51 protein-coding genes and 1 pseudogene (1 of these 52 cut by a window edge) are annotated in these 57,671 nt (G+C 37.9%); 26 read left to right on the top strand and 26 right to left on the bottom strand.

Going from position 1 to position 57,671, the window contains the following annotated elements:
• From PPBDW_RS08430 to PPBDW_RS08420, 3 genes are all read left to right on the top strand, one after another.
• On the top strand, positions 1–488 hold the 3' portion of the coding sequence (locus PPBDW_RS08430; protein ID WP_181950650.1) for an LPP20 family lipoprotein. 121 nt of this gene lie to the left of the window's left edge; 488 of the gene's 609 nt are visible here — the last part of the coding sequence; its start codon lies beyond the left edge, outside the window; the stop codon is at positions 486–488.
• A gap of 77 nt (positions 489–565) precedes the next feature.
• The gene (locus tag PPBDW_RS08425) at positions 566–2,014 is read left to right on the top strand and encodes a transglycosylase SLT domain-containing protein (protein ID WP_181950643.1); all 1,449 of its coding nucleotides are present in this window, start codon (positions 566–568) and stop codon (positions 2,012–2,014) included.
• 22 nt (positions 2,015–2,036) lie between these two features.
• A complete protein-coding gene (locus PPBDW_RS08420; RefSeq protein ID WP_107225652.1) occupies positions 2,037–2,825 on the top strand; it encodes an ETEC_3214 domain-containing protein in 789 nt (262 codons plus the stop codon).
• A 41-nt stretch (positions 2,826–2,866) separates the two neighbouring features.
• Here PPBDW_RS08420 and PPBDW_RS08415 read toward each other — a convergent pair whose 3' ends face one another.
• Both PPBDW_RS08415 and PPBDW_RS08410 read right to left on the bottom strand, forming a co-directional pair.
• Positions 2,867–4,171 carry an inosine/guanosine kinase gene (locus PPBDW_RS08415; RefSeq protein ID WP_036794766.1) on the bottom strand — a complete coding sequence of 435 codons (1,305 nt, stop codon included), beginning with the start codon at positions 4,169–4,171 and terminating at the stop codon, positions 2,867–2,869.
• Between the two features lie 296 nt (positions 4,172–4,467).
• Complete coding sequence (locus PPBDW_RS08410; protein WP_036794764.1) at positions 4,468–5,166, bottom strand: DUF2786 domain-containing protein; 699 nt, start codon at positions 5,164–5,166, stop codon at positions 4,468–4,470.
• Positions 5,167–6,020: 854 nt separating this feature from the next.
• Between PPBDW_RS08410 and PPBDW_RS08405 the strand changes: the two genes are divergently transcribed.
• Positions 6,021–6,602 (top strand): hypothetical protein, encoded by a 582-nt coding sequence (locus PPBDW_RS08405; RefSeq protein ID WP_052671572.1) that lies wholly within the window; start codon positions 6,021–6,023, stop codon positions 6,600–6,602.
• Positions 6,603–6,784: 182 nt separating this feature from the next.
• Positions 6,785–7,477 (top strand): MOSC domain-containing protein, encoded by a 693-nt coding sequence (locus PPBDW_RS08400; RefSeq protein WP_036794762.1) that lies wholly within the window; start codon positions 6,785–6,787, stop codon positions 7,475–7,477.
• A gap of 79 nt (positions 7,478–7,556) precedes the next feature.
• On the opposite strand, the gene PPBDW_RS08395 is transcribed toward PPBDW_RS08400, so the two are convergent.
• Positions 7,557–7,928, bottom strand: a complete 372-nt coding sequence (locus tag PPBDW_RS08395) for a DUF4156 domain-containing protein (protein WP_054262029.1) — start codon at positions 7,926–7,928, stop codon at positions 7,557–7,559.
• Between the two features lie 307 nt (positions 7,929–8,235).
• Between PPBDW_RS08395 and PPBDW_RS08390 the strand changes: the two genes are divergently transcribed.
• Entirely contained in the window at positions 8,236–9,195 is a 960-nt protein-coding gene (locus PPBDW_RS08390; protein ID WP_036794761.1) for a hypothetical protein, read from the top strand.
• A 98-nt stretch (positions 9,196–9,293) separates the two neighbouring features.
• On the opposite strand, the gene PPBDW_RS08385 is transcribed toward PPBDW_RS08390, so the two are convergent.
• On the bottom strand, positions 9,294–9,743 hold the full coding sequence (locus tag PPBDW_RS08385) for a DUF411 domain-containing protein (RefSeq protein ID WP_054262028.1): 450 nt from the start codon (positions 9,741–9,743) through the stop codon (positions 9,294–9,296).
• Positions 9,744–9,836: 93 nt separating this feature from the next.
• Positions 9,837–10,151 (bottom strand): hypothetical protein, encoded by a 315-nt coding sequence (locus PPBDW_RS08380; protein ID WP_146145972.1) that lies wholly within the window; start codon positions 10,149–10,151, stop codon positions 9,837–9,839.
• A gap of 277 nt (positions 10,152–10,428) precedes the next feature.
• Between PPBDW_RS08380 and PPBDW_RS08375 the strand changes: the two genes are divergently transcribed.
• Positions 10,429–10,785 (top strand): helix-turn-helix domain-containing protein, encoded by a 357-nt coding sequence (locus tag PPBDW_RS08375; protein WP_036794758.1) that lies wholly within the window; start codon positions 10,429–10,431, stop codon positions 10,783–10,785.
• A gap of 81 nt (positions 10,786–10,866) precedes the next feature.
• Here the strand turns inward: PPBDW_RS08375 and PPBDW_RS08370 are convergent, their stop codons facing one another.
• Positions 10,867–11,589, bottom strand: coding sequence for a phosphatase PAP2 family protein (locus tag PPBDW_RS08370; RefSeq protein WP_036794755.1), 723 nt, complete (start codon positions 11,587–11,589; stop codon positions 10,867–10,869).
• A gap of 443 nt (positions 11,590–12,032) precedes the next feature.
• On the opposite strand from PPBDW_RS08370, the gene nagE reads away from it, so the two are divergent.
• The 3 genes from nagE (at position 12,033) to PPBDW_RS08355 (ending at position 15,591) form a co-directional block, all read left to right on the top strand.
• The gene (gene nagE, locus PPBDW_RS08365) at positions 12,033–13,415 is read left to right on the top strand and encodes an N-acetylglucosamine-specific PTS transporter subunit IIBC (protein WP_036794752.1); all 1,383 of its coding nucleotides are present in this window, start codon (positions 12,033–12,035) and stop codon (positions 13,413–13,415) included.
• 180 nt (positions 13,416–13,595) lie between these two features.
• Positions 13,596–14,273: a winged helix-turn-helix domain-containing protein gene (locus PPBDW_RS08360; RefSeq protein ID WP_036794750.1), complete on the top strand. Its 678-nt coding sequence runs from the start codon at positions 13,596–13,598 to the stop codon at positions 14,271–14,273.
• Positions 14,254–15,591, top strand: a complete 1,338-nt coding sequence (locus PPBDW_RS08355) for a sensor histidine kinase (RefSeq protein WP_036794747.1) — start codon at positions 14,254–14,256, stop codon at positions 15,589–15,591. The genes PPBDW_RS08360 and PPBDW_RS08355 overlap by 20 nt, the downstream gene beginning before the upstream one ends.
• Before the next feature lie 77 nt (positions 15,592–15,668).
• Here the strand turns inward: PPBDW_RS08355 and PPBDW_RS08350 are convergent, their stop codons facing one another.
• The 6 genes from PPBDW_RS08350 to PPBDW_RS08325 form a co-directional block, all read right to left on the bottom strand.
• The gene (locus tag PPBDW_RS08350) at positions 15,669–16,385 is read right to left on the bottom strand and encodes a DUF3581 domain-containing protein (protein WP_036794745.1); all 717 of its coding nucleotides are present in this window, start codon (positions 16,383–16,385) and stop codon (positions 15,669–15,671) included.
• Between the two features lie 185 nt (positions 16,386–16,570).
• Positions 16,571–18,355: a bifunctional molybdopterin-guanine dinucleotide biosynthesis adaptor protein MobB/molybdopterin molybdotransferase MoeA gene (locus PPBDW_RS08345; protein ID WP_036794744.1), complete on the bottom strand. Its 1,785-nt coding sequence runs from the start codon at positions 18,353–18,355 to the stop codon at positions 16,571–16,573.
• Complete coding sequence (gene mobA / locus PPBDW_RS08340) at positions 18,342–18,935, bottom strand: molybdenum cofactor guanylyltransferase MobA (RefSeq protein WP_036794742.1); 594 nt, start codon at positions 18,933–18,935, stop codon at positions 18,342–18,344. Before mobA ends, PPBDW_RS08345 begins: the two co-directional genes overlap by 14 nt.
• A complete protein-coding gene (locus PPBDW_RS08335; protein ID WP_036794740.1) occupies positions 18,922–19,635 on the bottom strand; it encodes an ATP-binding cassette domain-containing protein in 714 nt (237 codons plus the stop codon). Before PPBDW_RS08335 ends, mobA begins: the two co-directional genes overlap by 14 nt.
• 14 nt (positions 19,636–19,649) lie before the next feature.
• Positions 19,650–20,351, bottom strand: coding sequence for an ABC transporter permease (locus tag PPBDW_RS08330; RefSeq protein ID WP_036794739.1), 702 nt, complete (start codon positions 20,349–20,351; stop codon positions 19,650–19,652).
• Positions 20,352–20,511: 160 nt separating this feature from the next.
• Positions 20,512–21,285 carry an ABC transporter substrate-binding protein gene (locus PPBDW_RS08325; protein ID WP_230850390.1) on the bottom strand — a complete coding sequence of 258 codons (774 nt, stop codon included), beginning with the start codon at positions 21,283–21,285 and terminating at the stop codon, positions 20,512–20,514.
• Positions 21,286–21,646: 361 nt separating this feature from the next.
• Here PPBDW_RS08325 and PPBDW_RS08320 point away from each other — a divergent pair, with 361 nt between their 5' ends.
• Both PPBDW_RS08320 and PPBDW_RS08315 read left to right on the top strand, forming a co-directional pair.
• Positions 21,647–23,116 carry a sigma-54-dependent transcriptional regulator gene (locus PPBDW_RS08320; RefSeq protein WP_036794737.1) on the top strand — a complete coding sequence of 490 codons (1,470 nt, stop codon included), beginning with the start codon at positions 21,647–21,649 and terminating at the stop codon, positions 23,114–23,116.
• Positions 23,117–23,126: 10 nt separating this feature from the next.
• Positions 23,127–25,169, top strand: coding sequence for a sensor histidine kinase (locus PPBDW_RS08315; RefSeq protein WP_036796380.1), 2,043 nt, complete (start codon positions 23,127–23,129; stop codon positions 25,167–25,169).
• A 362-nt stretch (positions 25,170–25,531) separates the two neighbouring features.
• Here PPBDW_RS08315 and PPBDW_RS08310 read toward each other — a convergent pair whose 3' ends face one another.
• From PPBDW_RS08310 to fdhD, 4 genes are all read right to left on the bottom strand, one after another.
• Complete coding sequence (locus tag PPBDW_RS08310; RefSeq protein WP_107187185.1) at positions 25,532–27,163, bottom strand: C45 family autoproteolytic acyltransferase/hydrolase; 1,632 nt, start codon at positions 27,161–27,163, stop codon at positions 25,532–25,534.
• Between the two features lie 421 nt (positions 27,164–27,584).
• On the bottom strand, positions 27,585–28,484 hold the full coding sequence (gene pbpG, locus PPBDW_RS08305) for a D-alanyl-D-alanine endopeptidase (RefSeq protein WP_036796377.1): 900 nt from the start codon (positions 28,482–28,484) through the stop codon (positions 27,585–27,587).
• Between the two features lie 412 nt (positions 28,485–28,896).
• On the bottom strand, positions 28,897–29,808 hold the full coding sequence (locus PPBDW_RS08300; RefSeq protein WP_036794736.1) for a helix-turn-helix transcriptional regulator: 912 nt from the start codon (positions 29,806–29,808) through the stop codon (positions 28,897–28,899).
• A complete protein-coding gene (fdhD, locus tag PPBDW_RS08295; protein ID WP_036794732.1) occupies positions 29,808–30,653 on the bottom strand; it encodes a formate dehydrogenase accessory sulfurtransferase FdhD in 846 nt (281 codons plus the stop codon). Before fdhD ends, PPBDW_RS08300 begins: the two co-directional genes overlap by 1 nt.
• A 265-nt stretch (positions 30,654–30,918) precedes the next feature.
• On the opposite strand from fdhD, the gene PPBDW_RS08290 reads away from it, so the two are divergent.
• The 9 genes and pseudogenes from PPBDW_RS08290 to cobB all read left to right on the top strand — a co-directional run.
• Positions 30,919–31,410, top strand: coding sequence for a DUF3305 domain-containing protein (locus tag PPBDW_RS08290; RefSeq protein ID WP_036794730.1), 492 nt, complete (start codon positions 30,919–30,921; stop codon positions 31,408–31,410).
• A complete protein-coding gene (locus PPBDW_RS08285) occupies positions 31,400–32,191 on the top strand; it encodes a DUF3306 domain-containing protein (RefSeq protein WP_054262027.1) in 792 nt (263 codons plus the stop codon). The genes PPBDW_RS08290 and PPBDW_RS08285 overlap by 11 nt, the downstream gene beginning before the upstream one ends.
• Positions 32,192–32,485: 294 nt before the next feature.
• Positions 32,486–34,165 carry a 4Fe-4S binding protein gene (locus tag PPBDW_RS08280; RefSeq protein WP_036794728.1) on the top strand — a complete coding sequence of 560 codons (1,680 nt, stop codon included), beginning with the start codon at positions 32,486–32,488 and terminating at the stop codon, positions 34,163–34,165.
• A gap of 9 nt (positions 34,166–34,174) precedes the next feature.
• A complete protein-coding gene (locus PPBDW_RS08275) occupies positions 34,175–34,792 on the top strand; it encodes a TorD/DmsD family molecular chaperone (RefSeq protein ID WP_045042031.1) in 618 nt (205 codons plus the stop codon).
• 66 nt (positions 34,793–34,858) lie between these two features.
• A complete protein-coding gene (locus PPBDW_RS08270; RefSeq protein WP_036794725.1) occupies positions 34,859–35,056 on the top strand; it encodes a twin-arginine translocation signal domain-containing protein in 198 nt (65 codons plus the stop codon).
• A 12-nt stretch (positions 35,057–35,068) separates the two neighbouring features.
• Positions 35,069–37,927, top strand: coding sequence for a formate dehydrogenase subunit alpha (locus PPBDW_RS08265; RefSeq protein ID WP_036794723.1), 2,859 nt, complete (start codon positions 35,069–35,071; stop codon positions 37,925–37,927).
• Between the two features lie 11 nt (positions 37,928–37,938).
• Positions 37,939–38,556 (top strand): formate dehydrogenase FDH3 subunit beta, encoded by a 618-nt coding sequence (fdh3B, locus tag PPBDW_RS08260; RefSeq protein WP_036794720.1) that lies wholly within the window; start codon positions 37,939–37,941, stop codon positions 38,554–38,556.
• A gap of 172 nt (positions 38,557–38,728) precedes the next feature.
• The gene (locus tag PPBDW_RS08255) at positions 38,729–39,736 is read left to right on the top strand and encodes a formate dehydrogenase subunit gamma (RefSeq protein WP_235861985.1); all 1,008 of its coding nucleotides are present in this window, start codon (positions 38,729–38,731) and stop codon (positions 39,734–39,736) included.
• A 179-nt stretch (positions 39,737–39,915) separates the two neighbouring features.
• Positions 39,916–40,644 (top strand): annotated as a pseudogene (gene cobB / locus PPBDW_RS08250) (Sir2 family NAD+-dependent deacetylase); the annotation flags it as partial.
• Positions 40,645–40,720: 76 nt separating this feature from the next.
• On the opposite strand, the gene PPBDW_RS08245 reads toward cobB, so the two are convergent.
• The 5 genes from PPBDW_RS08245 to potA form a co-directional block, all read right to left on the bottom strand.
• Positions 40,721–41,773, bottom strand: coding sequence for an extracellular solute-binding protein (locus PPBDW_RS08245; RefSeq protein ID WP_036794716.1), 1,053 nt, complete (start codon positions 41,771–41,773; stop codon positions 40,721–40,723).
• 306 nt (positions 41,774–42,079) lie between these two features.
• Positions 42,080–43,114 (bottom strand): extracellular solute-binding protein, encoded by a 1,035-nt coding sequence (locus tag PPBDW_RS08240; RefSeq protein WP_036794714.1) that lies wholly within the window; start codon positions 43,112–43,114, stop codon positions 42,080–42,082.
• 184 nt (positions 43,115–43,298) lie between these two features.
• A complete protein-coding gene (potC, locus tag PPBDW_RS08235; RefSeq protein ID WP_036794711.1) occupies positions 43,299–44,066 on the bottom strand; it encodes a spermidine/putrescine ABC transporter permease PotC in 768 nt (255 codons plus the stop codon).
• Positions 44,066–44,923, bottom strand: a complete 858-nt coding sequence (potB, locus tag PPBDW_RS08230) for a spermidine/putrescine ABC transporter permease PotB (RefSeq protein WP_036794710.1) — start codon at positions 44,921–44,923, stop codon at positions 44,066–44,068. Before potB ends, potC begins: the two co-directional genes overlap by 1 nt.
• Complete coding sequence (potA, locus tag PPBDW_RS08225; protein WP_036794708.1) at positions 44,907–46,025, bottom strand: spermidine/putrescine ABC transporter ATP-binding protein PotA; 1,119 nt, start codon at positions 46,023–46,025, stop codon at positions 44,907–44,909. The genes potB and potA overlap by 17 nt, the downstream gene beginning before the upstream one ends.
• A 396-nt stretch (positions 46,026–46,421) precedes the next feature.
• On the opposite strand from potA, the gene PPBDW_RS08220 reads away from it, so the two are divergent.
• Positions 46,422–47,303 carry a DUF2189 domain-containing protein gene (locus tag PPBDW_RS08220; RefSeq protein WP_424022319.1) on the top strand — a complete coding sequence of 294 codons (882 nt, stop codon included), beginning with the start codon at positions 46,422–46,424 and terminating at the stop codon, positions 47,301–47,303.
• Positions 47,304–47,607: 304 nt separating this feature from the next.
• On the top strand, positions 47,608–48,837 hold the full coding sequence (gene pepT, locus PPBDW_RS08215) for a peptidase T (protein ID WP_036794707.1): 1,230 nt from the start codon (positions 47,608–47,610) through the stop codon (positions 48,835–48,837).
• An 87-nt stretch (positions 48,838–48,924) separates the two neighbouring features.
• Here the strand turns inward: pepT and PPBDW_RS08210 are convergent, their stop codons facing one another.
• Positions 48,925–49,167 carry a hypothetical protein gene (locus PPBDW_RS08210; RefSeq protein WP_036794705.1) on the bottom strand — a complete coding sequence of 81 codons (243 nt, stop codon included), beginning with the start codon at positions 49,165–49,167 and terminating at the stop codon, positions 48,925–48,927.
• A gap of 151 nt (positions 49,168–49,318) precedes the next feature.
• Positions 49,319–50,803 carry a carboxypeptidase M32 gene (locus PPBDW_RS08205; protein WP_036794704.1) on the bottom strand — a complete coding sequence of 495 codons (1,485 nt, stop codon included), beginning with the start codon at positions 50,801–50,803 and terminating at the stop codon, positions 49,319–49,321.
• 348 nt (positions 50,804–51,151) lie between these two features.
• Between PPBDW_RS08205 and PPBDW_RS08200 the strand changes: the two genes are divergently transcribed.
• Both PPBDW_RS08200 and ttcA read left to right on the top strand, forming a co-directional pair.
• Positions 51,152–52,330: a D-alanyl-D-alanine carboxypeptidase family protein gene (locus PPBDW_RS08200; protein ID WP_036794703.1), complete on the top strand. Its 1,179-nt coding sequence runs from the start codon at positions 51,152–51,154 to the stop codon at positions 52,328–52,330.
• Positions 52,331–52,492: 162 nt separating this feature from the next.
• A complete protein-coding gene (ttcA, locus tag PPBDW_RS08195; RefSeq protein ID WP_036794702.1) occupies positions 52,493–53,386 on the top strand; it encodes a tRNA 2-thiocytidine(32) synthetase TtcA in 894 nt (297 codons plus the stop codon).
• A gap of 50 nt (positions 53,387–53,436) precedes the next feature.
• Here ttcA and PPBDW_RS08190 read toward each other — a convergent pair whose 3' ends face one another.
• Positions 53,437–54,204 (bottom strand): hypothetical protein, encoded by a 768-nt coding sequence (locus tag PPBDW_RS08190; protein ID WP_054262026.1) that lies wholly within the window; start codon positions 54,202–54,204, stop codon positions 53,437–53,439.
• A gap of 4 nt (positions 54,205–54,208) precedes the next feature.
• Positions 54,209–55,924, bottom strand: a complete 1,716-nt coding sequence (locus PPBDW_RS08185; RefSeq protein WP_054262025.1) for a trypsin-like serine protease — start codon at positions 55,922–55,924, stop codon at positions 54,209–54,211.
• A 149-nt stretch (positions 55,925–56,073) separates the two neighbouring features.
• Here PPBDW_RS08185 and PPBDW_RS08180 point away from each other — a divergent pair, with 149 nt between their 5' ends.
• Positions 56,074–56,382: a hypothetical protein gene (locus tag PPBDW_RS08180; RefSeq protein WP_036794700.1), complete on the top strand. Its 309-nt coding sequence runs from the start codon at positions 56,074–56,076 to the stop codon at positions 56,380–56,382.
• A 48-nt stretch (positions 56,383–56,430) separates the two neighbouring features.
• Here the strand turns inward: PPBDW_RS08180 and uspE are convergent, their stop codons facing one another.
• Positions 56,431–57,375 (bottom strand): universal stress protein UspE, encoded by a 945-nt coding sequence (gene uspE, locus PPBDW_RS08175; protein ID WP_036794698.1) that lies wholly within the window; start codon positions 57,373–57,375, stop codon positions 56,431–56,433.
• Between the last annotated feature and the right edge of the window lie 296 nt (positions 57,376–57,671).

Below are 57,671 nucleotides of genomic sequence, written 5' to 3'. Positions count from 1 at the left end.
AAGCTCCAGCATGGATTTGCGATGTCATGCCATCAGATATATCTACAGCAGCCATGGGTTATGCTAAAAAAAATGCTGCTGGGTTATCTGTAATGCGTAAGGTCGCCATGAATGATGCGCGTGTTATGTTGGCATCACAGTTTGAAATTGACGTTAATAATATGTTCAAACAAGCGATGTCTGCTACAACAGAAACCGCGAACAATAATGGTATCGACAGTGTTAATGAAGCTGTATTTGAATCATTTGAAAATGCGACTAAAACTGTAGTTTCAAGATCACTGATTAATAGCAAAGTGCTAATGAGTCAGATGAGCCCTACTGGTGGTTTATATGTATTAGTTGGGATGAATGAACAAGCTTATAAAACGAACGTAAATTCAGTTGTGGCTGCAGTAGGTCAAGATTCAAAATTGTGGAAAAAATTCAACAATGAGAAAGCAGCTGAAAATTTAACTAAAGTATTAGATTCTCTAAAACAGATTTAGTTTCTCGTAAGTAATGTGTTATGAAATATAAGGTTATCTTTGAGATAACCTTTTTCTATGTGATTAGGATAATAAACATGGAATTGATAAACCGAAATATTATAACTATTGCGATTACTTCAATGCTAATGAGTAATACTGTTAGTGCGAAAGATCTCTTCGTTGAATTAGAATCAGAAAAAAAATATGTTAATTCGCTATCTAAAGAAAAAGTGGCAGAGTTTCATTTATGGTTAAATAATTATCTTGATGGCTATGAACAATGGCGTGACGCTTACATTAATGATCTAGATATTTATCGTTCTGCATTAATTGAACAGTGGGGGCGTGGAGATGTTTCAGATAAGAATAAATATGTAGAGTACAGTGATGATAATCAAGTAAAAAAGGTCATTGATTACGATAATAATACAGTAACTATTTCTGTACTTACAGATGAAATTATAAATGAAAAAAAAATAGCTCAATTAGTACCACAAAAAATACATATTGATGGTATTAATGTTAATTTATCTCAAGCAGATAAGCGTATTGAAACTGTTAATTATTCATTTGAAAATGAGAGAAAAGAAAAACGTTTCGTTATCGATCAAATAGAATCTCAAATGCAGCAATTAGATATACAAGCGGAACGATTAATTTTAGCTGAAACGGGTATTCCGCCATCATTTATTTATCAGAGGAGTCATGATAAAAAAGAAAAGTTATTACAATCGGGTAAAAAACGTTTATTAACAATAGTTGATTTATATGAAAAAAAGAGAACTGAATTAGGTATTGAAAGAGTAGAGAATAAACCTAAGTTAACAACATCTGAAACAAATAATAAAAGTGTTATTACTAGTCAATCAAAAATGAAGATAGAGATATTAGATTCTACATTTAAAAAAGAGTTTAATATTTTAGCGAAAGAAAAAAGTAATGATAAAGAGAGTGTAATAAAACCAAAGAAGATTGTTAGTTATAATCTATTATTACCGGCTAATAGTTTACAAAAAAGAGCTGCTCAATATCAGGCTATTGTTGATAAAGAAAGCAAACGTTGGTTGATAGATAGTGCCCTTATTATGGCAATTATACACAGTGAATCATCATTTAAATCTAATGCTAAATCATATATTCCTGCTTATGGATTAATGCAAGTAGTACCAACAAGTGCTGGTCATGATGTTAATAAATATATTCACAAAATCGATGCACCAATGGAAGTTAGTGATTTATATGTGCCGTTAGTTAATGTGGAAACAGGTTCTGCATATCTTAATATTTTAAATAATCGTTATTTAAAAGCTATAACAAATGAACAAAGTAGAATGTATTGTATGATTGCAGCGTATAACACTGGGGCTGGTAATGTAGCTAGAGCCTTTAATAAAGATCGTTCTACTAATATAAATAAAGCTGCCATTGTTATTAATTCAATGAGCTCTCAACAAGTTTATGATCATTTACTAAAAAATCTTCCTTATGATGAAACTAAAAATTACTTAAAAAAAGTTAATAATAGAATTACATTATATAAATAGAAAAATATTAAGGACGTTAATAATGGTCATATTTAACGATGTAAAAAATAAGAAAGAAGTAATAGATAAACTGATTAATGACGATAATTCACAGAATAAAATAAAACATAAATGGGCTAAAATAATTGCGTTTTTTTCGATTGTTGCTATTGCTTTTGGTGGGTTAAATGACACGATTGATGCTGTAGATAAAATATATAACATTACATTGTCACAATTTACGGATATACCATCACATAATAAATTGAGTAAGATTTATGTGAGAGCGTCTGAGGAATTATTAGATGATACTTTTGGAGCGCCATCATATATTAAAAAAACGACATCTGGCGACTTTATCAAATATTATAAAGATAAGAGATTTATATTGTCATCAGTGACTCGAGATGGTGCTATTGTTGCTTTTTTAGTTTTTCCTAAGAACAACTTTATTCCAAATACTTCTGAGCATGCAGGTGGCGATAATTTATTATTTACTCCATTTTCATCAAAAGAATCAGTAACGGATATTCGAGTGAATGCTTCACGCTCTGTTAGTTATTATATAGAAGAAAATCCAGTGGGAGAGTTTAGTAATCTTTATTCATCTATTGCAGGCTATAGTGAGTTTTTAATGCCACTTGATCAAGAAAAACAAAAACTATTCTATCGCTTATCTGAAGCGCTTGTTATTGGCGATAATGCCTCAGAATTAGTTGTGAACTTACGGAATAAAGTCATTCCTAATTTTTATGGGTATAGTATTGAAGGGCTTAATGATCTCGAATCAGCGATATTAACATTGACAGAATATCGACTGATGATGAAATAAGTAAAACCAGCCATCTTATCTAAGATGGCTGGTTTATTAAATTAACGTTCCCAGTATGCTTCTTCAAGGCAATCTTCGCGTTCTGGTAAACCATGAGAAAGGCGAGGGGCATGTTGAATTAGCACTTCGTAACTTACACGGTTTGAGTATTGGCAAATTTGAGAAAATGAAGAGTATGACAAAAACTGTGCAGTATGCTTAGCAGAGTTTGGTACATTGATTTTATGGAAACGGTTAGCAGACATGTCATGTAGTAGTGCTGACAATGCAGCATCACCGGCTCCGTTGGTATTTTTAATCTCGACTGGGCCACCAAGATAAGGTGCAATATGAGAGTAAACACGAATAGGGTTTTCACAATCAGCTTTTGCCATTGGACGACTAAATTCATATTTATTAAATTCAGCGATACGACCAGGCAATAATGGCAGCGTTGATTCACGCTTTAACTCATCATCAGTGTAACCTGCCATGTAAAGTCCGGCAGGACCCGCTGTACATAATACCATGTCAACCCATTCTAGCGCTTTATCTGCGGCCATCAGTGGATCTGTTTCGCCTGTAAGTGCTTCGGCTTCTTCTTCGTTCATTGCAATACAAGTTACGTGTTCTTTGATGAATTCAATCCACCATTCACGTTTGTCTTCAATAACGTATTTTGTACCAAGAGTAAGTACAACTGGTACATTATTCTTTTTAGCAAACTCAATCGCTTTAAGCGCAGCATCCTTCATTGGATCTGTGGGTTTACCGCGAACTAAATAAGATGAAAGTACTAACGCAGAAGCTTGTTTAAACGCACATTCAGGAATGCTATCAGGACTAAGTTGGTTCATTTGACCTTCGTTGATCGCAAAGGTACGTTCACCATCTTTGGTGATCAACGTATAGCAACGACCAATAGGTCCACAAACGGGTTGGAGATAATCAAGATCAATACGACTAGAAGTATTGCAAAGGTAACGGTAAGCATAAGATCCAATTTGAAGATCTTTGCTCATTACCCCAAGCAAAATGGACTTATCATCAGCTAAAACTGAGTAGTTATGTAACGTATTACCAATCGTATCGCCAGGGTATTCATGGCTGATCAATTTACGTTCTTTTAATTCTTGATACAGTAGTTCAGCTTTATCTTCATCAAGAACTAAAGAGTGGCCTTTACTTAGAGCATGTCTGGCTAAGAAGTCATCGTCGACGCGCGCTTCAATATCAACAATCGTTTGACCTACGCCAACAAGATGTGATTTAGCTAACGGGTTTTCTTGTTGAATTTGAACAACCAATGGATCGCGAGCATTGACAGGGAAGTAATGCTTTGACTTACGTTGACCAGGAAATTTCATGTCTAAAGGCTATAGAAATAAGGGATTTTGATTCATTCTATCATGAAAATGAGAGATAAATCCCATTTCTTTAGTGTTCTTACCTTGAAATTGATTCTTTTGCCGCTTTTTTAAACGACTTGTTCAAAAAGCTATGGTTAGATGCTAATAACGCAAGTTTGATGGTGCTTTTATTGTTCAATTCGTATTTTTAATTATAAATTAAGGATGTATATTTATTGCTATAACTGGTTGTTAGAAGAGCTATTTATAAAAAAAGCCGCAAAAGCGACTTTTTTTATTCGGAAACAATAAATTTAGTTTAAGCGTTTTAGTTCTTGTTGAGCACTTGTACCACCAACAGGTCGATTTACTGAAATAGAACGGCCTTTTTTCATGCCTTTTTCGTAATCATCTGTTAATGCTTTCATTGCTTCTTGAAGTTGTTTCTTGAACGTTTCTCTGTCTAAATTTTCAAACTGCTTATCGATGTAGTTTGCCATGCGTTGGTCATGGTCATCATCGGTATTTAACACTGGCAGTTTTTCTAGTGCGCCTTCAATCCAACCAGCAAGAAATGAGGACACGCGACGGGTTACTTCTTGGGTGCTAGTTCCTGTTCCTGCAAAGCTATTACGGAATTGACCTGTTTGTTGGTTCATTTCACGGTAAACAATATCAAATGCAAATGCTGCGAAAATCGCACGCTCTGCTGCTCCGATAAACTCAGCTTGCTTTAATCCTTTGTAATTAGTGAGAACGCACTCAACCCCAAAGCGACGATTAATACCGCGAATAATTTTCAGAATTTGTGAGCTAATATCTGTCGGTAATAATGTTTTTGACTTTGTTTTGCCCATCTTAATGAATTCAATATCGTCTTTTTCTAGACCATATTTAAGCATGAGGCGGTGAGCCATACGAATGGCTTGGGCTGCTTCGTTTACATTTGCTGAATTACCCAACTCAAGGCATTTTGCAATTTTCTTGAGGGCCTTTCGCTTCTGTTCTGACATTAAACATACTCATGACTAAAAGAGGGCACATATTTTACCGCTTTATAGCCTCATACTACAAGTATGTAATTGTGATAACTGTGCTAATTGATATTAATTGCGATAGGAGATTGATATTTAGTCATAAATAACCAAATTAAAGTATAAAAATGTGTTGTTTAAGAGACATGTTTTGTAAAAAATCTATCATTTAGTCGCATCATTGGATAAGACACTGACCGATCGTTCGTCATCTCAAAGTTGAGGTACGAAAATATTCAGGATCGCTCACAGTGAACAGTGTTCCTAATTGAATATAATAAATACAAACGAGAAAGGGCAACATAGTCTGCATATCAACCGTAAGTTGCAGCGAGGTAACTTATGGTAAAGAGCATAATAAATCTAATTATCTTACTTGTTGATTTAGATAAAAGATAATTTAATAGGAATTAGTGTTTATCTATAAAATAATAATATTAATTTTATTTAATATGTATTTATTACTACGAATAAATGTTTTCAGTTAATTAATTTATTGGAGAGAGTATTTATAATAATTGCTTTAATCGTTAAGTATATATTCAGCGGTAACACAAAAACGCTTTTGTTTATTAATATTCTATCAATTACTGACGCGGAATTGACGCCATCTTAACTTTACGTCATTTAAAAACACAAATTAAAGAGTAGCCTATTGGTATTAGGAATGAATTATGTGTAATTAATTTATGACGATAATATGCTTATATGTGTTTTGGTTTATAGTTATTGTTTATTTTATATTATACGTGTAAATGCTATCAACAGTATATTTGTCACATTTCTTCTTATATAAAATCAGATGTAAATATTTAAAGTAAAGGATTAGTAAAATGTCAATGATTTCAAAAATACCACTTAAGTTTTGTGTACCGTTATTAGCACTTGCATCTTGTGCTGTTCACGCAGATGAAACTAACCCCCAGCAATTTGTTTTTGGTAATTATGGTACATATTTAAAAAAACCTGTATTTAATTATGGGCCGACTGAATTTAAGACACATGCTGCGAATCAATACACAGTGGGTGCTGGTGCTATATTGAAGCAACATCATAGGGTTAAGTTCGGCTATACTTTTGGTGAGTTTAAAGCTGGTGAGCCTTCACAATACGCTCATACCAATATGTTATTTACACAGTATGATTATTTACTTCCGATAGCACGTAATATAAATCTTACAGCTGGTGCAATGGCGGGATATCAATTTGCTGCCCATAAAGTTGATAAAATAATGATAAATGGCCCTGTAATCGGAGCCCAAATTGGTGCGGAATATAGATATCAGCAAATAGGATTTGAACTTGGTTACCATTATAACGTCCATCTTAAAGATCATAAATATGAAGATGGTATTAAAACCACCCAAAAAGATGATCAAACTGTCACAATGGGAATAAACTATTATTTCCAATAACAGACTATCGTTAGTATTTTCATATTATTAATAAAGGTACATTGTTTTTATATAGGCTACTATTGTTTTAGTAGCCTATGTAAACCGTTTAAACATAAGGGACTGAAATAATAACTAAAATATTTGACTCTTCATCGTTTCTATATAAGTTGGAAGTGAGACTTACAAGTAAATGAGGCAGTATGAAAAAGGAAATCTATCTTAATAGTATTTATAGTGGCAATGTTGAGTATTGTTACGGACTGAAAACGGCGATAAATAAGTATTTAGTTGAGGGGCGGTTATATCTTTCGTTTGAAGGACTAGAAGGTGATGAATGTGCAGATTTACGTCATCATGGTGGGTGTGAGCGTGCGTTACATCAATATCCTTCAGAGCATTATGCTTATTGGCAACAAAAATATAGTTCAATTATGGATTGGGTCGTTCCTGGAATGGGAGAAAACTTAAGCTCTAACGGTATGACAGAGGAAACAGTTTGCTTAGGAGACCGTTATCAATGGGGAGAAGCCGTTATTGAAGTAAGTCAACCTCGCTCACCATGCTTTAAATTAAATAAACGGTGGGGTATCGATAACTTTTCTGCTGATATGCAGCAGGTAAGTCGTTGTGGTTGGTTTTATCGTGTTATTCAAGCTGGAATGGTGAGTGTCGATGAGCCTCTGATATTAATTGCTCAGGAGCCTAATGCGATGACGTTACGTGAAGTTTGCGATATTTTCTTTGGTGATCCGTTAAATCAGAATAAACTTTTGATGTTAAAACAACAATGTAAATTGTCAGAAAGCTGGAAATGTAAGGTAATAGCTCGCCTTGAGAGTCAGGAAGTGGAGCGTTGGGATTTTCGGTTATTAGGTCATGAGGAAACTTTATAACGTCAAGAGTTTTAGGGTAGCCATTATTAAAAATAACGGCCCTAAATTTTACTTTATTACCAATAACGATCTACATTTTTTATGGCAGTTTATTAGTTGTAGGTTCACTTGGTATTACAGTGTTGTTACACAAATATGCATTAGCAAACATGGTAACCGAGCTTGAGAAATCAAGTGATTGGTAGAGATAGATCGTATCACCACCTAATTGAGCTGCTTTACTACGCATTTGGTTTAATGTACCCCAAACCATATCTTTATCAGCATGGAACCAGTAATCATAAAAATGGCCTTCAGAGCCATATACGATACCTAAACGTTGACAATTTTCTATTGCTTTTACATCATCCCAAATCACATCGACTTGATTAGACTCAGGAGTTGGAAAAGTAACACAGCCGCTTAATAGCAATGTTGAGGCTAACATTGAGCTAACCAGAATGTTTTTCATGTAAAGTTCACGAACAAAATAAATGTCGCGCGAGTGTATGTAAAATACCGCCACTAGCAAGCAAATAAAACCAAGATTCCGACGGATATAACATTAATATTATTGTGAATTGATGTTATGTGCCAATGAGCTACATTAAAGATTCTCAATTTTGGTAACCAAGCAATATTAGCTCAGATGAGATTGCATTGTTTCAACGATTCTTAGATAAAATGGTCAATAATCTTCGTGACAAATAATCATCTTGTTGTTGAACGCTAGTCTTTGCATAATACTCAACGTACTTTCAATCATAAATAGCAGATAAATGATTTCTTCATACCATAATATTGATGTGCCTTTTGACTATCGTCATACCTGTTGGTTCTGTGGTGAGCCGTATTTTGACAGTCATGCATTTATGGCTGTTCCAAATTATGATAATCAAACGTTGCCGATTATGCTGCCGTGTTGTCAGGAGTGTTTTTCTTTTGCCAATGCCATAAAAGTAAGCAGTTTAGATTTGCTACGTGACAAAGTAAAACAACAACTGCATAAGAAATACCATAAGCATTTACAAATTGGTGTTAACTGGACCAAAGAGGAACTCGAGTCTTCTGAAATGGATGGTAAAGCATTAGAAGGATTTCGTATGAGCGGCTGGAAAATGTTTGAGATAGCCAAAGAGCGAGTCAATTATGCTGGCTGGCCAATTAATATTGATGGGCTACCTTGCTATGATGTGACGACGACATACCAGTTTGAATATGATGGTATTATTTATACCAGTTTAAATCATGCAGTAACTCAGTTAGCAGCTTTATATGCCATTCCACAGCCTTATCTTGAGCAGGTGATTGAACTAGTCGGGCGCGATAAAATGACTTATGCCTTACGCTTTTGTAAAACGACTTATGGTTATTCGCCTGCAGAGCGAGAGTCGAGCCTTGCTAGCTTACGCGCATTATTGGCAGAAGAGCAAGCTAATGCACAACCATCACGACGATTGATGCAAGAACAGCGTAAGGTTGCACTTACCGATATTAAACAATTGATGTTGTACCGTACTATTATTTCACCGTATGCAATTCAGTGGGCATTAGAGCGTGGTATTCAAACATTGGTAGAGTTAGCTGATCATGAAGAGGTGTTTTTTGAACATTTTGGTAAAGATTCAGAGCTCACTGCGTTTACTTATTTTAATGGTTTACAAATTTATTTTGAAAAACGCGAATTAGATCCATTATGGGCAGATAATGACGATCCAAATAGGGCGTTATTTAAGTAAGGCCGTTAAATAAAGAGGCCCGTTGATAAGTTTTTCTCTTTCGAGTTGAAACTAAATCAACGGGCTTTTTATTTGATTAACGAAAAGGATAAGGACGATTAATTATGTCGTGCCCACACCATAGTACGGCCTTTGTCATCAAAAGCGACCACACTGTAACTGTCTTTTTGATCGCCGTACTCCATACCAGGGGATCCCATTGGCATACCACCTACAGCAAGTCCTTTCATACGTGTTGGCTTGTTGGCTAAAAATCGTTTGATGTCAGCTGCTGGAATATGGCCTTCAAAAGTGTAACCTTCAATTTGCGCGGTATGACAAGAAGCATATTCAGGCAAGACACCTAGTTTAATTTTAGTAGGGGTGAGGTTTTCTTGGTAAACGTTTTCTAACTCAAAACCATTATCTTTCATATGCGTTACCCACTCTTTACAACAGCCACAATATGGCGATAGGTAATTAGTACCTTTGATGATAGGGGTCGTTGCTGCTGTCGCCGTTGCTGAAATAAAAAGAGTACAAGCTAATAGAGTGCGTTTGATGATCATGATGACATTCCTAAAATAATAAGTTTGCACATTAATAATGTAATGGGTGCAAAGTAGATGATGTAAGTAAGGTGCTTAATGTTGAAATAGCCCTTACGCCATCGGTGGTTTTAGTAATGGTTCATGGTAATCGCGAGGAGGTTGGCATAACGCATTCATTAGTACTTCTGTACTACGGAATGATTGAAAACTAAAGCTAGATAACAGGGCTGGTTGATGGTGATGTTGTGATGAACAATCATTACCATTGCAGTCATCGTTGCAATTAGCAGTAAGAGTATTAATTACAGTCGTTGTGTTCTCACAACAACTACTACTTTCCATACTGCTGCAATGTGATGCCGATGTTGGTGTTATTTTTGTGGTGTGCGCATACGCTGCATTGGTTAATACAGTTATGATCAGCACACTATGCACAATAAAATATAACCAACGATGTATCATTTTTATACTAACTATCCTTATGATAAGTGGGCATTATAGATGTAATACTCAATTCAACAATAAATAACTTGTAATAAAGTATGAAATTGCTATGACTGTATTAGTTGTATGAATTGCGATACACACATTCTTACAGCAAATTTATGGATGAATATAATCAATTCGTTTAAATTCACGCTAGCGCAGTAGGATGAGTAACGTTGGGTTTATTCAATACGTTGAAAGCGTCTTAGGAAAGAAAATGGCATATACTGAAAATGATCGTCGAGTTTTGCACGATACATGGATGAGTTACAAAGCAAAAATGCGTATTACTCAAATAGAAATGGCTAAAAAGCTAGGGTTAACGCAACTTGAGTTTTCAGACATTCTGCGAGGGGGGACTATTATTCAACATCAGTTTGTTAATGACTTTTGTGGTATTTTGAATATTGATCCGGTGTTAATACTTCCCTCATTACGTGAAGCAGTGCAGAAGGGTACATTTACTCACTCTATCGTTAAAAATACTTTTATATTTGATGGTGAGATTAAAAAGGTAACCTATGTTGGTAATCAGCTTGTTGTTGAATATGAGCATACACCTGTCGCTAGTTAAATATAATCTCATTTTTAATCTATAAAAAAAGGCTCATGGCATAATGCGATGAGCCTTTTTAGCAACTGTTATGGTGTTAGGTTATTTCTTTTTTTTCTTTGCATGCTCGTCCCATTCAGGGATAAAGAAATAAAGTACTGCTGCTGAGAGTATGGATCCCATTACATCTGAAGGGAAGTGCATACCTAGCCATAAACGGCTAATGCCGACACCTGTTGCCCAAATAATTAATCCACCTGCAGCAAGATAATTACCTCTACGAATAAAGAAACCACCCCAGAACAGTACACAAATAGCAGCAAAAATCGTGTGACCCGATGGGAAAGAGTAGTTTGTTTCTCCTTCCCAGCTACGTAAGCGCCAAGGACTAACATATGCTCCTGCTTGTTTTACTACATTATCTTTAGCTACTGAATCTAAAGCATAGAAATCTGTTGGCGAATCGACTAGGTGTAAGTATTGCAGTTCGTAAGTATAAGGACGAGGAATGGCTGTTTCATGTTTCAATACCGTTTTAGTAACGAAACTTAATACGAGTAGAATACCAAATTGAATCCATACCTTTGTGATGGTTTTTTTCGGTAATCGCAGAAATACAGGTATAAGGCATAGTAACGCTGCGGTAATAAGGAAAAATGGACTACCCGCACTATCAGTTAATAAAGCAAATGATATGCCTGCCGCATTACTTACAGGCGTAGTTAAGACCGGTACAGGAAAAATATGAATAGCGATAAAGAGCAATAATGCAAATAAAGCTAATGCAATAAAGTTAGGTAGTTTTTTAGATATAAAAGTCATCATGGAGAAGGTTCAATCTTATCATTATATAATTGTTAAGTAAGCCATAAAAAAAAATGCAACTGTCATAAAATTGACATTTTTTTAAACGAGAGTCTTTTTCGCATAAATCATACTGAATGTCATTAAGAATATCGTTGAGTAACACATTCTATGCTTATTTGTCAGGTAAGGTTCATCTTTCTTATTTATTCAACAGTGAGATAATAAATCGTGCGCATAAAGTTCACAAAACAAACGGTTGCTGTAATGTGAATTTTGTAATTTTTTTGGGTGTGTTCTTGTAATCTTTCTTAATCTGTGAAGGCTGTCACGCGAAATGGAGCAAACATTAAGAAAACTTAATGTTTAGCTTAAACTAAGTTTAGCTAACTACTGTATGGTTAACACATGCTTAAACGACATATGTTGTTTATTAATTTTGATGTGATGACATGGAGAAGGGAATGAGTATTCTTGGACATTTCCAAAAGCTCGGAAACGCGATAATGTTTCCGATCGCAGTACTGCCTATTGCTGGTATTTTATTGCGTATTGGACAACCCGATCTATTAAATATACCTTTTATTGCGGCAGGTGGTCAGGCAGTTTTCACAAACCTAGCACTACTCTTTGCAATGGGTGTTGCCGGTGGTTTCTCGAAAGATAACTCAGCAGCAGCAGCAATTGCAGCCGCAGTTGGTTACTTCATTATGATGGCTGCAATGAAGACGCTTAATGCCGATGTCGACCCAGGTGTGGCTGGCGGTATTATTATTGGTGTGTGTGCTGGTCTATTATACAACCGTTTCCATTCAATCAAATTGCCAGAGTTCCTTGGCTTCTTTGGTGGTAAGCGTTTTGTTCCTATCATCACAGGTTTAGTTGCACTGGTTCTTGCGTTCGCATTTAGCCTTGTATGGCCTCCAGTTCAAGATGCTATCAACCATTTAGGTAAGTGGATTCTTACTAGTGGTATACCTGGTGAGTTTGTATACGGTGTTGCTAACCGTCTATTGATTCCACTTGGTTTGCACCACATTCTTAACAGTATGGTTTGGTTTGTGTTTGGTAACTATACCGATCCTGCTACTGGTCAAATTGTTACGGGTGAAATCTCACGTTTCTTTGCGGGTGACCCATCTGCAGGACGTATCCTAAGTGGTTTCTTCCCAGTTGTAATGTTTGGTCTACCAAGTGCTGCATTAGCATTCTATGTAACAGCGAAGAAAGAGAACAAGAAAGTTGTTGGTGGTATGTTATTGAGTGTAGCATTAACTGCATTCCTAACTGGTATCACTGAACCAATCGAATTCATGTTTATGTTCCTAGCACCTGGCTTGTACCTAGTACATGCTATTTTGATGGGTATTAGTATTGTTGTTGCATCAATGCTTAACATTCACATGGCGTTTAGCTTCTCATCAGGCTTGATTGACTATGTTCTGAACTACAATGCTCCAGCAGCACATAATTCATGGGAAATTATTCCAATGGGTCTAGTGGTTGGTGTGATTTACTTCGTGATCTTTGTTGGTGCAATTAAGATATTTAATCTTAAAACACCTGGCCGTGAAGATGCACCTGAAGAAGATTCAAACCCAGGTTCAGATAGCAAAGTTGATTTGGCACTACAATACCTAGAAGCACTAGGTGGTAAAGATAATCTAACTGATATCTCTGCTTGTATTACTCGTCTTCGCCTAGGTATTGTTGACCGCTCAATCATCAATGATGCTAAACTTAAACAGTTAGGCGCTAAAGGTGTTGTAAACGTAGGCTCAAATAACCTTCAAGTTATTATTGGTCCACAAGCTGAAATTATTGCTAACCAAATGAAAGCACTTTAAGCATCATTGATTAAGCAAAATACAGAATTCGCGATTTCATAACTTCCCCCTATGGTCGCGTCAACGGTCTACCTTTGGTAGGCCGTTTTTTTTATCTCAAAAAACATCTGTGGACTGTGTATAATCATCGTAATTGAGCTGAATAGCGTTAAAGAGTGATAGGCTAAGTCTGGACATTAAATGAAAATATTAGTAATTGAAGATGATCTTACAACCCGTGAATTTGTTGCTCGAGGATTACGAGAGCATGGGTTTGTGGTTGATGAAGCTGAAGATGGTCATCAAGGATTAATGATGGCAACCAGTTGTGAATATCAGTTGATTGTTTTAGATCGAATGTTACCGCAATTAGATGGCTTAAAAGTTTTAGCGGCACTAAGAGCCACTGAAAATCAAACTCCAGTACTTATATTAAGTGCGATGGACAGTGTCGAAGATCGTGTTGTAGGGTTAACCGCGGGAAGTGATGACTATCTGACTAAACCGTTTGCATTAGCTGAACTAGTTGCACGCGCAAAAATTCTGGTTAAACGGAACCAATCTATTGCTACTGTTTCGTCCGAATATAGTTATGATGATCTACGACTAGATATTAAATCGCATCGTGTATGGCGTGGCTCTCGACTGATTAATTTACAACAAAAGGAATTCTTGTTATTACAATATTTAATGGAACATGTTGAAAATGTGGTTTCTCGCATGAGCCTGTTTGAATCTGTTTGGAGTTACCATTTCGATCCGAAGACCAATGTCATTGATGTTCATATTGCTAATTTACGTAAAAAATTAGAACAAGAAGGTGAGCCAAGTTTAATTCATACCGTTCGAGGGGCTGGTTATGTCTTACGCCGGGTCTGAAAACCTGTCGCGATCAACCATTTTTAAAGTGTTGATGTATTTTATTACCTGTGTCGCTTTTATATTTATTCTATTTATTAATCAGGTAGTCGTTAGTTCTGAAACGTTTTATCATCAGCAATTGAAGCGTGATTTGGTGAATGAAGCCAATTTGTTCACGATGATGGTGAATAAAGGTGATACTTCTGGATTGTATAAAACAATAGCGCAACGTAAAAAAAACAATTCTACATTTAGTTATGTTGTACAGCCGATAAAACAGATCACTGATGATCCAGCTATGTACCCAGCGGCATCATTTATTTTTGGTCGCGGTAAAACTAGCCAGCTATCACAAGTCGTGACATTACCTTTGGGGATGGAGCTAGTAATAAGAATTAATCCGGAATTTATGCGTTCTTATCGGCAGACAGTTATTCCGATGTTACTTTCAGGTATTGCGGTTCCGGTTATTCTTATGCTGGCTGGTGCTTCCTTATTTGCGATTGTGATTCTAAAAAAGTTAGCCCGTGTGAATCATGGTATGAATCGGGTTATTTTAGGTGAAAAAGGGGTCAAGCTGCCAGTTAGTACCAATGATGATGAGTTTGATGTGTTGACTATTCATCTCAATTTTTTGATTGAACAGGTAGAAAAAAAAGAAACGTCGCTTAAAGCGTTATCGGTCGGAATGGCACATGATTTACGAACGCCTATTGCACGAATGAAACTCCGTTTAGAGCGATTATTGACACAAGAAACTTCACCGCATACGCAAGAATTAGAAGCATGCCATGATGATTTGGAAGTTTTATTGGGCATGTTTAATGGTATGTTAGAAATTGCAAATTTAAACAGCGGTAAGCAGCAGATAGATAAGGAATGGGTTGATTTATCTCAAGTGTGTCGCGATGTAGTTGAATTTTTATTACCTATTTCAGAAGAGAAACAGCAGCAACTTACGTTTCGAGAAGATCAGCCATATCGATTACAGGGAGAGCCAAGTTTATTATTTCGGGCAGTATATAACTTGGTTGAAAATGCAATTAAATACACACCAGAGCAGGGTGTAATTAAAGTGATCGTTGATCATTTTGGCATTGTGGTTACTGATAATGGCATGGGTGTATCAGACGAAGATAAAGAGCTTATTCGTGAACCGATGTTTCGTGCTGATCGTAGCCGTACTCATCAAGGATTTGGCTTGGGGTTATCATTAGTTGAAGCTGTGGTTATTCGCCATAATGGTGAATTGGTTTTCAGTGATAATAATCCAGGTTTACGGTCACGATTATATTTACCGTTAGCGTCTGAATTAGTTTCAAAGAGCAGTGAATAATAAGCTAAAATCACATGTAGAAAAAAGCCCAATCGATTTTCGATTGGGCTTTTTGTTGGAAAGAATCGTAAGACTTATTAGCGATTGATAGCGTTAAATTTATCTTTACGTTCGTTAAAACGTGAAACTAAATCATCAATACCATCTTGGCAATAAGGTTTTAATCCACTCATTAGCATACGTTTACTACCCGTACCAACAATCTCTCCATTTTCTTTAAAGCAGAAATGAAGTGTTACGCTACCGCGTTTACCTTCCACTTCAATGATAGAGTCTGTTAATTCAACGGTTGGCGCTGTAAGATCTAAACGTGTGAAATCAAGTTCCATACATTCATAGATCACTAATGGGCGAGTTGGATTGATCATGATATCTTTTGATTTCATCAAAGGTACCATGATGTGAGGGAAGTTCATCCCAGAAAATTGCACATAGTTTTTAGTGACTTGTGAAATTAATACATTATCCGTTGTTGTTTCACCACTGCGTATTACATCCATGTAGACTTTACCCTTACAGTCGATAACAGCTAGCTCTGTAGGGGATTTAATGTCTATAAGTAGGCAACTTGATTCATTGATCATGCCTGCAAATTCGAAACGCATTTTTTGGCTAAGGCCAACATTAGCTAAAAGAACCGAAAAAAGCAGATCGCCAGGTACACAAAAACGCTTGTTATCTTCATCGTGAATAGGGTTAAAGTCACCGGCTACGCGTTTTGCAAAATGGCTTGCTTGCTCACGAGTAAAAGATAATTCACCATCGTTATTTGAATAATATGAATCTAAAAACATGTTTACTTATAATACCTAAAAATAAGACTGTAGCTATTCTACAACATAAATATCACTTTAATGGTCTAGCCAGATGATATTAATGTAAATACATATATTGATAAAATACATAGCAAAAGTACTGGACATAAAAAAGCCAAGCAAATCCAGTTAAGCTTGGCTTTTTGGGAGGATATTTTTATTTCTTATAAGCGTATGTCGAGTGGAATCACTGTAACTTTATCGCCAATTTGAGCATATTCTTGCTGTGGAAGAATTTCGATTAGGCAATTAGCCTCGCTCATTGAGCGTAAAATTCCAGAGCCCTGTGAGCCAATAGTTTGTACGCTAAGACGACCATTGGCATCCCAATTAAAATACCCACGCAAATATTCTGTTCGTCCAATACGAGAACGTAGCGGCTCTGCTGCAATAGCAGTATATGTTTGTGGTTGCCAATGTTGATAACCTTGCTGTTTGCGAATTGCTGGCTCAACAAATTGTAGGAATGTCACCATTACGGCAACAGGATTACCCGGTAAACCAAAGAATGGAATACCATTAATATGACCAAAGGCTAATGGGCGCCCTGGACGCATATTAATTCGCCAAAAATTAATTTCACCAAGTTTATCAAGTACCGTTTTGATATAGTCCGCATCACCAACAGACACGCCACCAGATGATAAAATCATATCAGCTTGTTGGCTGGCTTGGAGCAAAGTAGCTTCCAGTGCAGCTTCACTGTCTTCAATGATTCCTAAATCGACTACCTCACAACCTAAACCCATCAGTAAAGCAAATAAGCTATAGCGATTTGAATCGTAAATACAGTTTTGCTGCTGAGATTCGCCAGGTGCTTGTACTTCATCACCCGTTGAGAAAATAGCGACTCGAATAGGGGAGTTGATGGTGATTTTATTAAGTCCAAGTGACGCTACCATTCCAAGCTCTGGCGCAGTGATTGTTTGTCCTTTTGCAACCGCTACTTGACCAATAGCGAGATCTTCACCAGCTAATCGCACATTTTGACCAGCTTTAATCGCACCCATACTAAGATTAAATGTGACAGTGTTACCATCTTGCTGTGCTTGCTCACGCATAATAACCGTATCTGCAGCTTGTGGAACTGGTGCGCCAGTCATAATGCGGACAGCTTCACCAGCTTGTAACGGCTGTGAGTAATGATGTCCAGCCAAAACCTGACCGACAACAGTATAACTATTTAGCTCAATATCGGCGCTGCGAATAGCATAACCGTCCATTGCTGAATTGGTATGCTGAGGTACATTAACGGGTGAGTGAATATCAGTATGTACTATATGACCCAGTGCTTGTTTAAGCTCAACTGTTTGAGGATTATCAAGTGGTTTTATTTGATCAAGAATGCGTGTACGGCCTTCATTAACTGACAACATACCTTGTGGTTGAATATCATCACAGCTAGCTATTTGGGTTTGATGAGATTGTGATGATGATTGGCAACTGAACTGAACCACAAAATCTGTTAATTGGTCGATATCATCTATATTTATTTGCGGTAAGCTCGAATCTATTTGGGTGTCACTTGCAATCGCAATAATATTGCTATCATCTTGATATAACCATGGCTTATTAATGATTTTTCGGCGTAATTCAATTTTTGGGAAATCAAGTTTTTTAAAACCTTCAACTAAAATTAGATCGAGCTGGCTTTGATCTAATTGGCGAATTAAATGCGGTAAAGTCGCTTCAGTTGTCGGTGTTTCAGTAATTAATGCACGACGATAACGAGAGGAAATTAGCATTTGAGTTGCACCAGCTTTTCGTAATCGGTAGCTGTCTTTACCTTGCTGATCAATATCAAAATCATGGTGTGCGTGTTTGATTACGGCGACACGCAGGCCACGTTCGACTAATTTCGGTAATATCGCTTCAATAAGGGTCGTTTTACCTGTGCCACTGAATGCAGCAAAGCCTAATAAGGGTACTGATGCGTTAATTTGATTCATGGCGTACTCCAAATTGTGATAATTCCTCAGGGGTATTGAGGTTGATGAAGGCATCTGCTTGGTCGCTGAAATCAACGGTGATCATATTACATTGACGATAAAGCAAAATGATTTTTCGATCGCCATTGGCTAAAAAGGCTTCTAGTTTAGGAAGAATACGGCGATGAAGCAGTGTCACTACTGGTTGAATATGTTCACCGTTGTGAGCCACTGCGATATCGGTATCGGGTTGACATGCTGCTGCCATTCGAGCAACTAAATCATGGGGTAATTGCGGGCAATCACAAGGCACAAAGCCAATCCAGTCGTTATTAATGTGATGCAGTGCAGCGTGCATTCCACCTAATGGGCCAGGGTAGTTTTCAATGCTATCACCGAAGACATCACCGTATTGGCGATAGATATCCTGATTACGGTTAGCGTTGATACTGATATGTGATGTTTGTGGTGCAAGTGTATCAATAACATGTTGAATAAATGGTTGGCCTGCAAGTTCAATCAAGCCTTTATCGTTGCCTCCCATACGGCTGGCTTGGCCACCAGCTAAAATTATCCAATGGGTCTGTTCAGGCGTAGGCATAATTATCCTTATTGTTTTTGATATTTGTAACGAGTTGGAGATCGGCTCGTTCAATTAATTGGGTATCATTGATTGTCCACTGACGACGACAAAGTGCAGTCAGTGCATTTTGCTGATGGCTAGTGATGACCAAACTGGTGCCACGTGACAATAGATCTTCCGCTAAAATAACTTGGCGATTGATGGATTCTTGATCCATGCTGGCACTAGATTCATCCATTAATAGCACACTGGGTTTGAGTACCCATGCTCGTGCCATTGCTACACGTTGGCGTTCACCACCTGACAAAACAGAAATATGTTCATTAGCAAGCGTTTCAAGACCGACCATACGCAAAGCATTAATGGCTTCATTACGGCGCTTTTGACGGTCTTTAATTGCAAATCTTAGTCCATAGCATACATTGTTAAACACTGTTGCATCAAACATATACGGCGTTTGATGAAGATAGATGATACTCCCTTCATAACGGCCACTAAAGAGGCGTCTAAAAAAAGTATGCTGATGAATATTAATACTGCCAGTGGTGGGTTTTTGTAATCCCGCTAATACTTTCAATAATGTTGTTTTCCCAACACCATTATCACCGGTTAAATAGATAGCTTCTCTAGGGGCTAAATTAAGCTGTGGAATATGAAACAGTAATCGACTTTTAAAACGGACTGAAAGGTCGAGTGCCTGAATGGATGCATGGGTCATAATGAGGCCTCGGCTTAGTTAGTGCGCAAATGGGCTTTGCCACGGGCAATAGATAAAATAAAGTTTAGACCTAAGGCTAAAATAAGTAACACCATTCCTAAGGCAACACCTTGAGCAAATGCACCTTTTGAGCTTTCAAGGGCAATTGCAGTCGGAATATTTCGAGTTGAATTTAAAATATTACCACCCACCATCATGGAGCAACCGACTTCAGTGATCACTCTGCTGAAAGAAGCAACAATCGCTGCAAGTAATGGAAATCGGCTTTCCCACATTAAACTCAGTAATGCACGTGGATAACTAGAACCTAAGGTGAGTGCAGTTTCCCATGCGCGACGATCGCTATTTTGAAATGCCGCATGCATCATAGAAATAAGTAAAGGAAAACAAATCATTACTTGGCCTAAAATCATCGCTTTTTGAGTAAAGAGCATTTGCCAATCGCCTAATGGCCCTGCTCGTGATAACAACATGTAAAGCAGTAAACCAATCACTACCGTCGGCACTGATTGTAAGGTATTCATTAAAGAGAGTATTAGCCAACGCCCTGGGAACTTACCGTAAGCTAATGCGAAGGCAATTAAGAGCGAGGGAATAATAACTAAGGCGATGGCAAAAAGAGACACCGAAAATGACACTCCGACAATGCCCCAAAGTGCGCTATCGCCGCTAAAGAGTAGTTGAGTCGCTTGCTGAGTTGTCTGCCAAATATTCATGCTAATGTTTGTTTTAACCTAAAAAGTACGCCGATGATGTCATCATTAATGTTATTAACATTAAGTCTAAGACCCTATGCAATAACTGTGATCCCATAATGTTTTATGTATCAAATAAACAATCATCGACGAAATGTCATATTAAATTAAGTTGTTATCGTTATTGTGTTTGAGCATCTGCAACGAATAATTGCTTACCATGACGTTGGTAATTATTGATTAACTTTTGGGCTTTTGGATTCACTAACCAATCACTGAATGTTTTAGCACCTTGGTAGTTAAGATCTGGGTAGCGACTAGGATTAATTAAAATAACTTGGTATGGGTTAAATAAACGCTTATCGCCCTCAACCATAATTTCCAGATCAAGTTTGGTTTCATAGGCTAACCATGTGCCACGATCAGTTAATGTGTAGGCTTGTAATTCAGATGCCATATTCAGGGTTGGTCCCATTCCTTGGCCAACCGCTTTATAACCACCGAAATTAGGTTCCATTTTTGTTTGCGCCCAGATATTGAGTTCTTTTTTATTGGTTCCTGAATCATCACCACGAGATATAAACACAGCGTTATCCGTAGCAATTTCTTTTAATGCGTGTGCAACATCTTTATCGCCTTTAATTTTTGCTGGATCATTTTTAGGACCGACTAAAACGAAATCGTTGTACATTAAATTACGCGGTAAAACCCCAAAGCCTTTTTCAACAAATTGGGCTTCTGATTGTGGTGCATGAGTCATCACTAAATCAACATCACCATGTTCACCCATTCGTAGTGCTTTACCTGTGCCAGCTGCTAATACTTCGACCTTATAGCCAGTGTCTTTAGTAAATACTGGTAATAAGTAATCGAGTAATCCTGAGTGATAAGTGCTGGTGGTCGTAGCTAGACGCACTGTTTTGTTTGCTGTTGTTTCTGTGGTTGCATAAGCCATGGTTGCTGATGCGCAGCTAAGAATAACGAAAGTGGTTTTTAATAAGTTCATCAACGTTCCTGATCGATTGGTTTACATTAAAAAGTTTTGAGATGAGAGGTCGTAAGTGCTTGATGCCTAAAGTGCGGCAAAATGACTCACATCATCTTAATAAATAGCGCTGTTCAGCTATAAGCAAGTAAAGTGCCATCTTTCGAATGTTGATGAATAAGGTTAATTATGTGATTTAGGTATCAATTATTACGTGAAATAGGTTAAAGATAACCGAAGTTAAACAGAATGATAAAACAGTTTTGACTTAATGATTAGCCGTGAGACAAAATGTCGCAAATTTTAATTCGGTTAAAATGTCCCTATGTCTATGTCTGATTTTAGTTTGTCTTCATCTTGGGCTGCGGTTTCTGTATTAGTGGTTGATGATGAACCGGGAATGCGCACGATTTTAAAAAAAGCCTTAAGTAAAAAATTTGCTCAAGTTGATACCGCAGGAAGTATTGAAGAAGCTGAAGAAATTCGTAAGCGCTGTCATTTTGATTTATTAATTGTTGATATTAACTTACCTGGCCGTTCTGGTATTGAATGGCATGAAGCGTTTGATCCGACAACCCGTCGTAGTGATGTGATTTTTATGACGGGGTATGCTGATTTAGAAATGGCAATTCAAGCGTTACGTGCTGGTGCGTCTGATTTTATTCTTAAGCCATTTAACCTTGATCAAATGATGCAGTCAGTGAATCGTTGTATTGAAAGGCGTTTAGTTGAACGTCAAAACTTTGCGTTACAGCGTGACGTTGAGCGGAGCTACCCAGTTAATATTATTGGTGATGCGCCTGCGACACAGCAGATGAAAAAACTGATTGCTCAAGTGGCACCATCTATTGCCGCTGTATTAGTTGAAGGTGAATCGGGAACCGGTAAAGAATTGGTTGCGCGCGCATTACATCAATTAAGTAAGCGTACAGGGCCTTTTGTGCCTATTAACTGTGGAGCAATTGCACCGGAACTTCTAGAGAGTGAACTGTTTGGTCATGTATCAGGCGCTTTTACTGGTGCGAAAAAAAGCCGAGAAGGTCTGTTTCGAGTGGCGAATAACGGCACCTTATTTTTAGATGAAATTGGTGAAATGCCACTGGCAATGCAGTCTTCCTTATTACGTGCATTAGAACAAAAAGCCATTCGTCCTGTAGGTTCAGAGCGAGAAATTCAAATTGATGTCCGTATTGTTGCTGCGACAAATCGTAATTTAAAGCTTGAAGTAGAGGAAGGCCGCTTTCGGCGTGATTTGTATTATCGATTAAATGTTCTAACGATTGATTTGCCCTCATTACGTGAGCGCGTAGAAGATATTCCGTCGTTAACCCATCACTTTACACTTCAATTATCAAAAGATCTGGGCATGAAAGCCATCAGCTGGACCCATGAAGATATTTTGGCGATGCAAGCCTATTCTTGGCCGGGAAATATTCGTGAATTACGCAATATGATGGAGCGTTGTATCTTATTAGGCAAACCGCCTGCTGATTATTGGCAGGAGTTACAAGGTGATGCTTTACCTGTTACTGCTGTCGTAGCGACAGGTGGGCAGGCGATAACAGCGATTGAGGTCGATCTAAATGCTGCTCATCCTCAACGTCCATGCCAATGTCATGATGCGGGTGAAGATCAATATTGTTACCCCGTCACTTGGACTTTAAAAGAAGTTGAGAAAGCGCATATTATGCAGGTTGTCGATGCTAGTGAAGGTAATAAATCAGCAGCAGCACGTAAGCTTGGTGTTGCAAGAAAAACCTTAGAGCGCAAATATAAAGAATGGACAGATGAGTTACTATAAGGTTAAGGCTATGAAAGTAAATACATTTGTCTTTATGTGGTTACGGCGCTTTAAAACGATGGTGCGTTATCGACTATTAGTGCTTACCTCTGTCCCTATTTTTCTTACGCTATTAGCTTTAATTGGTATAACTTGCTATTGGACGGTGACATATACCTGGCAAAGTGCATTGATGAATGTAAAAGCGGATTTAGCGGTTGCCCACCATAGTATGGTGCTTTTGAAAAAAGAGCAGCGGACGGAATTGCAAGCATTAGCTAATTCTTATGATTTTCAACGGCGATTACGGTTTGATGAAACAACATTACCGCAGTGGGTACATCTGCAAAATCAACAATATCATTTAGACTTTGTGGTGTTACATCCTGTGAGTGATATTGGAATATTTTCAGCGCAAGAGCAAAGATTATTGCGTACAGGGAAAGATCAGACTTTTTTCCAAGTATTAGATCGCAGTGCATTATTTGAGTTAAATCATGATTTACCAGCACGAGCACAATTACCGTTATTAAAAGAAGGCACTATTGAACACAAAGGGCTGGTTAGTCGCAGTTTAGTTCCAATCTTTAATCAGCAAGGTGAGCTTAAATGGATTTTAGATGGCGGGATTTTATTAAATAACAGTACATCGCTGGTGGATCGTATTCGTGATTTGGTTTATGCCGCAGATACATTACCGAAAGGAAGTCTGGGGACGGTAACATTGTTTATGGGGGATGTGCGTATTAGCACCAATGTTCCGTTAGACAGTGCTAATCTTATCGGTCGTGCTGTGGGTACACGAGTTTCTGAAGATGTGCGGCAAACAGTTTTACAGCAAGGGCAAACCTTTGTTGATCGCGCTTTTGTTTATGATAGTTGGTATGTGTCAGCTTATGAGCCTTTACATGCGAATGATGGCAAAGTTATTGGCATGCTTTATACCGGTTACTTGCAATGGCCATTAATTCATCGTTATTTAACCAATATTATAGAAATGAGTGTCAGCATCTTTCTTGTCTTGTTATTTACGAGCATTATCGTTTACCGAGGTTCCCGTGATTTGTTTTTACCGATTGAGAAAATTTATCAAGTCGCTAAAGCTGTTCAAATGGGGCTAAAACGACGAGTTGGTAAACTAGATTTATGTGATGGGCATGAATTACAGATATTGGGTGAGCAATTTGATTCAATGTTGGATCAATTAGAGCAGCGTAATGGTTTGATTAAACTAGCAGCGATAGAACTAGAAGAAAAAGTCGAACAGCGCACTCAAAGTTTACATCAAAAAACGGAAGAGTTAGAACGTCATATTCGATTATTGCATCAAGCACGGTCAAAGTTAGTCGCAACGGAAAAGTTAGCCGCATTAGGTGAGTTAACGGCTGGTATTGCTCATGAAATTAATAATCCAATCGCAGTAATTTTAGGCAATATTGAATTAATTCAGTTGGAGTTAGGCGACAATACTGCCGAAGTTCAAGAAGAGCTGACTGCTATTCATTTACAAATTGATCGTATTCGGAATATTACTCGTAGTTTACTGCAATATAGCCGTCAAGGCGGAGTACAAGATGAAGTGACATGGCACCACTTAAACTTAATTGTTGAAGAGAGCCTCACATTGGTACGTTCTGGCACTAAAAAAATGGATATTCAGTTTGAAGTCAACCTTGCCGCTAAATGCAGTGTTGAAGTTAATCGCCATCAATTATTACAAGTGCTGGTTAATTTACAGATGAATGGTATCCATGCGATGGATGACAAAGGGGTATTAAAAATAACCACCGATGATTGGCTTGATGAAAATGGAGAACTACGTGGTGCAATGGTTGCAATTACTGATCATGGTTGCGGTATTTCAGAACAAAACATGAAACGCATCTTTGATCCTTTTTTCACTACTCGTCGTTCAGGTACAGGGCTCGGTTTATCAGTCAGCCAAAGTATTATCGCTAATGCTGGTGGAGAAATGACAGTTGAATCAGTCGAAGGTCAAGGCTCAACGTTTATTGTCTATCTCAAGCATAAAAAAGAATGCCCTAGTGAGCTAGATCTTCAGGTGACAGCGTAACATAAAAAAATACTCGTTATAACAAAAGCCCCTTGGTAATCGCATGTTCATTGCAATTACCAAGGGGCTTTTTGTCACTTTTGTTTAGTTATTGTAATACAACGAGTTGTTACATCAGAGATAAGCCAATAATAAGAAACAGTGACGCGGAAAGGGATATTCGGCTAATAAGGCCTAATGAAGAAGGGGTGATCATTTCTGTATGCTGCATAAGCAATCCTTTTATTTTAAGAATATTTAAAGCATAGTTTATAGATCAATATCATACTGTTTTAATGTTTACTATTGAGATAGAAAACGCGATGGAAGAATCGCGATCATCTTTAATAACATCAATGATCGCGATATTAGGTTGTAGTTTGTTAGATAAATTTCATTTCAGTCCATGGTTCTGATGGGCGACTTAATAAATAGCCAGATTGCCAGCCCCATTGCTGGTGGGCTTTAATAAAGGCTTTAGCATCAAATGGTGCACCGTTGGCACGACCAAAGCGGGCACTGATAGTTAAATTCTTAATATCATTGCTGTTAGCGACTTTACCGTCAACAGAGCCTGCTGGTGTGAATGGTACGTTCCATACTGCCGCTGGATCAGATACATAAGGTTGCGAATCTTTGTCGTATTCAGCACAGATATTACGTGATGATGCATCAATCTTATTAAGGTAGACGTCGTAGGTATCACCTAGCATTTTTTGACCAACAGCAACGTCAATTTTACCGTTGTATTTATGCATCAATTGGATCCAACGTAAACGACGCGCACCTTCTTGTTGACGAATATCGTTGTAGTCAACATCAGAACCTTCAATATAACGTAGACGAGGATCGACAGAGACATTTTCGCCAGTGAAGTAACCAGATTTTAGTTCATTGAAGTATTGGTAGACACGACCTTGACCAAATTTAGCAATGTGGTTGTTATTAATATCACCAATTAACCATGTATTGGCGTAGCCGCCGTTGTTGCCTTTTTCTTCAAGTTTGATCCAGCTATCAATATTATTGGCATATTGGCTTGCTTCACGGACACGGATAAACTCAGGAATGCCACCAGCTTTCCAATCCATAACATTTGCCAATGTGGTTTCAACAACCGCTAGACCTGCACCTGTTTCCCAGAAGTCAGTACCAGATTCAATCATCCCCGGTGCTGTTTGGAAGGCCATTTTGTAGCCTTTGTCTGGTGTTATATCAAGAATGACGTTAGAAAATTGACCAGACCAGAAATCATTAAAGGTTTCATGACCAATTACGATACCTTTATTATCAGTAGCTTTACCTGTTGCGATAAAAGCACTGCAATTACCTTTAGCGCCTTCAATATTGGCGCTGTTTTTACTTAGCTCAATATTGTTCGAGTCCATTTCCGCTTTAGTATATGGGGCTGGGAATGCGGATGCGTTAATTAAACCAGGATCAACCCACTTGGTATAATTATGCATCCCCACTGAAGGCCACCAGTAGCCAGTAAGCTCGATCATGTCGTTCCAAGTAATGATGTCAGCTAGAGTGACATGCAAGCCTGCCGCATTTAGGCCTTTTGCAATACCTTCCATTTCTTGGCGAAGTTCAGCTGGGATCTTATCTTTAGTTTGCTCTAATGCGGCTTTTTGCCATGAGCTGTAAGGGACACCTGTTGTTAGGTAGGTCATGCTCCAGCTATCTTTCCACGCTAATTTAAAATCAGGCGCGATGAGGTAGCCATATTGGAAGCCACGATCAAAAGCATTACCTTTAATCCCGACATGCCACCAGCCATTTTTTTTCTCTAATTTGGCTTGATCAACGATTTGTTGTTGCTCAGCGGTTAGTTTTGTTTTGTACAGTTCACCAGTAACAGGGGCGGTGATTTGGGCTAATAACGCTTTAGGCGGATATTGGGTTAGGTTTTGCGAGTGTGTTGTTGCGTTGGCATAACTAACAGAAGCAAGAGAAATAATACAAGCGAGTAGTGTTTTTTTGCCAAGATGATGTTTCAAAGGCTTATTCATAATAAGTATGTTGATTGAGGTAAATGAGTGGCGTTAATCATCCTCCTTTTTCTCTATGCAACAAGAGACAGCTAGCTTGTGATTATTTTATAAAATGTAAACATATGATGCCATTTTTTATATAACTCTTACAGGTTGAAAATACAAAAAATAATGTTAATTTATAATGATAACCAAATGATTTAGTTACGAATAGTGGTTTAATTGAGATGTAAGGTTGCTAAATATTGAGCCGTTAAATAATGGGTAACGGTAACGGTAACGGTAACGGTAACGGTAACGGTAACGGTAACGGTAACGGTAACGGTAATGGTAACGGTAATGGTTTAATGGGAGCGACGTACTTATCTCTGTGAAAATTTCCACAAAAAAGCCAGCACCTTGAATGCTGGCTTTTTTGGTTATGAACTAACACCAATAGTTATTTTGTTAATTCTTTCAACTTTTGCTGTTGGTAGTATTTAGCGTCAGCAGTAATGGCTTTGCTTTTACCTGTTTGTAGCCATTGCTTAATGCGGCCAGCATCACCGATTGGTGTTAGCTTACCTTGTGAATCAAGCATGACCATTAGGATCTTTTTGCCATCAATAGTGGTAACCATCGCTAAACAACGACCCGCTTCATCAAGGAAACCTGTTTTACTTAAATTTACGTCCCATTTTTTACCTCGCACAAGCGCGTTAGTATTGGTGTAGCCTAATTTATAACGAGGATGCGTAAAGTAAGCAGTATGCACTGCACCATTAGTGCTGTACTTACGAATTTCAGGGTATTTGTAAGCCGCACGTACCATCTTAGCAACATCAGATGCTGTTGATTGATTTTTAGGGTTTAGGCCTGAACTGTCAACGAAGTGTGTGTGTGTCATTCCCAGAGCTTTTGCTTTAGCGTTCATTGCACGAATAAATGCGTTGTAGCCACCAGGGTAGTTAGCTGCAAGGGCAGCAGCTGCTAAATTTTCAGATGACATTAATGCAATGTGCATTGTTTCGCCACGGCTTAACTCAGAACCAACACGAACACGAGAATATGTATTGTACATATGCTCTCTATCCGTTTTAGTGAAAGTGATTTTTTGGTTAAGCGGAAGTTTGGCATCTAATGTCACCATTGCGGTCATTAGCTTTGTCAGTGAAGCAATTGGCATCACGACATTGGAATTTTTTCGGTAAAGTGTTTTTCCTGAGCTTAAATCGATAACATAATTACTTACCGAAGCCGTCTGAAGATTACTTGGGTTAAGTTTGCTGGTGTTGATACTTGCGAAAGAAGAAAAACTGATACTTGCAAGTGTAAAAAATAAAATTAAAGCGTTGCGCACAATGGCTCCTTGGAATCCCATTTAGAGAGGGGAATAGTTATCTTATTATTGTCTTCCTTTCAATTGTATTTAAGCAAGTCATGTTTGTGTTAATCCATTTAGAATTGTTTATAAAACCAGCAGTCAAACCAATGTCACTAATTAAACATTATTCAAAAAAATAATTGCTTAGAATATTAATTCTAAAAGTGATTTTGAAGCATTAAATGACTGTTAAAAGTCGGTCGAATTAGCATTACAAATTTTAGGATAGTATTTAAGCTGGAATATTTTATTGATGATTGCTATTTTTAATTTATTTTTGTGATTATTGTTTTTTAGATGGCTTTTTATGGTGGTGATATCTTGCTCTTTTACTGTTAATGCTTGCATTAAGGCCATCAGCTGATGACCTTTGCAGGAAGTACTAAAATCAATTAGCGCTCCATACTTGTTGCCCTGTACGCGTAAAATTATAGCCGCCCAATTGATCACCATGAGCTTGAATTTCACCTTGGGTTAATGATTGTAATAACTGTTGTTGTAAGGTGCGGAAGTAAATATTTTTAGGTATGACAAGTTCAAAGGCTTCAGTACAGAGGGGGATAAATCCCAACCCAAATTCTCCAGCAGTACTTTGACTGGCACAGCCTATATCTGCTTGTCCTCTCGCAATCGCAGAGGCCAACTCTCGTTCACTGTTGCAGCAATCGACTTGATTTAGCATTGTCATATCATAGCCATGACCATGAATCCATTCTTCTAAAGCTCGCATACTACCAGCGCCTTGTTGACGCAATGCCCAGCGCCAACGAGGTGATAATAATTCATGACGTTGAATAGAACGACTATTAACGGCTTCAGCAATGATAGGGCTAACTACCAGCCCTTGTTTTCGCTCAAAAGCATGGACTAAGACCCAGTTTTTATGGCCTGGATATTGTTGTAGTAATGCAGGATGACGTAAGCTAGCTTCCTCAACATTCCCCCAATGAATAGCGCAAATATCAACGTGGCCTTTACTTAACATTGCTAACCCTTGACGTGTACCTGTTGAGGTATAGCCAACCAATGCAGTACTGCCAAGTTGATTGGCCATTTTACCGACAACACACTGTAATAGAGGATCATCAGAGCCCGCAATCAGTAAGCGATCGGTTAGCACACCGTTATGACAAGATTCTAATAACCATTTATCGAGCATTGCTTTAGGAAATAACCATTTCCCTGTGACTTTAGTGGCGGGTAGTAAACCTTCATTGGCTAAGGCGTATACTTTCTTCTCATTAAGATCGAGATATTCAGCGACTAACTTGGCGTTCATGAATTCAGGAAAGTTAGCCATTAGTCTTGATTCCTTTCAATAGCGTTACCTTTAACATCAAGTTCAATGTTGTTGCTACCGTTATAGATTTGAAAGCGTAGCCCTTTAGCACGCGCAATCATGGTAATACCTAATTTTTTAGCCAGATCGTAGCCCATTTGAGTCGCGCCAGAGCGAGAAAGTAACACTGGAATCCCCATTTGAGCCACTTTGATAACCATTTCAGAGGTTAAGCGACCTGTCGTGTAGAAAATTTTATCGTCACCGGTTTGTTGCTGTAACCACATTTCACCCGCCAAGGTATCGACGGCATTATGACGACCTACATCTTCTACAAACGATAATATTTCGGTGCCTTTACATACGGCACACCCATGTACCGCACCCGCGGCTTTATAAGTTTCATTGTGATGGGTTAATGCTTCAAGGAGCCCATATAACATCGATTGTTTAATTTGCGGTTGCGGTAGCGTAATACCTTCGAGTTTTTTCATGACATTGCCATACATGGTGCCTTGCCCACAGCCAGAGGTGACGGTTTTCTTTTCTAATTGCTGAGCAAGGTTCTCTGTATTTTCTTTGGTAATAACAACTGCGGCATTGGTTTGCCAATCAATCATCACCGATTCAATAGCACTAAGATCATTAATAAAGCCTTGGTTTTTTAAATAACCTAATACTAATGCTGAGGGGCGTTCACCTAAGGTCATTAAGGTGACGACTTCAACCCAATTAAGGTAAACCGTTAAGGGGTGCTCACAAGCAATCTCTTTTGTTTGTTGGTCGCCATATTCATCAACAATTTCTACTGACATAGTTTGCTGCACTGTTGCTTGTGTTTTTATTATTTTAGGCAATGTCGCCATCTGAAATTCCTGCGTAATAAGTTTATATACATCTAAGAAGGCATATAGGAACTAAAACCTAAGCAAGGACTGTTCCACTATTATCTAAATAAAACCAATACGCAGTTAATTAATAAAAACAAATAAAAATGCGTATATTTCATGTGGTTTTTTGTTGTTGGTCTAATATTTGCTTATATCTAATAAGTAGCGAAATAACGCTTATCATTAAAAGTTATGAAATAACAACATAAAGGCAGAGCAAAATCTGTCAGTAGGAGTAGATGTGCCAAAACAAGCAGAATTAGAATTAAAGAAAAATGAACATGTTTGGCCTATTAATTTTCGCCTACAAGCAGAAGAACGCCAAGTAGGTCGTTGGACAACATATGCATGGACGATTGAAGATATTTGTTTGTATGAAGAAGATCTTATCTCTGCGGTGGAAGTAGCAACTATAGGCGCAGGTAACTATATGATGCCTTTAGAACTTTTCCGTGATGAACGCATGGAGTATCGATTTAATCTTAATTCGCAAAGCCCGCATTTATTCTTTATTTGTGCTGAAGAAAATGAGCAATTAAAACCTGTTTTAGTGACCGCCGCGCAAGGTGTTGCTGCTCGTTATATGGATGGTGATTATGTTGTTTTACACATAGAAATTCCATTAGCGGTTCAAGCATGGATGGAAGCGTTTTTAGGTCGTCATGGCGAATTATTTGAATTTAAACGTAAACGTGGCGGCGATAAGAAAAAAGGACGCTCAAGTGGCAACTAATTTTTTTCAACGTTGGTCGAATCGTAAGTTAACTCCGAGTGAAAAAACAGAGTCGACTATTACGGATACTGAAGCCGTTGATGATTCGATAATCTTTGAATCTGAGCATATTGAGACTCCCGAGAATATAACAATTGATGAGGTAACGAATCCTAATAGTAAACACCCATCATCAGTTGATTCATCAACGATTCCATCAAGTTCTGTAGCAGAAGAACCGATTATTGAATTGACGATTGATGATGCAGATAAAGTGACTTATGAATCTGGTGTTGCGTCATTTATGCAACAACAAGTGACTAAATCTGTTAAGAAAGCGGCTTTGAGGAAATTGTTTCATTCTGAAGAGTTTAATTATATCAGTGACATGGATGATAGTACTGAAGATTTTAGCAATATGCAGGGTTTGGCACCAGAGATCGCATCACAAATGCGTGGTTGGATAAATACTGCAACAGAGACAGCAACAGAACAATTGAAAAACGATGGAATATCAGCATTAACATCGACATCCTCACCAACACTTGATGCTGTCGATCCTATTGCTGGTGGTTCTACGCATTCAGCAGTTACTGATTCCGAGTTAAATACCGGCGGTGACAATATCGTTGCTGCAACAACAGATCATTCGACAGTAACTCATACTGCTATAGAGAGTAATGATACAGAGGATGATTTGTTAGTTAATAACCTCGAAGCTATTAATCCTGATGATGATGCACTCCCTACGGCAGATTTATCGTTAACACCAATTATTAATGGTCACGAGCATAAGTCATAACACAAAAAATAGAATAGTTAGTTAGCCATTAATACTATTCGTAAAAATACACTGGGACAAAAAGGGAATACGACCAAAATCATAAAGAGAGACAATTTGGCGCGTTAGTTCGCTACAGGTAAGACAAAATGTCTCATTGCTCAATAGCAAAATATGATCGTTATGATTTTAGTTCCTTTTAGGTCATTTTATTCCGTGAAAAGTTGGATCGGTTATTGCTCTATTAGAGAGTAGAAGAAAAATTATTATCTTCCAACGACACTGATTAGCGGTAGTGAGCATACAGGAATAACAATGTTAAAAAGTACATTAAATGCATTTACTGATACTAATGGTGTAGCACGAGCTACGGCTATTACAGGAACAGTGGAACTTGCCAATCTTATTCCGCCTACAGTGACGTATGAAAGTCGTGGTAATTTATTAATTATTGGTACGGCAGAGCAACTACTTCAACTTGCGGATCAATTTTCAACATTAAACAGTGTGACGTTACTGGCGACTGATTCAAACACATCTCATACCAAAACAGCCCATACGCTGTATTACAGTCAAGCTATTACCGTAAAAGGTTATCTTGGTGCATTTGATGTTTATTGTCGCATAGGACATGAGACCACAGCCGTCGATACTAATTTAGCGAAAATCGCTATTGGTCGTGAATGCTTTGACATTGTGGTTGATATGACGGCAACAGGGGTAATGAATGTTGAAATTCCTGCGGCTGGTTATTATGCGGTGGGTCAACGTTCTGAAGCTCAAGTTTCTGCAAAATTAGCAGCGCTGGTGGATGAACTACCGGCCATGATTGGTACGTTTGATAAACCTAAATATTTTCGCCTTAATCCTGATCTTTGTGCGCATTCATCGAGAAGCATAAAAGGGTGTGATCGTTGTATTGATGCCTGTCCTGCTGGTGCATTAAGTTCAGATGGGGTTGCTATTGCGATTGATCCTTACCTTTGTCAGGGAGTAGGAACATGTGCGACGGCATGTCCAACAGAAGCTATTAGTTATGCCTTACCTGATCCTCAAATTACCCAAAACTTTGTTCATAGTGTTTTAGCGCGTTATAAACAAGAAGGTGGTCAAACGCCAACACTCTTACTTTATGGTGAGCGTGATACCGATGCTGTCGTTCATGCACTTACTGAGCTTCCTTCATGTGTTATTACGCTTGCATTAGAAGAGTTAGCCACGGTAGGTATTGATACTTGGTTTAGTGCTTTAGCTTATGGAGCGCATCAAGTTTTGTTAGCGACGAATACAAAATATATTCCAGCGACCATTGATACTGTATTAACCAATGAATTAACGATTGCGCAAAATTTCTTAACTGAATTAGGTTATGACGCTGATCGCATTTGTTTATTCGATTTTTCTGATAGTGCTCATTTTAAGGGCTATGAATCCATACTTATTACTCCGATTGAAGCCGCACTAACAGGCACTAAGCGTGAAAAACTCTTTACTGTTTTAGAAACCTTAAATCAATCAAGTCCTGCACAACCAACACATTCAGCTGTAACTTCGAATGCTCCTTATGGTTCTGTGACATGTGAAACTGATGATTGTACGTTATGTATGAGTTGTGTATCTGTTTGTCCAACACGTGCTTTGCATGCCATTGGTGATCGTCCGGGATTATTATTTGTAGAACAAGATTGTATTCAATGTGGCATGTGTGAAAAAGCGTGTCCTGAAAAAGTGATTACCCTTGAAGCTGGCTTTAATTGGGATTGGCAAGCACGTAAAGCCGATAAGCTTATTCATGAAGAACCCGCAGCCTGTTGTATTAGTTGTGGAAAGCCTTTTGCCCCTGCATCTATGGTGAAAATGTTGACAGAAAAACTTCAAAGTCATTCACATTTTCAAGGAGAAGCTATTCGTCGTCTATCTATGTGTGAAGATTGTCGTGTTCGCGATATTTTCGAAAAGATGGAACAAGATCCACAAAGTCAGGTAAGGGTATAAGGTCATTATATGGAAAATGCAGCTATGAATTATCACGCTAATCTTGCTGATCAAGACGATTTATTACGTATTGAAATTTATAACATGTTAGCACATTTATGTCGTCAAGCTCCTGAGCAATCGGTGCTTGAATTTCTTGCTAATCTTGATGTGGATACTGCACAAACATTTCAACGTCAAACCATGGCATCAGCTTGGCCTTTATTAAAATTAGCCGCTCAAAAAACGACACTTCTTAGTGTTGAAGAAGAATATCAAGATGTTTTTATTGGTATTGGTCGTGGGGAAGTTATTCCATTTGGTTCATGGTATTTAACCGGATCTTTAATGGAAATGCCTTTGGCTTACTTACGTCAAGACTTAAAGCAACTTGGCTTTGAACGTGCTCAATCTGTCATTGAACCAGAAGATCATATTTCAGCTTTGCTAGAAGTTATGGCAATGCTGGTGGAGGGGGGCAATGAACAGCTTCAACAAACATTCTTTAATCGTCATCTTGCACAATGGTGTGAGAAATTTTGCACGGATTTAAAGGCAGCAAAAAGTGCTGTCTTTTATACCGCGGTTGGTGAATTAGCATGGCAATTTTTAACGATTGAGAAAACCCGTTTCTTAGAATCCCAATAAAAAGATACTCGCTATAATAAAAAATCGACACCTATTAATGAGTGTGGCGATAGAGGAGCAAACGCAATGAGTGAGCAAAAAACAAATAATAGTCGTCGCCAATTATTAAAAAATATTGGTTTGTCTGTTGCTGCGGGCGCTGTCGTTGCTGGAACGACAACGGCTGTTCAAGCATCAACAACTGAGACGGATAAGAAAGATCCTAAAACAAAAAAAGGGTATCACGAAACCCAACATATTCGTGATTACTACAATACCCTATAAGCGGAGCCTTAAATGAAACTAACTAAACGTTCCGATAAAGTGAGCAAGGATGAAAACCAATTAGGTATTTCTCGTCGTTCTTTTATTCGTAATTCTTCTCTTGCCGCTGCTGGTGGCGTTGCTGGTGCGAGCCTTTTTGCTCCGAGTTTTATGCGTAAAGCGGAAGCTTTTCCTGAAGCTGATTACAGTGCACCTAAAGTTGTTAAACGCACAATCTGTTCTCATTGTTCTGTGGGTTGTGGCATCTATGCTGAAACTCAAGATGGTGTGTGGACTCATCAGGAACCTGCTTTTGATCATCCTTTTAATGCTGGTGGGCACTGTGCAAAAGGAGCGGCGTTACGTGAGCATGGTCATGGTGCTAGACGCGTAAAATACCCAATGAAGCTGGTTAATGGTAAGTGGAAAAAACTGAGTTGGGAGCAAGCGTTAGACGAAGTTAGCCAGCAAGTGCTAAAAATTCGTGAAGAGTCTGGCCCTGATTCCGTTTATTTTTTAGGTTCAGCTAAACATAACAACGAACAAGCCTATTTATTCCGTAAAATGGTATCGCTATGGGGCTCGAATAACGTCGATCACCAAGCACGTATTTGTCACTCAACCACGGTTGCAGGTGTAGCAAATACATGGGGTTATGGCGCAATGACCAACTCTTTGAACGATATGCATAACTGTAAGTCGATTCTATTTATTGGTTCTAACCCAGCAGAAGCTCACCCTGTAGCAATGCAACATATTCTGATCGCGAAAGAAACTAACGGTTGTAAAATTGTAGTGGTTGATCCGCGTCGTACTCGTACGGCTGCGAAAGCGGATCATTATGTTTCGTTACGTCCAGGTACAGATGTTGCCTTTGTATGGGGCGTGCTTTACCACATTTTCAATAATGGTTGGGAAGATAAAGAATTTATTCGTCAACGTGTTTACGGCATGGATGAAGTGCGTGAGCAAGTGGCGAAATGGAACCCGAAAGAAGTTGAGCGTGTAACGGGCGCACCGGAAGATCAAGTTTATCAAACAGCGAAAATGTTGTCTGAAAACCGTCCTGGTTGTGTTGTTTGGTGTATGGGTGGTACGCAACATACAACGGGTAATAACAATACTCGCGCTTACTGTATTCTTGAATTAGCTCTTGGCAACATGGGTAAGTCAGGCGGCGGTGCAAATATTTTCCGTGGTCACGATAACGTTCAAGGTGCGACGGACTTTGGGGTGCTATCTGATAATTTACCTGGTTATTATGGTTTATCAGAAGGCGCTTGGAAACACTGGGCTGAAGTGTGGGATATAGATTATTCATGGCTACAAGGCCGTTTTGATCAAAATACCTATAACGGTAAAAAGCCAATGAACAGCGCCGGTATTCCCGTATCACGTTGGATTGATGGTGTTTTAGAAAATAAAGATAAGATTGAACAACGCGATAATATTCGTGCGATGTTCTATTGGGGCCATGCGGTTAACTCACAAACCCGTGGTCCTGAGATGAAAACCGCGATGGAAAAACTGGATATGATGGTTATTGTTGACCCATACCCAGGTGTTGCGGCAGTGATGAATGGTCGTACAGACAATGTATATCTCTTCCCTGCAACCACACAGTTTGAAACTTATGGTTCTGTAACCGCAACTAATCGTTCTATCCAATGGCGTGATCAAGTCATTGAGCCATTGTTTGATTCAAAACCTGATCACGAAATTATGTACCTATTAACCAAGCGTCTTGGTTTCTCTGAGCAATTATTCAAACACATAAAAGTTGAGAATAATCAGCCTAGTATCGAAGACATTACTCGTGAATATAACAAAGGTATGTGGACTATTGGTTATACAGGCCAAAGCCCTGAACGATTGAAAGAACATCAGCAAAACTGGGGTACATTTGATCACACCACACTTGAAGCTATTGGCGGCCCTGCAAATGGTGAAACCTATGGCCTACCGTGGCCATGTTGGGGTACGCCAGAGATGAAGCATCCAGGTACACACATTCTTTATGATACGTCAAAAACAGTAGCAGAAGGTGGTGGTAATTTCCGTGCCCGTTTTGGTGTTGAGCGTAATGGTGAGAGTTTATTGGCTGATGATAGTTATTCATTAGGTTGTGAACTTGAGGATGGCTACCCTGAATTTACCGCTAAAATGCTTAAGCAATTAGGGTGGTGGGATGAGCTGACAGCCACAGAGAAAGCCGCTGCTGAAGGTAAGAATTGGAAAACTGACCTTTCGGGTGGTATTCAGCGTGTGGCTATTAAGCATGGTTGTATTCCATTTGGTAATGCTAAAGCTCGTACTGTGGTATGGACATTCCCTGATGCAGTGCCTATTCACCGTGAACCACTGTACACACCACGTCGTGATCTATTGCCTGAATACCAAACATGGGATGACAGCAAAGCGATGTTCCGTTTACCAACACTTTATAAGTCTATTCAAGAAAAAGATGTATCAAAAGAATATCCAATTATTCTGACTTCTGGTCGTCTTGTGGAATATGAAGGTGGTGGTGAAGAGACACGTTCAAACCCATGGTTAGCTGAATTACAACAAGAGATGTTTGTAGAAATTAACCTCAAAGATGCTAATGACATTGGTATTCGAGACGGTGAAATGGTGTGGGTTGAAGGTGCAGAGAAAGGGCGCATTAAAGTGAAAGCGATGGTAACGCCACGTGTTCGCGAAGGGTTGGCTTTCTTACCATTCCACTTTGGTGGTGAATTTGAAGGTGTTAGTTTACGCGATCGTTACCCTGAAGGTTGTGCGCCTTATGTTTCAGGTGAAGCGGCAAACACTGCAACCACTTATGGTTATGATCCTGTTACCCAAATGCAAGAAACCAAAGTTACTTTGTGTAAAATCACTAAAGCGTAAGGAGTCACCTGATGGCACGTATGAAATTTCTTTGTGACTCTAAGCGTTGTATTGAGTGCAATGGTTGTGTAACGGCGTGTAAAAATGCTAACTCAGAAGCTGTGGGTTGGGGTATTCAGCGTCGGCGCGTTGTTACCTTAAATGATGGTCTTCCAGGGGAAACCTCAATCTCTGTAGCATGCATGCATTGTAGCGATGCGCCATGTATGGCGGTATGTCCTGCTGATTGTTTTAGCCAAACAGAAGATGGCATTGTGCAGCACGATAAAGATTTATGTATCGGCTGTGGTTATTGCTTATTTGCTTGTCCATTTGGTGCGCCACAATTTCCTAAGCAAGAAGCTTTTGCTGAGCGTGGCAAAATGGATAAGTGTACTTACTGTTCTGGCGGTCCAAATACTGAACCGGGCTCTGAGCAAGAACGTTTGCAATATGGTGCAAATCGGATTGCAGAAGGTAAGTTGCCAATGTGCGCTTCAATGTGTGCAACTAAGTCACTGCTTGCTGGCGATGCTGAAAAAATATCTGAAATTTTCAGTAAGCGTGTTGTTGCTCGTGGTGCTAAAGATGCGGGTTGGGCCAGCACTGATGATTTAGCTTACGATGCAAGTAAAGTACGTAAAGCTTAATCATCTTAAGATGGGCTTAAGGTTATATTTAAGCCCATTTATAGACTTGTTGTAATAGTTTGGCATGCCCCGTTTTTAGGTGTGCCAATTAATCCGCTTTCTGAAGTGGACAGGAGCTTTAATGACTAAGCGAATTCAACGCTGGTTAACTATCATGGTTACCGCATTAATAATGGCATTTTCGGTATCCACTATGGCAAGTGGTAGTGATGCGAAGACAGCTGGTGAAGCCGTAGTAAAAAAAGAAGTGATCGGTTTTGCTGGAGCTGATTATTGGCGAATGGTGAAAGATGGGGAAAAGGGCTACACCACCTCTGGTTGGCCTGAGCACGATGTATTGATCAGTGTTCCTGGACAAACATGGTATATCCTCAAAGAAAAGTGGATGTCACCGTTAGGTGCATTAGCCATTTTTGGTAGTCTTGTGATGGTGACGTTGGCTTATGTCGTCATTGGACCGCTTAAGTTAAGTAAGCCTAAAACAGGGCGCAAAATAAAGCGTTGGAGCCGTATTGATAGGGCATTGCACTGGAGTATGGCATTTACCTTTCTTACTTTAGGGTTCAGTGGTTTAACGCTCGTTTATGGTAAACACTTTATTAAGCCAATTGTTCCTACTGAAATTTGGGGATGGATCATTTTAGCGGCCAAACAATATCATAACTATATGGGGCCTATTTTTGCGATTTTATTGCTTGCAGTATTGGTTAAGTGGTGGCGTAAAAGTACCTTTAATAAAGTCGATCTTGAGTGGTTTAAGAAAATGGGCGGTATGGTAGGTAAGCATAAAGGCTCGCATCCATCTGCTGGTTTCTCTAACGGTGGTGAGAAAGTTATTTTCTGGTTATTGATTATCTTTGGATTTTCGATTGCTGCCAGTGGTTTTGTGTTAGATTTCCCTATATTTGATCAAACTCGCCGTGATATGGAGTTATCAAACTTACTCCATATGCTATCAGCACTTATTCTAATCTGTGGCTTTATCTTCCATATTTATATTGGTTTATTTGGTATGGAAGCTGGTCTCGATGGTATGGTTACAGGTGAAGTTGATGAAACGTGGGCACGTGAACATCATAACTTGTGGTTTGATGAGGTGAAAGATTTACCTGAAAATCAACCAGGCTATGAACCAGAAAAAACGGTTTCAGATAAACCTAAACCATCAGTCGATAGTTAAGGTTAAGCATTAAAAACAAGGCCGACACAATCCATTGTGTCGGTTTTTTTATGGTCATAATTTGTCGTTAATGACAATAAAGTATTCCTTACACTAACGTCTAATAAAAAACACCGTTAAATCATATAAAATCAGTGGTATAAATAGGTTAGCAGGTTAATCATTATTACCAACATAAGGATGTTGTTATGTTATTTCCTTACAAAAATATTGTCGTGCTAACGGGGGCAGGCATTTCAGCTGAATCGGGGATCCGTACTTTCCGTGCTGCAGACGGATTATGGGAAGAGCATCGAGTTGAAGATGTCGCAACCCCTGAAGGATATCAACGAGATCCTGAATTGGTACAAGCTTTTTATAACGCTCGTCGAGCACAGATAGAAAACGGATCTGTTACTCCTAATGCTGCTCATTATGCATTGGCAAAATTAGAAGCTGAATTAGACGGTACAGTAACTATTGTTACTCAGAATATCGACAACCTCCACGAACGAGCGGGTAGTCATAATGTTATTCATATGCATGGTGAGCTATTAAAAGTACGTTGTTGCGAGTCAGGCCAAACATTAGAGTGGCATGGTGATTTGCATACCAGTGATCATTGCCACTGTTGCCAGATTGCAGCACCGTTACGACCTGATATTGTGTGGTTTGGTGAAATGCCTATTGATATGGATAAAATTCATGATGCGATAGTGAAAGCGGATTTGTTTATTGCTATTGGAACATCAGGTAATGTTTATCCCGCAGCAGGGTTTGTCCATGAAGCATCATTGCAAGGAGCGCATACGATAGAGCTTAATTTAGAACCAAGTAATGTTGAAAACGAATTTGAAGAGAAGCGTTATGGTAAGGCTTCTGAATTAGTGCCAGCTTATGTCGCTGAACTATTAAAAGCACAAGAGTAAAATCCATTTTATCGTAGCAATAAAAAAACCGAGCTAAATGCTCGGTTTTTTGTATTTCACTAACTAACAGCAGCGATTATTCGCCTGCTTTTAGTTTTTGGAAGTACTCTTCGTAAACTTCAGTCATAGGACCAACACTGTTCTGCCATTCGCCAGCATCCATCACTGATTGTGGTGGATAGATGCTTGGATCATTTACGAAACTAGCAGGTAATAGCTTCTTCGCTGCCTCAACAGGTGTCGGGTAACCGATTTGTAGCGCAATTTTTGCTGCAATATCTGGACGAAGTAAGAAGTTGATCATCTTGTATGCATTATCAACGTGCTTAGCATTGATTGGAATCGCTAGGTTATCCATCCAGAAGATAGCACCTTCTTTTGGCCATACGATGTCAATTGGAGCGCCTTCTTTACGTGCCATATATGCAGAGCCATTCCATAGCATACCTAATGACGTTTCACCTGCCATATAAGGGTTTGCAGGGAAGTCAGAGTTAAATACTAGTACATTAGGCATTAGTTTTTTAAGTTCTTCGTAAGCGGCTTTAATTTGCTTAGGATCTTGCGTATTACCAGAGTAGCCTAATTTACGTAATGCAATTTGGAATACTTCACGTGCATCATCCATCATCATTAACTGACCCTGCCACTTAGGATTCCATAAATCAGCCCAGCTAGTGATTTTTGATTTATCAATCACATCAGTGTTAACACCGATGCCTGTAGCACCCCAAATGTAGGGAATTGAGTAATTATTGTTAGGATCAAAAGGTTTATTTAAATAGTTTTTACCAATACCAGCAAAATTAGGGATTTTAGATTTGTCGATTTTCTTCAGCATACCTTCCTTACTCATTTTAGAAACGTAGTAAGTTGAAGGAACAATTAAATCGTAGCCTTTATCGTAAGTTTTTAATTTAGCGTACATGGTCTCATTCGACTCGTAAGTCGAATAAATTACTTTAATACCGGTTTCTTTTGTAAACTGTTCTAGTACATCGTTAGGGATGTATTCAGACCAGTTGTAAAAGTATAACTTGTTACTATCTGAATCTGCGGCTATAGCAATGTTTGAATACATTGATACCGCACAAACTGCACCGGCCATCATTAAAGACCATTTTTTCATTGTTGTTAGCTCCTAACTAAACAGGATATCGAGAATGTTCTCTAGCGGCTTTAACCGCTTCTCCTAATTTTATATTGTTTAAAATAGCATGCTTTTTAAACAAATATGAATTGGTATACGTGGCTAGTATAGCAGATAAAATCATACCTCCATCACAAATATAAACAGTTGAATGAGATATTTGTTTGCATGGCATTGATTAATAACAGCTAGTTAACTTTTATATAATATTGTTATACAAATAGATAAGAGTAGATTATATAAAATTAAAAAAACCGCCAAATTTAGCGGTTTAAATGAAACATTTTACTGATTTGCTTTTAACTCTAAAAAATAAGTTTCATAGCGAATATTCATTTCACCCACGGAATCTTGCCATTCTCCACGATCTAGATCTGCTTGGGGTGGGAATAATGTTGGGTTATCTTTATATTTAGCATTCGATTTTTCAACAGCAGTGAGATAGCCTGTCTGCTCTGATATTTGTGCTGCAATATCTGGACGTAATAGGAAATCAATCATTTTATGTGCGGCATCAACATTTTGTGAATTTTTAGCAATAGCTAAACTGTCAACCCAAAAAATACCACCTTCTTTAGGCCAAATAAGTTTAATTGGTAATCCTTCTTTTTGCGCGGCTGCTGCAGAACCATTCCATAGCATACCTAAACCAACTTCACCGGCTAGGTAGGGTACTGCTGGGTTATCTGAATTAAAGACTAATACATTAGGCATTAATTTTTTTAATTCTTCTTTAGCCTCATCAATCTCTTTAGGATTAGTTGTATTGCCTGAGTAACCTAATTTGCGTAATGCAATATGGAACACTTCACGAGTATCGTCCATTAACATTAATTGACCTTTAAGTTCTGGGTTCCATAAATCAGCCCAACTATCAAAGTCATCAGGGTTATACATATCAGTGTTTACGGCAAGTCCTGTCATGGCAATAACATGAGGAATAGAATAATCGTTATTAGGATCAAATGGCTTATTTAGGTAATTGCTGTCTAATTGATTGACGTTGGTAAGTTTGGTCTTATCAATTTTTTGTAGCATACCTTCATCACGCATTTTTGCTACAAAATAGGTTGATGGTACTACTAAATCATAACTGCTTGGATGTGCTAGCAATTTTGAATACATTGTTTCGTTCGACTCGTAAGTCGAATAAATTACTTTAATGCCCGTTTCTTTGGTGAATTGCTCGCGCAGTTCGGTCGAGATGTAGGGGCCCCAGTTCATAAATACTAATTGTTTATCTTTAGTATTTTCAGCAAAAACATTGATGCTTGCAGATAGCAGCACAGTACTAATAAAAAGGGATGGCCATTTTTTCATTAACGTATCTTCATCATGATTTGAGAGAAAAGAGGAACGCAATTTAGAGCAAGTTAAATCAGATTAATAGTAAAATAATGTGTCTATTTGTAACCATATATTTGGCTATTAATTAGAGAATAAATGAGGGGGGGAGATAAAAAAATGGCTAACTTTAAGTAAGTTAGCCATTCAAGCGTTTAGGTTACTTTTTTTCTCTTGCGAGTAATTGCGAACAAATCACAAGGAATAATGAAATGACCAGCATAATGGTTGCTAATGCATTAACCTCTGGAGAAATACCAACTTTAACCATTGAGTAAATCTTTAAAGGTAGAATTTCATAACTAGGCCCAGTAACGAACGAGCTCACAATTACGTCATCAAGTGACAGTGTAAAGCTTAGTAACCAACCAGCAGCAACAGCAGGTTTAGCCAGTGGTAGGATAATTTTCTTTAAAATCACCCATTCACTTGCACCTAAGTCACGTGCGGCTTCAAGCATTTTTACATCGAAACCTTTCAAACGACTGTAAACAGTTACTACAACAAACGGCAGACAAAAAGTAATATGCGATAGTAATAACGTTAAGAAACCAAGATTAGCTCCAAGTAATAGGAACAAAGCCAGTAACGAGATTGCCATTACAATATCAGGTGACATCATTACTAAAAATAACATACCTGATACGAACTTTTTGCCTTTAAAGTTATAACGAAATAGGGCAACGGCTGTCAAACTACCAATTAGTGATGCTGCAGTTGCTGAAATCACGGCAATTGTAATTGAGTGACCAGCGGCTTGCATCAAGCTATCATTATTGACGAGTTCTTCATACCACTTGGTGGTAAAGCCACCCCATTTCATACCAAACTTACTGGCATTAAATGAGTTAACGATCAAAATTATAATCGGGGCATATAAAAATGCATATACCACTGACATAAAGCTGAATTTAAAGAAACGACCCATTATTCAAGCTCCACTTTTTTGTTCAGTAATTTTCCTGCTCGATAGTAGGCATATAGCATAATTGCCATCGCTAACGTCAGTGCGATACTGGTTGCAGAGCCAAATGGCCAGTCACGCGCATTGAGCACTTGACTCTTTATCACGTTACCAATTAGCAAGTTTTTCGCGCCACCAAGTAGATCTGCTACATAGAACATACCTAATGCAGGTAGCAACACTAATAAACAACCAGCAATTATACCTGGCATTGTTAGTGGGAAAATAACTTTGATAAATGTTTGAAACTTATTCGCACCTAAATCTCGAGCGGCTTCGATATAGTTATTATCAAGCTTTTCTATAGCCGAGTACAAAGGTAACACCATGAATGGCAATAGAATGTAAACTAAGCCGATCATTACTGCATATTCGGTGTACATGATGCGAATGGGCTTATCGATAATATCTAAGTACATTAACGCATTATTTAGAATACCACGTGTACCGAGCATCAGCTTTAAGCCATATGTACGGATTAGCGAGTTAGTCCAAAAGGGTACAATAACCAAAAACAGCATAAATGGACGCCATTTTTCAGGCATCTTGGCAATGGCATACGCAAAAGGGTAACCAATCAACAAACATAATAACGTTGCTGTAATTGCCATATTAAATGAGTGCAAAAGTACTTTTGCATACATTGGATCGAAAAGACGTTCGTAGTTATCTAGCGTGAACACCATTTTGATCAAGTTTGCATCATCACGGGTTAAAAAACTCGTGCCGATAATCATAAGGTTTGGTACAAATACAAACAGTAGCAACCAACTTACAACAATCGTTATGATGATGTTTTGGAGATTAAACTTCTTGCTCATCTGCTAGCACCACTTCCCAACTTTCAACCCAAGTAATGGCAACTTTTTGATCAAGAGAGTGGTCTACGTCAGGATCATCTTCATTGAAGAACTCACTAACCATTACCGATTTTCCTGAATCTAGCTGTACCACAGAATCAAGCGTCATACCTTTATAGGTACGCTCTTTAACTTTACCTAAAATACCCGTTGTTTGATCGCCGTTATGAATTTCTTCAATACGAATATCTTCTGGGCGTAAAAGCACTTTCACTTTATCGCCAATGGCAACATCAAGTTCACAGTGAATTAAAGAATGACGACCTTCTAAATCTGCCATAATACGCTTACTGTCTAAGCGTTCTTTAACGATAGCATCAAACACGTTGATTTCGCCGATAAAGTGAGCAACAAACAGGTTAGTCGGCTCTTCGTAAATTTCACGAGGACTGCCATCTTGTTCAACATAACCATCACGCATAACGATGATACGGTCGGACATTGAAAGCGCTTCTTCTTGATCGTGAGTTACGAAGATGAAAGTAATGCCAAGTTTTCGCTGAAGTTGTTTCAGTTCAAGCTGCATCTGCTTACGTAATTTGTAATCAAGCGCAGAAAGTGATTCATCAAGCAAAAGAACTTTTGGTTTATTAACAACTGCGCGTGCAATCGCAACACGTTGTTGTTGACCACCTGACAGTTGATGAGGTTTACGAGGGGCAAATTTATCAAGTTGCACCATACGCAATGCTTCCATAACTCGAGGTTCAATTTCACTCGATGGCACTTTTTGCATGCGTAAACCAAACGCGACGTTCTCAAACACTGTCATATGTGGAAACAATGCATAACTCTGAAACACCGTATTGACTAGACGTTGTTCAGCTGGAATGTCAGTAACATCTTTGCCATCGATTGTGATCTGCCCATTATCAGCAGTCTCAAAGCCAGCAATTAGACGAAGTACTGTGGTTTTACCACAGCCTGATGGACCTAGGATGGTTAAAAATTCACCATCGTTTACGTCTAGGTCCAAACCTGTAATGATTTGCTTACCGTCAAAGCTTTTGCTAAGACCCTTCAGCTGGATTACAGGTTTCTTAGATGTTTTTGCAACGTTCAATTCTACGTTATCTCCACCTTGGGACTGATTGGTTAAGCCCCAATATTTTGGCTAAAATTAGGGGCGCATAATAGACCTGTAGTCTTTCAATTTAAAGCGTTTTCTCACTAAATTTATAGATTAACTGCTACTTACGTTAATGATAGCACGTTGATTCCTAGCAATAGGGGGACTATTACAAATAATACTGAAAAAATAAATTACGATTCAGTCAATAATAATAACGCTTTATTTTTACGCCCAAAAAATTATTACTTATGTTCAATCATAGCGGATGCGTTTTCTTATAAAATAGAAAAAAGCGGTAGTTATCGCCTTACGAGTGATTTATTGTCCGTTTTTCATGCAGTAACGGGGTTTTGAAATAAATTTTTACGCGAATAGTGTTTTTGTACAATGATGAGTAACGTACAATACGCTTACCCAAATAATGATGATATGAGTATGAAAGAGACAACTAAAAAAAGTTTTCACGTTGGCGGTTCAATCGAAAAGGCGATGGTTGGCGATGTTGAGCTACAGCCAATAGCTGTTCTTCAAGAAGCGTTTAAGATAACAGCAAAGAATTTCACTAAGTTTTTACCTGCTGTTATTTGTTTATTTATTGCACAGATCGCATTGTTACTTTTAAGCCTAAAAATACAGCTAGGTAACCCTAGTGTATTTTTTGATGCCTTTCTTACGGGACAGGGATTTACAGCAGATATTTTGAAAGCGGGCTTTATGGCTAACTTTTGGTCTGATATTTTGATTGCTCCTCTATATGTTGGTGTAAGCTTAATGGCGCTTAATCACTCGGTAGGGTTACCAACAAAACCTAGTCAAATCGTTAAAGGTTTTTCGTTCACATTAGTATCTATTATTACTATGTTATTAATTTCCTCAATTCAGGGGATTGGTAGTAGTATCTTCCCATTGGTAGGGTTATTTTTAACAATGGCATTAAGCATGGCCATTTTACTCGTGTGTGAGAAGCGAGTAACACCGATTAAAGCGATTCAATATTCATTTATGGCGACTGTTCGAAAAGTTATGCCAATGACTGCAATTTATTTAGTCGTAATGATCTTGTTTTTTGTATCTATTGTTACTGCGGGTATTGGTTTAATTTGGACATTACCATTTTTCTTTAATGTGAAAGCGATTATCTACCGTAATATGTTTGGTATCACATTACAGGTTACAGCTGCAACACCAAAAGCTGATGGCAATAAACCAGAATCAAAGTCTGATAATAATGTCAGTGAGCCGATTAACAATGATACGTTTAATGCGTAATTCAACGATAATAGTTCAAAAAAGCTCCTTTAAATAAGGGGCTTTTTTTTAACAAAAAAACCTAATGCACTATAACTTTATAGGTTGGCTTATCTTTAAACTTATCAATCTCTTTAAAATATTCAATAACTAATTAAAATCAATAAACAATGCTCACTAGTTTAAAACCGAGGACTAATATTACAAAAAAGAATCGTTAATGATGATGTATCTCAATGCCATTTGCTAACAATTCAATAATAATATTCTTAATAGTAAATAGTGGCAGTACAAGCTGTCAGCTTCAGCAATAAAAGGTTATTTAATGGATAAGTTAATAGAACGTTTTTTACGATATGTGAGCTTTGATACTCAATCTAACGGTGCAATTTCCTCTTGTCCTAGTACATCAGGGCAGCGTGTATTAGCTGAAGTTCTTCAATCGGAAATGGTTGAACTTGGACTCAGTGACATTTCTCTAGATAATAATGGCTATATTACGGCACGATTACCCGCAAATATGGAGGGTGATATTCCAGCTATTGGCTTCATTGCTCATATGGATACAGCGCCGGATGCATCAGGCAAAGATGTTCGACCACAACTTGTTGAAAACTACCGAGGTGGTGATATAGCTTTAGGTATAGGGGATGAAGTACTTTCGCCATTTCAATATCCAGATCTAAATAAGTTACATGGTCACAATATTATTACGACTGACGGAACAACCTTACTTGGTGCTGATAATAAAGCAGGGGTGGCTGAGATAATGACAGCTGTCGCTTATCTTATTGCTAACCCTAAAATTAAGCATGGTGATATTTGCATTGGTTTTACACCTGATGAAGAAATCGGGCGTGGTGCAAATCTGTTTGACGTTGAAAAATTTGGGGCGCAGTGGGCTTATACCATCGATGGTGGCCCAATTGGTGAGTTGGAGTATGAAAACTTCAATGCAACCTCTGCAGAGGTTATTTGCCATGGCGTAAATGTGCATCCAGGTACAGCAAAAAATAAAATGGTTAACTCTATGAATATTGCGGCACAGTTTCAATTAATGATGCCAGCAGATGAAACGCCTGAATGCACTGATGGTTATCAAGGTTTTTATCACCTTAAATCAATAGAACCATCAGTTGCTCGCACTGAGCTTGGCTACATCATTCGTGATTTTGATCGTGATGGTCAAGAAAAACGTAAAGCATTTATGCAGCAAAAAGTTGACGAGCTAAACAATAAGTTAGATCAAGTCCGAGTTGAGCTTATCATGACAGATTCTTACTACAATATGCGTGAAATGGTTGAGCCATTCCCACATATTATTGAAATTGCTCAGCAAGCAATGCTTGACTGTGAGGTTAAACCTGAAATTAAGCCTATTCGTGGTGGAACCGATGGTGCTCGATTATCATTTAAGGGATTACCTTGTCCAAATATCTTTACTGGCGGCTATAACTTCCACGGTATTCATGAGTTTATAACTGTTGAAGGTATGGAACTAGCGGTGAAAGTTATTGTTAAAGTTGCAGAGAATACAGCTAATCGATATGCTTAATTTTCTCATTCTCGATTAAAAAAAGCCACTATCAGCAATTGTTTCTAACTGATAGTGGCTTTTTTAATAAAATACAGTCTGTATTATTTAAGCGTGATCATTACTTAGCATTTCATTTAATCGTTTTAAAATAGCGTGAACAGCGTGGCCTTTAGTGATTTCGCCACCGTTCTCAACTTCAATTTCATGTTTGCTATGTAAACCCGTTGCATCTTCAGCAATATGAAGCCAATCAGGATGCCAGTAGAATGATTGACCACCATCAGTGATCCAGTTGTGTACACCACAATTTTCGCCGTGGTAATTTAGGTCTGCTGCTTTATAAGTCATTCTTAAATCCTTCAATGATAATCGTTATATTTATTAGTAAAGAGTATAAAAAACAATGATGATGAAACTGTGATCTATACGGTATTATTTTGCTAAATATTACAACCAAGTAAAATAAGTGACATTTTTTTGCGTATAGATCGATAATTTATTAATTATTTAAATAACGTTCCATCAAATGTTTTTTAAAGTACTCTGGATTTAAAGTTTCACCCGTTGCTTGCTCCACCAGCTTGTCAGTTGATAGCGTTGAACCTTTATTCCAAATATTTTCATGCAGCCACTCAAATATTGGTGCTAAGTTTCCTTGAGTAACAAGTTCTTCAACGTTTATTGCTTTATTAATTGTCGCCATAAACTGCGCAGCATACATTGCACCTAAAGTATAGCTAGGGAAATAGCCAAAGCTACCGTCGGTCCAGTGAATATCTTGCATGCAACCATCTTTAAAATTACCCAATGTCGATAGGCCAAGATATTGAGTCATTTTTTGATCCCAAATAATCGGAATATCATCAACCTCAATATTACCCTCAATCAAATCACGTTCAATTTCATAACGTAAAATAACATGCGCAGGGTAGGTGACTTCATCTGCATCAACACGAATAAAACCCGGTTTAACTCGCGTATTCATTAGGTACAAGTTCTCAACAGATAATGAACTATCTTTTGAATTAAAAACCTGTTGAATCATAGGTGCTAATAAACGACTAAATGACGAACTACGTGATAATTGCATTTCACAAAATAAACTTTGTGATTCGTGTATCCCCATTGAGCGTGCTTCGCCAACAGGTAGATCACGCCATTGTTCAGGTAAACCTTGTTCATAACGTGCATGGCCTGTTTCATGGATAACACCCATGAGTGCAGACGTGAAATCACTTTCATCATAGCGGGTAGTAATACGTACATCCGTTGGTACGCCACCACAAAATGGATGAGTACTAATATCTAATCGGCCATGTTCAAAATCAAAGCCGAGTAACTTCATCGCTTCGAGGCTTAGTGCTTGTTGTTGTTCGATAGCAAACGGAGCTGATAGTGGTAATACGACTTCACTCGTCTGTTTAGCTTCTACTTGTTGAATTAATTGAGGTAACCATGATTTTACATCCGCAAAAATACCGTCTAATACAGCAGATGTCATACCTGGCTCATAAATATCTAATAACGCATCATAGCGACTTAATCCCGTCGCTTGTGCACGAATAGATGCTTCTTTACGAGCTAATTCAACAACAGGTTTCAAATTAGCTTTAAAACCTTCCCAATTATTTTCTTTACGTTGTGAACGCCAAGCATGCTCGCATTGAGAACCTGCAAGTGATTGTTGCTCGACAAGATCTGCTGGTAGAATATTTTGCATCGTCCATTGACGTTTAAGAGCAGCAAGGCTAATACGTTGCTCTGGTGTGAGATCTTCTGTCTCTGCTTTTGTAAACCAATCATCGAGGTAATCAGCAGTTGCTAGTTCATGAGAAATAACGGCAAGTTCAGCCATTGCTTCTGAACGTGCTTGTGCGCCACCATTAGGCATGATTGCAGCCTGATCCCAACCGCAAATAGCATTGAGATGCCCAAGGCGAGAAAGTTTTTTAGCATGACGTTCTAATTTATTGTAATAGTTCATACTTGTTCCTAATTGATAAACAGCAATAAAATAAATTTAACCCAACTTTTCACTATTTAATAGAAATACTCTATGTGTCGAGTAATAAAAATGCGAACATAGCAGTAATTATTAATTTAAAATGAAAATAAGCAGTATTTAATTGCTATTAATGATTTATATTTAGCGCTATTAACGTTATAAATGTAATTAGTAATAGCAATTAGTAAGACAATGTTACGAAGTCCTGTTTTATTATATTTTTTCGCTATACTGGCAATCATATAAATACCTATTAGGTTATTATCTGCAAGTCCTCAATAGCTATGTAGATTGATATTATCGTTTTTTAAAGGAATTTTGCCTCACATGGAAAAGACGACTCGGTTTTTCTCTCTTGTTGGTGCTACAGCGCTTTACTCTTTATCATTTTCAGCGTCTGCAGCTATGCCGACGGTAGTGCCTGATGCACCAACGTTAAGTGCTAAAGGCTATGTATTGATGGATTACAATACAGGTAAGGTTCTCGTAGAAAAGGATGCTAACGTTAAACTAAATCCAGCTAGCTTGACGAAATTAATGACAAGTTATGTAGCTGGTCAAGAAATGAAGCAGGGTAACATCAGCGATAAAGATCGTGTTGTTATTAGTCGCAATGCTTGGGCTAAAAATTTCCCTGATTCTTCAAAAATGTTCATTGAAGTGGGTAGTGAAGTACCTCTAATGGATCTATTTCGCGGCTTGATCGTTCAGTCAGGTAACGATGCGAGTGTCGCAATAGCTGAACATGTCGCTGGCTCTGAGCAATCTTTCGTGAGTTTAATGAACTCATGGGCGAAAAAGCTAGGTATGAATAATTCTCATTTTGCTAACCCACATGGTTTAGATCATGGGGACTTATATACAACGCCTTATGATATAGCGTTACTTGGTCAAGCTCTTATCCGTGATTTACCTACAATTTACCCGTTGTACAGTGAAAAATCATTTACTTATAATAACATTACTCAACGTAATCGTAATGGCTTGTTAAATGATCCAAGCATGAATGTTGACGGTATGAAGACCGGTTACACCAGTGGAGCAGGTTATAGCTTAACCAGCTCAGCGACTGAAGGTGACATGCGCTTGATTGCTGTTGTTATGGGTACAAAAAGTACCAAAACTCGTGAAATCGAGAGTAAACAATTATTAAATTATGGCTTCCGCTTTTTTGAAACAGTAACGCCACACAAAGCAGGTGATGAAATCATTACTGAACGCGTATGGTTTGGTGATAAAGATCAGGTTAAATTAGGCGTCGATGAAACAAGTTATGTGACACTGTCACGTAATGATACCAAGAAACTGACAGCTAGCGTTGAATTGAATAGTGAGCTTGAAGCTCCTATTGCTAAAGGTCAGCAAGTTGGTGAAATTATTTACTCGGTAAATGACAAAGAAGTAGGCAAACAACCACTTGTTGCCCTAGAGCCTGTTGATGAAGGCAGCTTCTTTAGCCGTATCATTGATCAAGTGCAGAAATTTGTAATGAGCTTTTTTAAGTAATTACGATTTCATTTAACGTAAAAAAGCCCAGCCATTGTGCGCTGGGCTTTTTTATTGTGCATAGCTATTTCCAGTCAACAATAAAATACGTATAATTCACGCCCTATAAATTCTTATCCCGCAATTCTACTATCGATGTTGTCGGTAGTTCGAGAAGTAGTAATGAATCAGACAGATAACCGTAAAGAAACACTTGAATATAACAAACTTCAAAAACGTCTTCGCCGCAATATGGGTAACGCCATTATTGATTACAACATGATCGAAGAAGGTGATGTTGTTATGGCATGTATTAGTGGTGGCAAAGATTCATTTGCGATGCTGGATATTCTGCTTAATTTACAGAAAGCGGCGCCTATTAATTTTGACGTTGTCGCGGTTAACCTTGATCAAAAGCAACCTGGATTTCCTGAGCATATTTTGCCAGAGTATTTTCAAAGCTTAAATATTCCTTACTACATTGTCGATAAAGATACTTATTCTGTTGTTAAAGAAAAAGTTGAAGAAGGCAAGACAACCTGTGGCTTATGTTCACGTTTACGTCGTGGTACGTTGTATTCATTTGCTGAGAAAATTGGTGCAACTAAAATTGCATTAGGACATCATTTAGACGATATCGTTGAAACATTATTCTTAAATATGTTCCATGGCTCACGTTTGAAAGCGATGCCACCTAAATTGCGTTCAGATGATGGCCGTAACGTAGTAATTCGCCCGTTAACATACTGCCGTGAAAAAGATCTGATCAAATACGCAGAATATAAGCAGTTCCCAATCATTCCTTGTAACCTTTGTGGTTCACAAGAAAATCTACAGCGTCAAAGTATTAAAGCAATGTTGATTGACTGGGATAAAAAGACACCAGGTCGTGTTGATGCTATTTTCAAATCAATTCAAAATATTAGCCCAAGCCAGTTGGCAGATAAGAACTTATTTGATTTTGTTAATTTGCCATTGGATCGTGAAGGTGATAGAGCTGAATATGCTTTCACTGAAGCAACTGTATCATCGACTAATATTGATGAAAGTATGTTCATTGATGTAACTAACGTTTAACGACGGTTGTTAATAAAACGACACCTTACTATTGAGTCGGTGTCGTTTTACTATTTTATGTTTAAGAACTTCTCAGAAAATTTTTGCCTGTTTTTATTAATCGCTTGATTATTATTATCAATCAACTGATCCTTACTTGCTATCCAGCCTTTATTTTTTATTGTTCTTAAATGATATTCTTGTTTATCATCAGTAATAAAACTTCCTTCCGTAACCGCTTTAATTTGAGTTATTTTTCCTATATCTTGACGCTGAGTATTTTGTAATTCCCATACCACAATATTGTTCTTTTTCCGTTGAATCGATGCAATTATAATTTGTTGTTTACCCTTATCTGGCAATGAGAGGATTAGACTATCACCGATAGCTAGCTGTTTAAGTAATGTTGTATCAACTTGTATTATAGTGGAATCACTAGGTAAAAATATTTGCTGCTCTAATTCAATTTGCTCTTTTAAGTTCGGCAGATAAATCCATAAGTCACTACCAGTTAATAAATTAATATTACTGTCGATTGCTAATGATTGACTGCTTTCCATCAATGAAGGTGATTCATTATCATCATGGAATGGATTACTTACTAAGAGATTGTTATCAGATAAAGGTATAGCTATTGTGTCATTATTTTTTCTTGCAATAAGCTCATCAAAATTATCAGGTATAGGTAAGACCTCATTACTATGGTCATTAGGCTTAACAGTAGGAGAGCTATGTCTAACCTTAATATCTATTGATGGGGAAGGTGACGTATAGTAAGCATAATAAACATACATACCAACAACCATCATAGAGAGAAGAGAGATATAACGCTTATTCATTTTATTACTCAGTAATATTTAAATGTACGTTAAGGCGGAGGTCGTGTTTAAAGTGACGATAATGTAATCCACGAACCGTGATAGGAAAACTACCTTTATATTCTCCTATGTCTAATTTTGGGTTATCGTCAGCAATAAAACTTATTCTAAGTTCGCCATAAATAGGCCCAGTCTTACGGCAATAAGCTGCGTTATTCATCATAGACCAACCACAACCGAGATAACGTTCACCTCGTAAAATAATATTTTTTATCGCTCCTGTTTGATTATTTTTTACATCAACATTAATTTTGCTATACATGCCAGTACGCCGACTCCATTGTGGTCTATTTGCCCCTATTTTATTAGGCGATTGATAATAGACTGTGCCATGTATCATACGCTCGAATCGTTCACTTATAAAAGGTGATTCAGCTGTTATTGTGCCATCAATTGGTAGAGCTTCATTAATAGTAATATCAGCATTAATAGTGACAGTATCATTATAATTACGGTTATAAAGACTTTTAGCACTAAAAGTAAATTCGCCACTATAGCGACCTATAGGTAAATTAGGATTATCTTTTTGATCAAATTGTAATTTTAATTGACCAAGGTTTGCAGCTGGATTACACCAAGCACTATTATTAATTTTACCCCAGCCACAATGCGTTTTACGTTGTCCTTGTAACCACACAAGATAAGCAATGCTTGTTTGTTGATGAATAAGTTTAGTTGAAAATAATGTAGTAGCATTAGGATAACGCCATATATAACGAGTAGGGCCATTAATCACATTATTACTTTTTAAATAGTAAATGGATCCTCTTATATTTTTCTCTAACGGATCCGTTTCTAAGATGTTTTTTTCTGTTAATAGAAAGATAGGTTCTTCTGTATCAGAGGGGATATCGTCAACTGTTTTCAACATCGGAACAATACTTTGTAACCACGAACTATTTAAAGCAATGGGTGCATGGCCTGAATAACCGTATTGCCATCCAAACCACCATGATGAAATGCCAACAGCAACATCGGTGCCTTTACGCTGTTGCCAAATGGCAGAGCCGCTATCACCAGGTGAAGCAAATGCCCATGATGGTGTGTTTTCAATTGCATGATTAATTAGGCAATCTTGATATAAAAACCGTAATTGACCGGTACCACTACGTTTACCAAGCCAACCTAATTGACCTAAGGAACGTGATCCAAAAATACCAAAGCCTGTTAAATTTATAGCATCTAGTAAAAGGTCAGAATTGAAATGATTATCTATATATGGCTGCTTAATCACATTACCATTTTTATCTAACGGATCTGTAATTTTAGGGATTTTTGCTACAGCGATATCAGAACTACACCCTGTATATTTATTGAAGTAGTTTGTTGATATTCCAGAGCTAATTATAGTGCCGTCATATAATTTGAAGCTGACATATTGACCTTGATGCTGGTCTTTGTGGTAACCGTATAAACAATGCGCAGCTGTTAAAATATAACTATATTGTCGGTCACTGCCAAGCCAAGTCCCAGAACAATAACCTCGGCCAATAACCAATCCCACGTAATTATATTTTTGTTGATTCGCTTGTAAATGCAATTTAGAGCTGACGTTGTTCACTAATGCAGGATCTAAACTACCACCTAGCTCAATATATTTGCTGTCATTAATACCAATAGAATATCCATTAAAAGAGAGTAAACATATAAATAGCACTACTATTTTATGAGTCTTACACATAATGAACTACTTAATTACTAACTAATAGCTACAGTGTAGTGCAATATTCTTTATATAATTGTTTATTGGTTTTTAGTAATTGTAATAAACCATATCGATCATTTTTATTTATTGATATTATTAAAAAAACAGATGTCTTAGGATTGAGAATGATTAAATCACAGTTAATTATACTAACAAGTCTTAGCGTAATAATGATGGGTTGTAGCTCACATCAAGCACAACAACTAGGATTTCAAGATAGTAGCGTTAACAGTTATGCTCGGCATATGTCTAATAGTCAACTCTGCGCAACTTATCTTGGTGAACGTTCAACTAATCAGACTCGTGTATCTTTGGCGGCAGAATGGCAGCATAGAAAACTAAGTCATGCTTATTGTTCAGAATTAGAAAATGAATGGTATTTAACTAAGTTTACTAAGTGGCTGATAAATGAAAAAGCAGCAAAGCCTAAATAATAAAAACGCCTCAATTGAGGCGTTTATTCAAAATAATAATATGACTTACTAATCAATTGAATTTGGCGCTAATGGGCTGATATAACCATCAGGTTTTAAGGCCAGTAAATCACAATTTAAACTATCAATAATATTCTCTGCCGTATTACCAATAAATACGGCGGATAACCCAGTACGTCCAGTGGTGCCAAGAATCACAAGTTCTGCATTAATTTCATCAGCAACTTTTGGAATAACATCTTCAGCTAAACCTTCTACAACATACGTTTGCTCTTCATCAATAGTGTACTTTTGACGTAAGGCTTTCATAGTCATCAAGTGATGTCCACGAACTGCGTCGGTGTATGATGCAGGATCAAACTCAGGTAATTCAATCGTAATATTTACTGGTGTAGCAGGGTAGGCATTAACTAAATTAACATGTGCATGAGTGATTGATGAGAAGGCAATAGCTTCTTTTACAATTTTATCGTTAAGATCTTCATGGGTTTCATCTTCAGCCGATAAATTTACACAAGCAAGAACAGTACCATTAGATGGCCAGTTTTCACCTTTTACTAATAAGACAGGAATAGGGCATTTACGTAATAAATGCCAATCAGTTGGCGTAAAAATAACCGAACCTAATTTATCATGCTCATAGGTAGCTTTTATTAGTAAATCAATATCTTGGCTAAATACATCGGCAATAATAGATTCGTAAGGACGATTGTGCCATACAACTTTAATTTCGATGTTAATATCTTTATCGGTATGAGGCTCTATGATTTCTTTGAGCCATTCTTCACGTTGCATAACGACACCACGACGCATTGCATCACGTTCGTCTGAAGAAAGCATTGATGTCATTTCATACGAAAAGTCATAAATAGCGAGGAATATAATAATTTTTACATCATCACAAGTCTTAGCTAAATGAATAGCACGAGATATTGCAGGCTGTTGTTCTCGTTCAGGATCTGCGACAACAAGTATGTTTTTATATTTTTGCATAATAATGTCTCCCTACGGCAGAATCTCTTTTTGAATCAGTAAAAACAAAGAGAACACCTTTACCGTTGCATTTGTCTGATGCACTTTTAAATCAAGTGATTAAAAAATTAACATAATATTTACTGTACTCTAAAGTAACCAATATGGGGAGTAGTTTGATCAAGAAAATGCAAAAATGGGACAAAGGAACAATTATATACATTCATAATGCAGATAGTTGTTAATCAAGAAGGATGGTAGATATAAAAACAGGCACTAAATAATGCCTGTTTATAAATTGATTAGATAGGGTGTTT

Source organism: Photobacterium kishitanii, assembly GCF_000613045.3.
Lineage (GTDB): Bacteria > Pseudomonadota > Gammaproteobacteria > Enterobacterales > Vibrionaceae > Photobacterium > Photobacterium kishitanii.
Note: the sequence above shows the minus strand (reverse complement) of the source record. Positions and strands in the feature narration are given on the sequence as shown.

Excerpts from the sequence above, each read along its gene's own strand:
- PPBDW_RS08425 (WP_181950643.1), top strand. The coding sequence starts at position 566 with ATGGAATTGATAAACCGAAATATTATAACTATTGCGATTACTTCAATG.
- PPBDW_RS08420 (WP_107225652.1), top strand. The coding sequence starts at position 2,037 with ATGGTCATATTTAACGATGTAAAAAATAAGAAAGAAGTAATAGATAAA.
- PPBDW_RS08415 (WP_036794766.1), bottom strand. The coding sequence starts at position 4,171 with ATGAAATTTCCTGGTCAACGTAAGTCAAAGCATTACTTCCCTGTCAAT.
- PPBDW_RS08410 (WP_036794764.1), bottom strand. The coding sequence starts at position 5,166 with ATGTCAGAACAGAAGCGAAAGGCCCTCAAGAAAATTGCAAAATGCCTT.
- PPBDW_RS08405 (WP_052671572.1), top strand. The coding sequence starts at position 6,021 with ATGTCAATGATTTCAAAAATACCACTTAAGTTTTGTGTACCGTTATTA.
- PPBDW_RS08400 (WP_036794762.1), top strand. The coding sequence starts at position 6,785 with ATGAAAAAGGAAATCTATCTTAATAGTATTTATAGTGGCAATGTTGAG.
- PPBDW_RS08395 (WP_054262029.1), bottom strand. The coding sequence starts at position 7,928 with ATGAAAAACATTCTGGTTAGCTCAATGTTAGCCTCAACATTGCTATTA.
- PPBDW_RS08390 (WP_036794761.1), top strand. The coding sequence starts at position 8,236 with ATGATTTCTTCATACCATAATATTGATGTGCCTTTTGACTATCGTCAT.
- PPBDW_RS08385 (WP_054262028.1), bottom strand. The coding sequence starts at position 9,743 with ATGATCATCAAACGCACTCTATTAGCTTGTACTCTTTTTATTTCAGCA.
- PPBDW_RS08375 (WP_036794758.1), top strand. The coding sequence starts at position 10,429 with ATGGCATATACTGAAAATGATCGTCGAGTTTTGCACGATACATGGATG.
- PPBDW_RS08370 (WP_036794755.1), bottom strand. The coding sequence starts at position 11,589 with ATGATGACTTTTATATCTAAAAAACTACCTAACTTTATTGCATTAGCT.
- nagE (WP_036794752.1), top strand. The coding sequence starts at position 12,033 with ATGAGTATTCTTGGACATTTCCAAAAGCTCGGAAACGCGATAATGTTT.
- PPBDW_RS08360 (WP_036794750.1), top strand. The coding sequence starts at position 13,596 with ATGAAAATATTAGTAATTGAAGATGATCTTACAACCCGTGAATTTGTT.
- PPBDW_RS08355 (WP_036794747.1), top strand. The coding sequence starts at position 14,254 with ATGTCTTACGCCGGGTCTGAAAACCTGTCGCGATCAACCATTTTTAAA.
- PPBDW_RS08350 (WP_036794745.1), bottom strand. The coding sequence starts at position 16,385 with ATGTTTTTAGATTCATATTATTCAAATAACGATGGTGAATTATCTTTT.
- PPBDW_RS08345 (WP_036794744.1), bottom strand. The coding sequence starts at position 18,355 with ATGAATCAAATTAACGCATCAGTACCCTTATTAGGCTTTGCTGCATTC.
- mobA (WP_036794742.1), bottom strand. The coding sequence starts at position 18,935 with ATGCCTACGCCTGAACAGACCCATTGGATAATTTTAGCTGGTGGCCAA.
- PPBDW_RS08335 (WP_036794740.1), bottom strand. The coding sequence starts at position 19,635 with ATGACCCATGCATCCATTCAGGCACTCGACCTTTCAGTCCGTTTTAAA.
- PPBDW_RS08330 (WP_036794739.1), bottom strand. The coding sequence starts at position 20,351 with ATGAATATTTGGCAGACAACTCAGCAAGCGACTCAACTACTCTTTAGC.
- PPBDW_RS08325 (WP_230850390.1), bottom strand. The coding sequence starts at position 21,285 with ATGGCTTATGCAACCACAGAAACAACAGCAAACAAAACAGTGCGTCTA.
- PPBDW_RS08320 (WP_036794737.1), top strand. The coding sequence starts at position 21,647 with ATGTCTGATTTTAGTTTGTCTTCATCTTGGGCTGCGGTTTCTGTATTA.
- PPBDW_RS08315 (WP_036796380.1), top strand. The coding sequence starts at position 23,127 with ATGAAAGTAAATACATTTGTCTTTATGTGGTTACGGCGCTTTAAAACG.
- PPBDW_RS08310 (WP_107187185.1), bottom strand. The coding sequence starts at position 27,163 with ATGAATAAGCCTTTGAAACATCATCTTGGCAAAAAAACACTACTCGCT.
- PPBDW_RS08300 (WP_036794736.1), bottom strand. The coding sequence starts at position 29,808 with ATGGCTAACTTTCCTGAATTCATGAACGCCAAGTTAGTCGCTGAATAT.
- fdhD (WP_036794732.1), bottom strand. The coding sequence starts at position 30,653 with ATGGCGACATTGCCTAAAATAATAAAAACACAAGCAACAGTGCAGCAA.
- PPBDW_RS08280 (WP_036794728.1), top strand. The coding sequence starts at position 32,486 with ATGTTAAAAAGTACATTAAATGCATTTACTGATACTAATGGTGTAGCA.
- PPBDW_RS08275 (WP_045042031.1), top strand. The coding sequence starts at position 34,175 with ATGGAAAATGCAGCTATGAATTATCACGCTAATCTTGCTGATCAAGAC.
- PPBDW_RS08270 (WP_036794725.1), top strand. The coding sequence starts at position 34,859 with ATGAGTGAGCAAAAAACAAATAATAGTCGTCGCCAATTATTAAAAAAT.
- PPBDW_RS08265 (WP_036794723.1), top strand. The coding sequence starts at position 35,069 with ATGAAACTAACTAAACGTTCCGATAAAGTGAGCAAGGATGAAAACCAA.
- fdh3B (WP_036794720.1), top strand. The coding sequence starts at position 37,939 with ATGGCACGTATGAAATTTCTTTGTGACTCTAAGCGTTGTATTGAGTGC.
- PPBDW_RS08255 (WP_235861985.1), top strand. The coding sequence starts at position 38,729 with ATGGCATTTTCGGTATCCACTATGGCAAGTGGTAGTGATGCGAAGACA.
- PPBDW_RS08245 (WP_036794716.1), bottom strand. The coding sequence starts at position 41,773 with ATGAAAAAATGGTCTTTAATGATGGCCGGTGCAGTTTGTGCGGTATCA.
- PPBDW_RS08240 (WP_036794714.1), bottom strand. The coding sequence starts at position 43,114 with ATGAAAAAATGGCCATCCCTTTTTATTAGTACTGTGCTGCTATCTGCA.
- potC (WP_036794711.1), bottom strand. The coding sequence starts at position 44,066 with ATGGGTCGTTTCTTTAAATTCAGCTTTATGTCAGTGGTATATGCATTT.
- potB (WP_036794710.1), bottom strand. The coding sequence starts at position 44,923 with ATGAGCAAGAAGTTTAATCTCCAAAACATCATCATAACGATTGTTGTA.
- PPBDW_RS08220 (WP_424022319.1), top strand. The coding sequence starts at position 46,422 with ATGATGAGTAACGTACAATACGCTTACCCAAATAATGATGATATGAGT.
- pepT (WP_036794707.1), top strand. The coding sequence starts at position 47,608 with ATGGATAAGTTAATAGAACGTTTTTTACGATATGTGAGCTTTGATACT.
- PPBDW_RS08210 (WP_036794705.1), bottom strand. The coding sequence starts at position 49,167 with ATGACTTATAAAGCAGCAGACCTAAATTACCACGGCGAAAATTGTGGT.
- PPBDW_RS08205 (WP_036794704.1), bottom strand. The coding sequence starts at position 50,803 with ATGAACTATTACAATAAATTAGAACGTCATGCTAAAAAACTTTCTCGC.
- PPBDW_RS08200 (WP_036794703.1), top strand. The coding sequence starts at position 51,152 with ATGGAAAAGACGACTCGGTTTTTCTCTCTTGTTGGTGCTACAGCGCTT.
- ttcA (WP_036794702.1), top strand. The coding sequence starts at position 52,493 with ATGAATCAGACAGATAACCGTAAAGAAACACTTGAATATAACAAACTT.
- PPBDW_RS08190 (WP_054262026.1), bottom strand. The coding sequence starts at position 54,204 with ATGAATAAGCGTTATATCTCTCTTCTCTCTATGATGGTTGTTGGTATG.
- PPBDW_RS08185 (WP_054262025.1), bottom strand. The coding sequence starts at position 55,924 with ATGTGTAAGACTCATAAAATAGTAGTGCTATTTATATGTTTACTCTCT.
- PPBDW_RS08180 (WP_036794700.1), top strand. The coding sequence starts at position 56,074 with ATGATTAAATCACAGTTAATTATACTAACAAGTCTTAGCGTAATAATG.
- uspE (WP_036794698.1), bottom strand. The coding sequence starts at position 57,375 with ATGCAAAAATATAAAAACATACTTGTTGTCGCAGATCCTGAACGAGAA.